Origin of the sequence: Pauljensenia sp. UMB0895, from assembly GCF_030218905.1 — a bacterium.
GTDB classification, from domain to species: Bacteria; Actinomycetota; Actinomycetes; order Actinomycetales; family Actinomycetaceae; genus Pauljensenia; species Pauljensenia turicensis_A.
On the sequence record NZ_JASOQR010000002.1, the window covers coordinates 172,269 to 229,939 of the forward strand.

The following is a 57,671-nucleotide window of genomic DNA, read 5'->3' on the forward strand; positions in this document are numbered from 1 at the left end:
GATCTTGAACAAGCTCTCCACTGAGCCCGCAGTGAGCTTGTCGAGCAAGCCTTTTTCGAAAAGCTCAAGCGCACGTATCTTGCTGAGACGTTCTTCCTTGCGAGCAAGCTCTGCCTGATCCGTGAGACCCAATACGTTCTCTAGCGCCATACGTATCCCCTAAACAAACATCTTCTCAAGGAGAGATTTCTTCACATTTTTCAGTGCGGTCAACTTACGCTGATGAAGGGTGATGAGGGAGTCGAGGCGGGAGAAGAACGATCCGATTAACTCCTGTTCGCTAGATGGCGGCACAAGAATCGGCTGTTTGAAGAGGTCCTCCAGCACGAGCTCGTTCATCATGGTGCCGCTTTTCGTCGCCCTGACAAGCATCTCCCGCATGACCTGCTCGCTGTGGATGTAGTACTTCCACAGCGAGACTGGGTAGCCGTGCTTTGGCCTGAGGCAGGTAAATCGCGGAGACATTATGCCGTCTATCAGGTCGTTTACGACGAACCTGCCGTAAGCGAATTCCTTGTTCGTGTGGCCCTCAAAGGCAACGTCGCCGACGCGAATCACCTTGTAATTTGGTAGCGACTCTTCGGCGGCACCGTTACCCTCATCGTTCAGCGTCATGGTGGCGATGGAGAGCGTTCTGTCTGCCCCAAAGCCGACAGTGTTCCGCTCGTCGTTCTTCTCGTAAAGCTCCCCCAACTTACGCTGTTCCCAAGGGTCAGTGAAACCCTTGAATCGTATTTCGGGCACAAACTCACCGGGTTTCGGAAACATCTTCTCAAGGAGAGATTTCTTCACTTTTTTCAGTGCAGTCAACTTACGCTGATGAAGGGTGATGAGGGAGTCGAGGCGGGAGAAGAAAGAGCCGATGGCCTCCTGCTCGTTCGAACTAGCCGGTATAGAAAACTCAGTTTCCGAGATCAAGCTCCAGTCCGCGCGAGGCATCTTTGATCCAGCCGAGACATTTGCAACAGTAGAAAATGCCTCGCTTTTTACCATCGTATAAAGATAATTAGATGTAACCTCATCGGGTTTCAAAACCCACCAGTCACCAACTGCTATACCCGTAAACGCAGGTAGAAGCCAATTTTGAAGATATGGACGTAACTTGCCGTAAAGAACATCACCTGGCTCAAACAATAGCCCGGACTTCCCCCCAGCTTTATCGTTCAAATCTTTGTTCAAGATGCCTTGGCCCGATACGATGTCGTCATATTCGACATTCAAAAGAGTCGGATCACTTGATGCATTAGACGAGCGGTGAGCGATTTCTGAGAACTTACGCTGTTCCCAAGGGTCAGTGAAACCCTTGAACCTGATCTTTGGTTTTCTGCTCTCCACGTTACTCACCGCTTACTCACCACCAAGAAGCTTCTGAAGCTCAGCCAGTCCGGCCATGTCGAACTCGTCTCCCACGAGGTTGTCAATCATGGTGGAAAGCTCCCTCTCACTCGCCTCGATCTGCTCGCTAAGGTCTTTCAGCGTCGTTTCGTATTTGGAGCTGAGAGCGTCCACCTTCGAGGCCAGGTCATCAACGAGAGAGCTTGGCATTCCGTACACGGCGTTTGCGAACGGCGCAATCCATTTCTTGGAGAGAAGCTCTCGGACTTGCTCGTCGGTCAACGCTTCAATGGTCTCCTTGCATGATGCGTGAAGCTCGGCCCCAGCAGTCTTGATCCGACTCTTGAGCTTCTTCTGCTCATCGATGAGATCTTGGACGCGTTTCAGCGTTGCGACATAGCCCTTGAGCTCGGGATCTGTTTTAACCTCAGCAGCAAGAGCCTTCGCGAGTTTCTTGACCTCGACGACCTTCCATACCGCGTTGTCATCGTCGAGCGCCTCCGAGAGGGCCTCGCGCTCCTCTTCGGAGAGCTCCTCGGCGCTTTGGTCGATGTCGGACGTGCATGCGCTCAGCTGTTCTTCTAGTGCCTTGATCGCATCGGATTGATCCTTGAGCAGCGTCGCCTCGGTCAGATAGAACGGGATGACGCGCCCCTCCCAGCCGTCTTGAACCTCGACTTCCTTGTTGTTCTTCTTCTTGATCACCATGTGCGGGTCAACCTTGGTGGCGGCGGACATACCTTCGGTTTGGAGCACCTCCAGGTCGAGAGATACATTCGCTGTCCATGTGTCGTCAAGCGCTTGGTATGCAGCATACGGATCGGCAAGCTCGATGCCTTCGAGAGCCTCGAACAGCTTGGAGGCGATCGACTGCTCCATCCTTGCGGCATCTACCGCGCACGGGTCGGAGACAAGCGCATCGTGGGTCCAATCGATGACGGGCTCCATGCATGCGTTGAACGACTCGCGGTACGCCACCACATCAGGATTTGCCTCAATCGCCGCACGGACGTCCTCCACAGCGGGCATCACGTACGCGCCGTCGCCCGCGAAGAGCTGGTCGCGCAGGCTCGGCCAAGCATTCCAATACCGCTCAAGCTCATCAACTTCACTAGCGGGAATCCCGCCAAACATGCTCGCATAGATGTCCCAGCTCTCGGGTCTATCCGACGAGTCCACATAGCGCGGGATGTTCAGGTTGTAGTCGTTGGAGCGGATCTCATCAAGAGAGACGAGACGGCTGAAGCCTTCGACGCTCTTACGTTCACACACGACGTCGGAGATTCGCTTGATGTCACATGCGCGCAGTTTGTTGTTCTTGCCGACCTTCTCAAAGCCCTTGGAGGCGTCCACGATCAGTACATCGGACTCGTCGCGCTTCTGGCGCAACACCATGATGATTGTGGGGATACCGGTTCCGAAGAAGATATTGGCCGGCAGGCCGATGATGGCTTGGATATGGCGGTTCTCCAACAGGTTGCGCCTGATCTGGCCCTCCTCACCACCGCGGAATAACACGCCATGGGGCAGAACGATGCACATGATGCCCTCGGGGCGCAGATGGTAGAGGTCATGCAGGAGGAATGCATAATCGGCCTTGCTTTTGGGAGCTAAACCGTATGCATAGCGCGGATCAACCTCCTTGTCGGTAGGGTCCCAGCGCTGGGAATACGGCGGGTTAGAGACAACCGCGTCCACATAGAGCGGGTTGTAAGTACCCGCGGGATCCGACTCGTCGAAGTAGGGCCAGTCATCTTCCAAGGTGTCGCCATTTCGCGCGGTGATGTTTGAGGGAAGGATGCCACGCATGATCAGGTTCATGCGTGTGAGGTTGTAGGTGTTCTCCTTGAGCTCCTGGGCGAAGTACTTGATGCCGTCCGAGCTGCCCACGCGCTTGGCGACGGCCTTACCAATGTTAATGAGCAAAGAGCCGGAGCCAGAGGTCGGGTCGCAGATGGAGATCTCGCTCTTCTCCTTGCAGTGCTCAGCCACAATCTCGCTCATGAGCTGGCTAACTTCGTGGGGCGTGTAGAACTCGCCGGCCTTCTTGCCGGCGTTCGCGGCGAAGTTGGAGATGAGGTATTCGTAGATGAAGCCCAGGACGTCGTAGTCAGCACGGCCGCCCATGGGGATATCTTTGATAGTGTCCAGCAGGTCACGGATGGCCTTCGTTTGAGCGGCGGCGTTCTCGCCAATCTTGGACAGGCCGGTCTCAAGAGTCTCGAAGATACCCTCGAACACCTTCTTGTGAGCCGGGTTAATGTTGCGATTGAAGGCCGAGATGGAGGTTCGCACGTCGTCGACGGAGAACTTACGACTTGCGTCTGCGAACTCCTCGGACAGCCAGGTGGAGAAGAGGCTCTCGTGTCTGATGAAGTAGCCGATGTTCTTCCGGATGTACTCAACAGTCTCGCGGTCGTCCTCGGAAAGCGCTCGGATGTCCTCGTCCTCGAAGTCGTGCGCCTTGCACCAGCGAATCTCTGTTTCCGACAGGAACTTATAGAAGATGAAGCCCAGGATGTAGTCCTTGTACTCGTTAGCCTCAATCTTGGAGCGCATCTTGTTGGCTGACTCCCAGATCTTCGATGCGAGCTGATGCTTGTTCATCTACTCCATTCCCTTCCTGTAGAGGGCGTCCAGTGTGTCGCCGTTATTGTTTATCCATTCTGTCCAGCCGTTTCGCCTTCCGCCCAGCGTGAATACGGCAGTGGCACTGGGAGAATTGAATTCGAGATTGTCTTCGAGGGTCACGCCTTGAGTTGTCTGGCCCGTGTAAACGCGGTTTAGGTTCCCGTGGTCTTCATCGAGAAGGTAGCAGATCCCTCGAGGCGGGATATCCGGCAACTGTTTGGCCTCTAGGAGATTATCCCTGGGGATAACGCTGGTCACCAGAGACTCACCCTCGACACGGCAGATGCGAATGCCGTCAAGATCGCCTCCGATGAGCTGCATTGTGCTGGTTTCGAGGCTAATCATCGCGTCACCTCCTCAGCCCAATCAGCAAGTTGTGCGATAAGCCCGGCTCGGACCATCGCACTGAAGTTCGTCCCTTGGAGTGCAGCTGCGGCCTTTGCAGCATCACGTAAGTTCTCGGGAAGCCTGATGGTAATGGCAACCTGCTCACCTTGTGCGAGGTATTGCTGTATTTCAGCAGGATCAGCACCATTCTTCACTAGCTCTATGTAACTCATCGAATGCTCCCGAAACATTACTTTTGCAATACAAGATATTTTAACTCAAAGCAAACACCGCACAACATCGTTAGCGCGACATTCGACGACGAACGCTTTCGAAGCCTTAGCGCGCCTTAGCGTGCGCCAGAGATTCGCGGTGCAACCTAGTAAACGAGCTGACGGAGCGGAGGAAGGAATTCTCGCCCTTCGGAATAGGGCTCCTCATGGGGCTCCTCACGCTCACGGCCTACGCCTGCTGCGCCGCCGGCGACGACAGGGATTGAGCACGGCGTAAACAACAAGCAGCAACCGAATTCATCGCCCAAAACCTCTCATAACGCGGAAGCATCCATGCTTTTTGGCATCTATAAGACGCCAACACCCACTGTCTGACATGCGCCCGTCACATACGGTGGAATAATCACGAACGAAGCAGGTCCCACGCGAGAATTACATCCCCTACAGAGAATGCAGTTCTCGAAACCAGGAGGCGAAGATGGACGACGAAATAGTCGATTCGGGCCATATGAAGAAAGGCGGCCTTTTAGACAGGTTGGTAGCCGGCGTTGCAGATGCCGCGGATGCGGGTGCAAAAGCCGTGAATGCCGGCGCCGAGGCGATCAAGGCCGGAGCAAAAAAGACCCACCAGGCATTCGGGGGCGAATACGGAGAGGTATTCGAGGGAAACCTCGTCGGCGAGGACGGCTCGTATATCATGCCGGACCCCGCGCTCGACGAGCGAGAGTTCAACGAGATTGAAACCCTCGCGAAACGCTACGAGAAGCTTACATCGCCCGGCACACTCGCGAAGGCTGGTAAGCAGATCGGCGAGGCGGTGCCCGCGCCCATGAAGGCCCTCGCCAATAAGGCTGGGAAGGCCGCGAAGGACGCTCTCAACGGGTTAACCGAGCAGGAACTTATGGCAAACGCCATCAAGGCGGCAGCAGAGGGATTCGGGGAACTCGAGAAGCAGGCGGCGAAGGCGAGCGTCAGCAGGGAGTACGTCATTTCCCGTATCAACGAGGGCAAGCAGGAACAGAAGGTCTCCTCGCTCTCCGAGATATGCCTGCTGCGCGCCTACGACGTCGCCGCAGTGTCCGCGAACGAAAGGCTGCACCACATGGGCATAGCCCTCGCCGAAGGCGGAGGCACGGGCGCCGCGGGCTTCTGGGGTCTGCCCGCCAACCTCGTCCTCAGCATGCTCATCTATTTCAGGGCCGTCCAGTCAGTCGCCATGTTCTACGGCTACGACGTCAAAGACGACCCGTCCGAGCTCGTCATCGCGAGCGAGGTGTTCAAGAGCGCCCTCGCTCCCAAGGCCAAAGTCGACGCCTCGAGCGAGTATATCGGCAAGGCCCTCGTCTACGCGGAAGCGGCAGTGGTCAAGCAGACCGCGAAGAAGGGCTGGTCGGCGATGGTCGAGCAGGGCGGCGCCGCCCTCGCGATAGCCCAGATCCGCGCGCTTGCCAACGGCGCTGCCCGCAAGGCGGTCGAGAACGGCGGCAAGAAGGCACTCGAGGCTGGAGTGTTCAAGAAGGCGCTCACCCAGATCGGGCAGAAGATGACGCTCGAGACCGTCGGGAAGATGGTCCCCGTCATCGGCGCGGGCTTCGGGGCGCTGTTCGACAGCGCGCAGATGAAGAGAATCCTGGATTTCGCGGACCTCTTCTACCACAAGCGCTTCATCGTCGAGAAGGACCAGCGCGCCCGAGCCCTCGCGGAAAGGGGACCCGAGTCGTCAGTGTCCGATAGCCCCGCGGAGATGAAAGAAATCGCCTTGGCGCCCAGCCCAGAACAGGGGCTCGACTCCATAGCCGCACGGCTTCTCGAGATCGGTCTCAGAGACGGCAAGAGCTTCGTTTCCTCGCCCGCGTGCCTCCAGGTTGCGCTCGAGGCGCTCGCAAGGGGTGCGGAGGCGGAGACGCTCGCCGAGATCGATACGGTGCTCGGCGACGCGGATGCGCGAGAAGCCGCCCACGCCGCGCTCTTCGGTGAACCCTCTGAAAGCCTGCCTGACAACTACAGCTTCACCATCGGCACGTCAATCTGGGCCGATCCCGACCGAGCGCCGCTTCACGGATCGTACGCAGAGTCGATTAGCGATATGAATGGCAAGGCGGTCGAGGCGAACCCCGCCAGCGAAGAAGCTCATTCGCGGATGTCGAGCTGGCTCGCCGAGAACACTGGAGGCAAGTTCACTTCGGCTCCGCAGCTCGATGCCTCGACGACGCTCGCCCTCATGAGCGCGATGCGCTTCAAGGACACGTGGATCAACCGTCTGGACGATGAAGAAACGGATATGCTGTTCCATGCCGCCAGCTCCACTCCGACCGTCACGATGATGGGCGGGTTCAGCTTCTATGAAGACCTTATCAGGGAAGCGGGCGGCACCGCAGTGACCTGGCACATGGAGTCGGGAGCGCAAGCCGTGTTTGCCATGCCCGATGAAACGGCCAGCATCGAAGAGTTCATCGGGAGCGGTTCGGCGTGGAGCTTGATCTCCCGATGCCGTGATAGGAAGGGCGTCGAGCATCCCGAAGGAGGCATCGGGCTTGTCGTCCCCGAGCTCGACCTGAAGACGGAAGGCATGAGTCTCGATTCCGCCATGAAGGCCATGGGAGTGCGGCGGCTCTTCTCGCCCGAGGCCCAGCTCGGCAGCCTCACCGAGGCGGACACAATGCTTGACAGGGCGATACAGAGCTCGATGCTCAAGCTCGACCCCAACGGGGCCGAGGGCGCAGCTTTCACGCTGTTTGCCTGCCGCGCTGGGGCTCTGCCGATGGACCCGCCCGAGCCCGTCAGGCTCGTCTTCAACCGACCCTTCGTGTTCGCGCTGTTCAACGATGCCGATGCGCCGCTGTTTGTCGGCGCGTACACGGGAGAATAAACCACCCGTTTAACGAATAAGGTCCCATGCTCGAGCATGGGACCTTATTCGTTTTCCTGCTTTCCGAGGTTGCTTCCACACGGTTTTCGTTTCCTCTTCTCACATCACCCACTTGAACACAGCGCGGAACAGTCAGACGAAAAAGCCCAGCGTGACCTTCAGCGCCGCCTTGAGGAACCTACCAAACCTCTTCATCGACGTCACCCCAATCTTCCTTGACCTTGCGGGCGCCCTCCTCGGCGCCCTCTTCCTTCTCTTCGGCGAGCAGCCTCGCCAGCTCGTCCGGCACGCCCGGGACCTCCGCTCTCCCCAGCGCGCGCTGCAGGTCCCTTATCTGCGACTTCAGCGGTTTTGAGGGAGGGCCTACGTGCTCGCGGTAGCAGGCGCCGATCGCGGCCGAGTCGCACAGGAAGCCGCGCACCCGGGCGAACGCCTCGTCGCCGTCGAGCAGGATGCGGCCGGGCTTGGGCGAGCTCGGCCTCCGAGGCCAGCATGAAGCGCCACCCGCGGGACCTGCGCGCCGCCGGGATGCCGTCCGCGGGCGCGTCGGCGCGCCAGTCGTCGCACACCTGATGCCAGTTCGCCGTGAGCCAGAGCCCCTTCTCGGGCTCCTCGCGCATCTCGAGCTCGAACTCCGTGAGCATGTTCGCGCCGGAGAACGGCGAGCCCTCCGTGAACGAGAGCGTGTCGAACAGCGTCGTCCTGCCGTCCTCGTACTCTATCCTCACCATCATCTCCGGCCCCTCTCCCTGCGCTGGTCCTGCCTGGCCCGCTGCCGCTCGGCGGTGATGATGCGCTGCTGCTCGTCCCCTCTGCGGCCCTCGCGTGGGTTGCCGCCGGCATCGACGCACCCGCCATCGTCCCCGTAGCGGGTCTTGAGCGGCATGAGCCCGTTCTCGGCCATGTAGGCGCGCGCAGCCTCGAGGCGGCGGTACCCCTCGCCACCCGCCTGGCCGCGCCGCTCCAGCGTCGCCATACTGAGCCCGAACTCCTCGATGGACTCGACGTCGAACTTCGCGCAGGTCTCGAGCGCCGAGGAGAGCCTGCTCAGCTCCGAGAGGTCGTTGAGCTCGAGGGCGCGCTCGGCGGAATCACGCAGATTTGCCACCAGCTCGTCAATTTCAGCCGCATTGGTTGTTCCCGCTTCACTCATACCGCAATCGTCTCCTTCACGAAGTGCGCCTCGGCTATGCCGTCGAGCTGGGCGCGGATGGCCTCGAACGGCTGGTTCAGGTCGAGCGTCTTCGCGCTTATCCGGTTGCCGCTCATCTGGTAGGTGTTGTCCGGCTGGATTTCCTCATCGGTCTTGGCGTAGAGCAGCATGCCGGAGACTTCGTGTGGCACACCCGCCCGCTCAAGTTCCGCCTCCTTGTTCTTCACATAGGTGAAGATCTGGTACAGGTTGCCGGAGTGGATGGTATGGACATCCCAGCTCTCCTGCGTCGAGTGCGTGTAGTACTTCGCGTCGATGATGAGGATGCGGTTGTCCCGGCTGAGTACGATGTCGCTCTGCATGGTTGGCAGCATCGTCCCGAAGCCGTCATCGAGAGCCCACTTGATCTGCGGCGAGCTCGCATCGGCAATACGGCACTCGGCGGCATAGTACTCGAGGATGAACTTCTCGTAGAGGCGTTCCATGTATTTCGGTTTGATGTAGGTCATGAGGCGCATCTCGCCGCGCTCGCTCGTCAGCAGCATCCCCTGCAGCACGAGCTGGCACACCGACAGCAGCATGCGGTAGCTCTGCGTGTTGCGCGTGAATCGGATGGAAGACCAGCGGATGGCCGAAGGATCCACCTCTTCGACGCCCGTGAAGAACAGCATCCGCTTCTTCAGCTCGTCGCGGTGCTCGGCGCTCACGTTGCCGTGGCGCAGCAGGATCATCGACGTTGTCTTGAGCACCTGGTTCAGCAGATTGTCCTCGGAAAGCTCGTCGAACTCGCATGAGACGACCTGCCTGTGGGCGAGCCGGTTCCTCAGCGTACCGGGCATGTTGACCTTGCCGCGAAGCGAGGTGAGGTCTTCGGCGCGGTTCAGGTACTCGCGATGCAGCCCCTGCTTGAGCTGGCGGGCTATGCCCTTCGCGAGAATCATCGCGAGCAGGTCGTGGATGCGCTCGAACTCCTCGCCCGCGACGTCGTCCTCGCGGTCGGGTCGCAGGTCTTGGAAGGCGTAGGAGAGCATATAGTAGACGTTCTTGATGAATATGCTCTTGTCCTTGATCATCGCTGGAACACCCCGTGCATAACGTTTTCCCAACGCTTGACCTTGGCCTCGTCGTCGAACCAGTACTCGGAGAGCATGGGTAGGATGTCGTAGTCCACGACCTCCTGCAGCCACTCCTCATCGCACGCGTCGCGCCCGCAGAAATAGCTGTGGCCGATGCAGAATCCCGCGCCAAGAGACTTGTCTCGGGCGATTTCCGCATTGAGCTCCTTCACTTTGGCAATCAGCTCGTCGAACGTCTCGTTGTCTAAAGCCTTCTGGTAGGCGGCGAAACCCTCCGAGTCGAAGCCCGGCTCCATCTCGAAGAACGAGAAACGACGGCGCAGCGCGTAGTCGATCATCGCAAGCGAGCGGTCGGCGGTGTTCATCATGCCGATGATGTAGAGGTTCTCCGGCACGCTGAAGGGCAGCCCGTTGTAGGCGAGTGTCGCCTTGTGCCCACGGTAGTCCCGCTCGATGAGCATCAGCAGCTCGCCGAATATCTTGGACATGTTGCCACGGTTGATCTCGTCGATGATGAAGAAGAAGTCCTTGTCCGGGCGGTTTGCGGCCTTCTGGCAGAAGCGGTAGAACACCCCGTACTTCATCTCGAACGTCTCACCAGCGGGCTTGTAGCCCATCATGAAGTCCTCGTAGGAGTAATTCTGGTGGAACTGCACGAACTCGATGCGGCTGTCGTCCTTCTCGCCCATTATCGACCATGCCAGCCGGTTGGCGGCGAAGGTCTTACCCACGCCCGGAGCGCCCTGAAGGATGACGTTCTTCTTGTTCCTGAGCACTGCGACGAGGTGGCGGTACCGCTCCTCCGTCATGTAGACCTCCTCGAGGAAGTCGTCGGGCGTGTACGTCTCGACGGCCTTCTCGTCGGCGATGGGGTTCTCCTCGCGGATGAGGTCGAGGATGAAGTCGTACTCGCCGGGGGTAAGCTTGAAGAGGCTACCCTGCGGGTTGACGAAGTACTCCATCTTCTCGAGCTCGGGGCAGTCGTGCAACGTCTGGTAGTCGATGGGCGTTGCAAGCCCCTCTACCTTCTCGAAGTAGAGCTGCTCGCCATCTTGCTCGGACGTTATCTTGGCGATGGCCACGACCTGCTTCACGGGGTTGGACTCGTAGCCGATGACCATGTCACCGGCCTTGGCATCGAGGAAGTTCTGGAAGATGCGGCGCTTGTTGCCGTTCTCGTTGTAGAGGGTGTACGACTTCACCTCGCCGACCGGCAGCCCCGAGAAGCTCCAAATCTTGGGGTTGGCGTTGAGCCACCAGTAGCCCCTCGCGCCCTCGCCCTCGGAGGCGGCGACGAACAGAGCGACGCCATCGGTGTCGAAGCGTCCGAGCGCCTCGGACAGCTCGTCGCGCAGCCGCCAGATGTAGCTGCCCTCCTCGTCCTTCTCGGCGTGCCTGCCGGTGTAGAGCACCGGCCACCACTTGGAGTTCGTGGTGTCGCCCTGCATCACAGGGCATCCAGTCTTGTCCACAACGCGCTTGGCGAGCGCCACCGAACCGGACAGGTAGAAGTTGCTTGACTCGCCATACTTCACCGAGAGCTGCTTGCACGAGGCAACGCCGCCGTAGTCCTTCAGGCGCTTTACTATCTCGAGACTGCCCTCGGTGAACACGGCCTCGTCGCCGAGCAACGCCAGCCATTCGTCCGAGGTGAGGCCGGGGTCGTACTCGTCCTTGGAGGGGAACCAGTCCGCCGCCGACGCGCCCTTCTGGTTTCCCGAGACGTAGCGGCTGATGTAGAAGCCCACGTCGATGGTGAGCGTGCGCAGCTGCGGGTCTGGGTAGCACTCGGACGTGAGCTGTGAGCGCAGCATGGCGCTAAGCTCGTCGTCCTTCTGCAGCTCCTCGCACAGCTCATCGTAGAACGCGAGGTGGCTGCGCACGTTGTCGGCGTAGGCACCCTTCTTGAAACGATAGCTCGCGTCGAGTCCGTCCGCCGCCTTCTTGACCTCCCCGAACTTGTAAATGTAGTACCTGTCCGGGTAGCGCAGCCACAGGTAGGTGGTGATGGCGTTCTCGTACTGGTAGTGCTGACCTGCGCCGTTGCCGTACTTCTCCAGCAGCGTGGTCGACCCCTGCTTGAACGCCTCTATGCGCTCGTAATAGTCTACGCTCTCGTCGAAGAGTGCGATGAACATCGACCGCACCTCCTCGGGCGCGGTGTTGGCGAAGTTCACAATCATCCGCGCCGGGAAGTTGTTCATCGATGCGAGCAGGTTGTAGGTCTTGGACAGCGACCGCTCGAGCATGCCTGCGAAGTCCGGCGCGTTCACGTCCCAGTTGTCCTGGAAGTGCTTCACGGCCTCCCACTTATACCGCTCGTTTCCCCATTGGGTGGCGACGAAGTCCCTTTTGTACTCTACGAGCACCTCTTTAAGTCGGAATGCATCGAACATGGCTAGCTCCTTACGCGCTTCTCAGGCTCTGGTATATCTCGTCGGTGAAAATGCCCAGAACCTGCCTCTTTATCTCGTCGTTGCTCAGCAGCAGCGAGAAGAAGTCCTGATTCTGCGAAAGCCCCTCGATGAGGGCGTCGTCGATGTCGTCGAAATAGGAGAACTCGAAGTCTTTCACCGTGTTATTCTTCGCGGACGCCTTGAGCTTTTCGGACTTGAGCAGAAGGTCGCGGATTTGCAGCATAGCCTTTACGGCAACGTCGTTGTCGTAGGACTTGCCGGTGCGACTGTTGATCTCGGCGATGATCTGCGAGAGCCGTTCCTCCTTGGCCTCGCTCAGCTCGAAAGCCTCCGTTGCTGGCGGCTTTGCTATGACTTTCATACGAAACGAAACTCAGGAGTACAGTGCGGCACTCAAAAGTGCAGGCCAGAACCCTATCAGCCTACTCCCACTCGGTGGTTATAGTTTTGCCGTCTCGTCACTCCAGTTGCACCCAGTTTTCGGCGGCATCTCGAAGTGAGTGCCGCTGAATGACGCGACGTCGCGTTTCATCGGCTTCGGGGACAAAAGCTGGGACAACTTCAAAAACCATTTTCAAACTCAGAGTATTGAGTTTTTATTTTTGTCCCAAGGGGCACGGAGAGCCGCCTTTGGAGGCTCGATATCGCCGAAAAACGCCCGTTTTGAAACTCAACCGCCTTTGAGCCTGCAAACCACCAGCTTCAACAGTAAGTGAGTCGACGCGGGTGGCTTACGAGCCGTTCACAAAACCGCAGGCCACAGGTCTTTGTCAACGATAAGCAAAGTGAATAGTCTCAGGTGGCTTGCCCATGAGTTGGCGTAAGCCTGTTTAGCAAAAGGCTAATCGGACACGACAGGCCGCCCGCATGGCGACGGCGTTTCCCGTGCGGGCACAAACAGCCCTGCGTGCCCTGTCGCGCGATATCCCAATGCGACGTTCAGAACCCTACCCGCCAAGCAGCCACCTCGCGAAATTCAGCACGAGCACGCCCTCCCGGGTATGGGGCTCATGCCTCGTGCGAGTGATGAGAATCTTCGGGAATGCATCCCCGATGGATAGAATCGGCGCAATCTCCCTCTCGAGCGTCGAATCGGCGCCGATATCGTCGCTCACATACACTTTCCTTCCCGGTTTCGAAACTTGGAAGGCAGTATGCGCAAGGATGCGTCGAGGTGCGATCCCAGTCGTACCATGCCAGCAGAGATGTCGAGGCACATTCGTTCATGCTGCAATGCGGGCATCGGAGATGAAAAACAGCCCGTCGGGTAGTCATGGGCGTGCGGGAGCCCGCATCAGTAACCTGCCTCCTCGGTTGTCCCTTCTTTGCATGGTCGTCTACATAAAGGAGGAACCAGCCATGCAGATCAGCATGCTTGCCCTTCTTGGGTCACGGACCGGGGAGGCGAGGGCCTCCGTCGGGACCGCCCCGAGCAACCGGCATATCCAAGGAATGACAAGGCTCGATCGCTGTGCTGGTCAGGATGCCGAAGCGGGCCGTCCGCCAATCGGAATGCGGGTCAGGATGCTGCAACGTGATTCCAGCTGCAGGATACGGCTCCTTTGCGGTTGCCGCAAAACCTGCTGGCAACATTCTTACTATCCGAATGATGTACGCATCCCTTGGGATCGTTTCGCCTGACCAGGGCCATCTTCAGCGCCTCATCGGCCAGCTCGGCAGGCGCCTCTTCCACGCGTAATAGCCCTGGCGGGTCACCTATGCAACCAAAGATACAAAAGGAATCGAATGGCCAGAGAGGATTGCCCTTACCGATGCTCGATTCTTGACAGGCAAACTCAAGCCTCGTTAATATTACATGGTTTGCCAGACCGAATTAACAAAGGAGGGGTGTCGTGGTTGGTCTTTTCCGCACGTGGATGAGCGCCTAGAAAGCGGCGCTGTTGTGGCGTCGCGCTGTTTTTCTGCACGCCATTTCACGATTGGACATAACCATGATATTTGAAACCTCTCGGGGCAGGTCTGTTCTGCTGTGCCATTCATGGCAATTCAAGCTTTGTTTCGTATGGGGCGGGGAGCTCGTTTCGACATTGACGAGTTCGATTCTCCAAATGGGTCTTATTTGGCATCTCGCCCTCACGACAGGGTCGTCTTCTCTCCTCTCCTTAGCATCGCTGGCAGGCTTTCTGCCGATTGCTTTGTTCGGAATCCTTGCGGGCGCCGTTGTCGACAGACTGCCTTTGAAACGTGTCCTCATCGGCGCCGACCTCTTCATTGCCGCGGTGGGTGCCGCCTTGGCGATTGCCTCGTTGGCCGGCAGCTTACCTGCATGGCTAATTCTCATCGCCCTGTTTCTCCGTGCAGTTGGTACTTCGTTCTACACGCCAGCCTCCCAATCTCTCACGCCCCATCTCGCCCCGCCAGAGCATCTCGTTCGCCTATCGGGGGTGACTCAGGCGATTCAGTCCGGCGGATACATTCTTGGCGCCGCGCTTGCAGCAGTGATTTATCCCGTGGCGGGCATTACCGCTATGATTGTCCTCGACGTGCTGGGAGCGCTTTTCGCTTCTTTAGCCGTCCTCGCCGCACAGATAGACGCAGGGGGCCTCGATGAAGCCGACCGCAGCTTGTCCTTTTCCAATAAGGTTCGAGAGCTCTTCTCTGAGATTTCGGACGGCTACAAGCTGATTAGGGAGTACAGGGGGCTGTTCGCCCTTCTTTGGTGCGGGTTCGTCTTCGCTTTCGCGTTCTCTCCGCTCGCGGCATTGTTCCCAATAATGACCTTGGGGCATTTTGGCGGTAGCACGGGGGATGCCGCTTTGGTGGAAATCCTTTTTTCTGCAGGCATGCTGGCTGGGTCCGGCATTTTGGCGGCCACGGGAGGGTTCCGCAATAGGTCGTTCACCATGGTCGCCGCGATTGCCGGCTTCGGCATTGCCGCAATCGTATCCGGATCGCTCGGCCCGTCATTGTTCGCTGCTTTCCTGCCGGTGAGCTTTCTTATGGGCGCATGCTCCCCGTTGTACGCGGGAACCCAGACTGCCCTTATGCAGGAGCAGATACCTCCTGAGTACCTAGGCCGCGTTTTCGGCCTCTACGGAACCATCATGGCGTGGGCCATGCCCATGGGCCTCGCAGCCCCCTCCGTTTTTGCGGATCTGCTTGGAGCTCCGTTATGGTTCGTCGGCTCTGGAGCGACCATGGTACTGCTTGCGATGGCTATGCTGCTTGCTCCGAGCGTCCGAAACGCGGGGAAAAGAGATACCGGGCAGATTCAATAGCCCAAGTATTCGAAAAAAAGAGGCAGCAGCCATCGGTTCAAGCGTCAGCCTTCAAGCCCTTGCGACGACGAGGTATTGCACCGACATTCCGCATCGCGCTCCTTATTCGTCGCCAACTATCATTTTCGGATTTGCCGGCTTGCGCAAGGTCAAAACGCTCGCGCCGGCAATTGGGCAAAGGCGAAAAATCGACGTGAGCAATCTTTTTTGGCATGGCTGCGCTTCCAGTAAAACGCTAATACACAAAAGGCGGTTCAACCTATGGAACTCATAGTCAAAGCTAAAGACATCTTTTTGGAATATGCCGGCCGCGATATCCTAGATATCGAAGAGTTGGAAATCTACTCCTACGATCGCATCGGCTTGGTGGGAGACAATGGCGCAGGCAAAACCAGCCTGCTTAAAATTCTGAGCGGCAATCTTACCATTGCGGACGCCGACGTCAGGCGCTTCGGCAGCATTGCCCTCATCGGCCAACTCGATGAACTCGACCTTGATGCGGCTCAGGACAGTGGTGAGATGCTCTCCCGTCTCAACGTCGCCGGAGTGGCGCAGGAGACGATGAGCGGCGGGGAGGAAACACGCGCCAAGATTGCCTCTGCACTCTCCCAGCATGCAAGCGCGATCTTCGCCGACGAGCCTACGAGCCACCTCGACCAAGACGGCATCCGCCTTCTCGTCGGACAACTCAAGGCATTTGATGGGGCTCTGCTCATCGTGAGCCATGACCGTCATTTTCTCGACCAGGTGGTAGACAAGATCTGGGAGCTCAAAGACGGCGGTATTTCCGAATTCTGGGGTGACTACTCCGACTATCTGCGACAGAAAGAAGAAGAGCGCAAAGCTCAGGCGACTCGATACGAAGAGGCGATGCGCGAGCGCGATCGCCTCGAAGCCGCCATCGAAAAACAACGGAAAAAAGCACGGCAGGTCGACGCCAAGCGGAAGGCTGCGAAAAAAAGCAACGAGTATGCAGGTCGATTGGGGCATCAGAAAGCAACCGGCACCAAACAGAAGAGGATGTACCAGGCGGCTAAGGACATGGAGAAGCGCCTCGAAGCGCTCGAAGGGATTGAGGCCCCAGATAGCATTCGCGCCGTGCGGTTCCGCCAGAGCAAGGCCCTGGAACTGCATAGTAAATTTCCCATCTCGGCAGACGATTTCAGCTTGAGCTTCGGCAACTGCATGCTCTATGACCACGCGAAATTCGAGATACCGCTCGGTGCCAAAGTGGCCATCACCGGTGGCAACGGTACAGGAAAGACCAGCCTGCTGAAGGCAATCGCTCGACGCGCCGACGGTATCAACATCTCTCCCAAGGCAGAGATCGGTTACTTCGAGCAAACAGGCTACAAGTTCGACGCCCGTCAGTCTGCGATCTCGTTCATGCAGGATGGTTGCGAGTACAGCATGACCGAAATTCGAGGCATCCTCGCCTCTATGGGAATCGGACCGCGCGACCTGACAAAGGACGTTGGCGTTCTCTCGGGAGGCGAAGTCATCAAGCTGCTACTCGCGAAGATGCTGCTGGGCAGATACAACATCTTGCTCATGGACGAGCCTGGAAATTACCTGGACATCAAGAGCGCCGAAGCCCTCGAGCAGATGATGAGCGCCTATGCCGGAACGATAGTGTTCGTCTCCCACGATAAGAGGCTGGTCGAGAACGTCGCAGACATTGTCTACGAAATAAAGGACACCAAGCTAGTCAAAATCTTTCAGCGCGAATAGCCCTAAATGAGCAAGAAATAATCCCCGAACGGAGACAAGGGAGTAAAACGGCAAAGAAAGAGCCTCCGTCCCAACGCAGGGAACGGAGGCTCTTTAATCGCTTTTACTCATCTCCGTCGCTGGTGGCTTTGTCATGACTCTCGTACGAAACGAAACTCAGCGGCACAGTGCGGCACTCAAAATCGCAGGTCAGAACCCTATCGGCCTACTCCCACTCGATGGCTTCAGTTTTACTGTCCCGACATTCCAGTTGTCCTCAGTTTTCGATGCCGTCTCAAACCGAGTGCCGCCAAGTAACACTATGTCGTGTTTCATCGGCTTCGGGGACAAAAGCCGGGGCAATCTCAAAAACTCATTCCAAACTCGGGGCTTTGAGTTTTCGTTTTTGTCCCAAAGGGCACGGCGGACAGCCTTTAGAGGTTCGATATCGACGAAAACGCCCGCTTTGAAACTCAAGTGCCTTTTCGTGTGCGAGCCGCCAGCTGCAATAGGAAGTGAATCAACGCAGGCGCCTTTCAAGCAGTTTGCAAAACTGCAGGTTGCAGGCCTTCATTGCTAGTAGGGGAAATGAGTAGTCTCAGGTGGCTTGCCCATGAGTTAGCGAGCAGGTTGGGGCTTCGTTGTTGGCGCAATCACTTCGTGCACACTCGAAAGGTCTGTTTAACTTCAGACAGGGCGCCAGTGCCTACGCGCAGTGGCGCAGATGATGGGCAGCAAGAGACAAGCATCTGCTGCCGCCCATCAGAAAGCATCGTACAGGCCATACCACACGTCGGTGTAGATGAAGTCGGCGCCCTTGATGCACTCGGTTGTCGTCGGAGACCTTGCAGTTCTCCTCGCCGATGGCCATGAGGTCGCCCATCTCCTGCGAAGGCGGGCGAGCCGTAGCTCGCCCGACCTGGTACGTCTTACAGACCGTGCTTACCGAGAGCGGCCATGCGCTCATTGATGGTGGCGCGGTATGCCGCAGCCTTCTGCTCGTCGGGCTCGCTCTGGGGGCACAGAGTGGCCAGGATGGCGCGAATGGAGTGCTTGCGGTTCTCGGCCTCGACCCAGCACAGGGAGCGCTCGGGATCGTCCATGACCTCGTCGACGACTTCCTCGCCACGGTTGGCGGGCAGGCAGTGCATGAACATGCTGTTCGGACCGGCAACGTTCATCATATCCCAGGTCACCTGGTACTTCGGATAGAACACATCCATGTAGCTGGAGCTGGAGACTTCACCTTGATTATCAACTTTATCCGAACACCTCCCACATTCATCCGCACATGTGCGGATGAATGTGGGAACCCGATACCCTGAGGGCCGGATCGGCCGGCCCCGGGAGATCGGAGGACGGCATGTCCGGAAAGAAGAAGAGCGGCTCCGCAAGGGCGGTCCCGAGGGCCTACGGAAGGCTCACGAGGCACGAGCGGGACACGGTCCAGAGGATGCTGGAGCGCAGGGCGTCGTGCAGGGAGATCGCGAGGGAGCTGGGCAGGTCGCCCTCGACGGTGAGCGCCGAGGTGGCGTCGCACAGGTTCGTGACGGCGCCGAAGGCCAGGCGCGGCGAGCGCGTGGACGCCTCCGCCGACCTGTCGGCGGCCTGCCCGCGCCTGGCGGCGTGGCCGCGCTGCTGCAACGGGTGCGGCCGGTACCGCGCGATCGGCTGCAAGCGCCGCCCCCACGTCTTCTACGAGGCCCGGGCCGCGCAGCTGTGCGCCGACTCGGTCCTCGTCTCGTCCAGGCGCGGGATAGACGCCGACGAGCCCGCCGCGGCGGCCAGGCTGGAGGCGATAAGGGACTGCCTGCGCCGGGGGCTGTCGCCCGAGCAGATGGCGGCGCGCAACGGCGGCCCGGTGGACCTGTCGCCGTCGACCATCTACCGCTGGGTCTCGGCGGGCTACGACGGCATGACCAACATGGAGCTCAGGCGCAAGGTCGGCTACAGGCCGAGGAAGCGCGCCGCGGGCCGGGCGGCGACCCGCCACTCCGCCCGCAGGTCGCATGCCGCGTTCCTCGCCCTCGGGGAGGACGCGTGCGCCGCGGCCTGGGAGATGGACACCGTCGAGGGGGCCCGGGAGGACTCCGCCTGCCTGCTCACGCTGCTGCACCGCCCCAGCAGGCTCCAGCTCGCGCTGCCGCTGGAGGAGAAGACCGCCGGGTGCGTCGCGGACGCCCTGGAGGGCGTCCGGGCCATCCTCGGCGCCGACGGGACGCGCCGCGTGTTCCGCGCCGTCCTCACCGACAACGGCGCCGAGTTCTCCGACGAGGCGGCGATCGCGGCGCTGCTCGGCGAGGGGCCGGGCGAGACGAGGCTGTTCTACTGCGACCCCAGGCGCAGCGACCAGAAGGGCGCCTGCGAGCGCAACCACGTCGAGATCAGGAAGCTGCTGCCCAAGGGCGCCGGAATCAGGTTCGACCGGCTCGCCCCGGCCGACCTGGCGCTGGCCATGTCGCACGTGAACTCCGAGCCCCGCGGCGCGCTCGGCTTCGCGACGCCCGCGCGCGCCTTCAGGGCGATGCTCGGGGAGGACGCGGCGGCGCTGCTGGACGCCTACGGCGTGGAGGACGTGCCGCTCGGCGATCTCGACCTGACGCCGGGGCTCATCGAGAGGGCGCGCGCAGAGAGGGGCGATGCCCCGCTGGCCTAGCCTAGGAGAAAAACGGAATAGACGGACCGACCGTCCGGCTGAGTCTGGGAAGAGGTGCCGGGCGGCGGGCGGAGCATGGCCACCGGACCCATCGAAACACATCTCCACCATTCCTTCAACTGGGAAAATGCCGCCCCCGGGGCCCGGATAGGACCTCGGGGGCGTTCGGTTAACTGCGGGAGCGTGCCGTCAGCTCAATGTGTTCGGTTGGGATCGGAAATCAACCAGTGATCTTACTGAACATATGGCGCACCTTGTCCAGGCGGCTGTTTGGACGGCGGGGCTGGATGACTGGCTTGCCGACAGCGGCCTGATACCCTTTCAGTTCTGTAAGGCATACGCTCTGCCCGTTGGTGTAAAAGGCCAGATCAGTACGGTATGCCTGTATACAGCGGGCGGGAATCTCGCCAGTAAAGACAACTTCATCCTTTTTTACCTGGACCGTTTCGATGGTGGCACAGTATTTCGGTGCATCATGATAAGCCCTGGAAAGATATTCCCGGGGCGCATAGAGGGTGAAGGAGAGATAAGGTTCCAGCAGTTGCGTCCCTGATTCCTTCAATGCCTGTTCCAATACAATCGGGGCCAATGAGCGGAAGTCCGCCGGCGTGCTGACCGGACTGTAATAAAGCCCGTATTCAAAGCAAATCTTACAGTCCGTTACGTTCCAGCCGAACAAGCCCTGCTCCAGCCCGTAACGGATACCATCCCTGACAGCGTTTTGAAAACTCTGGTTCAAGTATCCCAGCGAAACCCGGCTCTCGTATTGTACACCGGAGCCAAGCGGGAGTGGTGTAACAGACAGTCCGATGGATGCCCAAAACGGGTTGGGCGGCACCTCGATATGGATGGTGTGGCTGGCTGCTTTGAGCGGCCGCTCCATATAAATGACGGTGGGTTCCTTTACCACTGTTTCAAGCTTGTATTTTTCCGACAGCAAAGCGGAAACAACCTCCAACTGCACCCGGCCCAAAAAAGAAAGAATGATCTCATGGGTGATGGAATCCACCTCGCAGCGCAAAAGCGGGTCAGTATCCGCAAGTTGCGTAAGAGCGTCCAGCAGCCGTTCTCTTTGCGCTGCCGTTTTCGGCGCAATCGACGTCCGCAGCATGGGGAGGGGGTCCTCACGCCACCTTTTACGAGGGAGCCGGGTTGGGTCCCCTAATACATCGTTTAACCTCACGCTGTCGCTGGGAAGGATAACAATTTCACCCGGATAAGCGGTGTCTGTCCGAACAATTTCCCCTTTGGATGGAATACGCATCTCTGTGATTTTCAGCTTTTCTCTCCCGGCCAGAGCCACCGTATCCCGCAGGCGCAGCGTTCCGCTGTATAGCCGCAAATAGATGAGCCGCTGGCCACAATCTGTATACTCCACCTTGAAAACGCTGCCGCATAGGGCGTCGCTCCCCTGTTCCCCAATCGGTTGGAACAGCCCTGTCACCGCATCCATCAACGGTTGAATGCCAAGGCCCTTTTTGGCGCTGCCATGATAGACCGGGAACAGGGAGGCGTCTTGAACCCGCCGCTGTTCCTCCTGCGCAAGTTCTTCCCGGCTGATTGGTTCTCCTGCGATATACTTTTCCAATAATTCATCGTTATTTTCGATGACCGCATCCCATGCTTCTATGTCGGTATTTTCCTCCAGGACTATTTCCGGGGACAGCGACACCGTCTGCTTGATGATAATATCGGCGGAGAGCTTATCCCGAACAGACTGATACACGCCCTGCAAATCAACGCCAGCCTGGTCGATCTTATTGATAAAGATAACGGTGGGAATGTCCATTTTCCGCAGGGCATGGAACAGAATACGGGTCTGGGCCTGCACACCATCTTTAGCGGAGATCACCAAGATGGCCCCATCTAAAACAGCCAAAGAGCGGTACACCTCCGCCAAAAAATCCATGTGGCCGGGCGTATCCACAATGTTGACTTTACATCTGTGCCACTGGAAGGAAGTGACTGCCGCTTGAATGGTAATCCCACGCTGCCGCTCCAAAAGCATGGTGTCCGTCCTCGTTGTCCCTTTTTCGACGCTCCCCGGTTCTGAAATGGCTCCGCTGGCATATAGCAGGCTCTCCGTCAAGGTTGTCTTTCCAGCGTCTACATGGGCAAGAATCCCGATATTGATAATGTTCATGTCTATCCTCCATACAAGGCCCAAATGGGCGCAAAAATCCCCAGCGGCTAATACTTTTACCGCTGGGGATCATGACTTCGGACAAACAGAAGTATGACGGCTTACATGAGCCGCTGTCCGTCACGATATTTACTAAAAAGGCAAAAGTATTCTTAAATTGGGTACAAAAACTAAGCCCCTGCAAGGGGCAATCATTTTTGCGCCCATTATCAAATTTTATTTAAGAATACCTTGCCGCATATTTTTTACTCCTTTTCTGGATTAAATCATTGTATCACATCAGTTTTAGGAAAGCAAGTACCTAAAAGAAATTTTTCTTCCCCTTATATGTAACAATCATACCGGCTTCCTAGCGTTCAGAATGTTTTCTGCTGTCTGCTGTGGTGTTTGGTTGGAATTGTCCAACCAAAAGCCGATCCGTGGTGTTGTCTGCATTTTACTAAATACAAATTCAATGTATACAGAAAGATATAAGGAGTGGGAGGGATTCCGCCGTAGTTGGCATTGTAGGAAAATCCAAAAGTTTAGATTTTCCCACAATGCTTATCTTTTGGTCTTTGGTTCGGAATAGTGTAGTGCTGGCGGTCTATCTCTTGTTTTCGGTTGCTTGCTTCCTTACCGTACATGAGCATTGAGAGAAGGAGACAAGCAGATGTTGGGTTACGAAGAAAAGATATAGCGCCTCGAACTGCTCGACGCGGTGGCAGATGCCGGGAGGCTGGCGAGGGGCCTGGACCAGCTGCTCGAGTCCCTGGCTCACGCCGACCAGCTGGACCCGCTCGACGTCGAGGGGGTCCTGGCCCTGAGGTCTATAAGCGAGAGGTGTGCCGAGCGCATCGGCGACGCGGCGCGCATCCTGGAGGCTCAGAACGAGGTCCTCTATGCGGAGGAGCGGGCCAAAGTCAAACCGCGCGATAACTGAGGAACGAAACCCGGTCCGGAAACTGTTCCTTGATTCCGGCCGGATGATCTTCTCCGCCGCCCGGTGTCGCATTGTGTCCGAGCGGCTGATGTCCCCCTATTCCCAGTGCCGCGGCGTACCGCTGCGTTATAATTCAGAAAACGCATTTGTATTGCATTTCGAGGGATAGAGGCGCGAATGTCTAACGGCTATAAGGAGCTCATCAAGGGTAACCCCGGCGAGACCGAGATCAGGAGCTTCCTGGTAAACGGCGACCAGGTATCTGTGACCCTGCGCATCCCCGACACCCTGCGCGACGCGGCGAAGGAGGAGGCTGCCCTTCGCGGCATGAGCTTCTCCGCCTTTGTGCGCACTTGCATGATCGAAGAGCTCGCGAAGAAGGGACAATAGCCCGTGACGGAGCCAATGCACGACATCTCGGTCGAAGGCTTCATAGAGTCCTTCGACCGCCGATACCCGACTTTCATTCTCAAGACGTTGCTGTGCGACCGCACTACGGGGCGCAACATCATATGGGCCGACAACGAATACGAGGCCCTAGGCGACGGCTACATGGGCGATGACGAGATGACCGTCGAGAAGATCACGGGCATGAACTCCGGCGTCATCAAGCCGCGCATCGCCAAAGAGCAGGAGAAGCAATCCCAGCGCACCAAGAGCCGCGCCGAGGTGTTCACCCCGTCATGGCTGTGCAATCAGATGAACAACGACTTGGACGAGGCTTGGTTCGGCCGGCGCGATGTCTTCAACACCGAGATCGTTGCGGATGATGGCGCCAATACATGGACGCCGACTAGTGATCCAATCGAATTTCCAAAGTCAAAGGGACACGGCTGGCGCGCATACGTGGAGGCTACGCGGCTCGAGATCACGTGTGGCGAGGCGCCGTTTGTGTGCTCGCGCTACGACACCGTGACGGGAGACGAGCTACCCGTAAGCGAGCGCGTAGGCTTCCTTGACCGCAAGCTTCGCGTTGTGACCGAGAAGACCAAGACTCGCAAGGAATGGGTGCGCCGGGCCCTCGACGCGCTGCGCGCGACGTACGGCTTCGAGTACCAGGGCGACAACCTGCTTATTGCTCGCGTCAATGTGCTCGAGACGTTCGTCGAGCATCTCCGCAATCGCTGGGGGTCGGGCCCCCAACAGGACGAGCTCGAGCAGGCGGCATGGATCGTTTCCTGGAACTTCTGGCAGATGAACGGCTTCACAGACGCCGTGCCCACCAACAAGATGGGCGCCGAGGTGGAGTCGACCCTGGGGACGTTCGAGGAGCCCGAGCCGGAGCCGATGCAACCGTCGCTTTTCGACCTGTTCGATGACGTATTCCCCGACGAGACAACCGAAGAGACCAAAGAAGAGGAGCCAAGGGAAACGGTTCCCCTCTGCGTGATATACGACTGGCAGAACGGCGAGCCCTTCGAGTTCGCCGCATTGAAAGGTGAGGCAGCAATTATGGGAAAGAAGTTCTATGCGGTAATCGGTAATCCCCATATCAGCTTTCAGTGGCGGAACAAGATTCTGGCAATAAGACCTATGCACCGCCCATCTATCACGAGTTTATGGACTCGGCGTTCAAGGTTTCCGACAAGGTGGAGCTTGTCACTCCCGCTAGATTCCTATTTGACGCCGGCTCAACCCCAAAGGCCTGGAACAGGAAGATGCTTAACGACCCCCATTTCAAAGTGATGAGCTATAAAGCGGATGCGTCCAGCGCCTTTCCGAATACCGACATCAAGGGCGGTGTTGCCGTTACCTATCGAGATGCTGATCGGGATTTCGGTGCGATAGAAGTGTTCACACATTTCGATGAGCTTCGTACCATCAAAGAGAAGGTTGTAAAACATGGCATCCAACCCCTCGGCGATATCATCTTCGCGGCCGATAGCTACCACTTCACTGAAGCCATGCACGAAGACCATCCCGAGATTCGTTATGTTGACGACGACCATGGTCTGTTGAGCAAGAACCACGACTATGACCTTAAGACAAACGTTCTCGACAACCTTAACAATGTAGTTTTCTTTGACGAGATGCCTGGCGACGGAGATAGTTGCATCAGAATCTTTGGCAGAGGTCGCGCCGGAAGAGCTTACAAGTTCATTTCCGCCAGATATATCGCTCCGCATCCGAACCTCGACAAATGGAAAGTACTTGTTCCTGCCGCCAACGGATCGGGCGCGCTTGGAGAAGTGCTTTCTACGCCCTTAATAGGGCGGCCCTTAATAGGGCATACGCAGTCCTTCATAAGCATTGGCAGTTTCAATTCCGAAGCGGAAGCTACGGCTCTCCTCAAATACATAAAATCGAAGTTCGCTCGGACCATGCTCGGAATTCTGAAGATTACGCAGCACAATCCCGCACCAAAATGGAAGTATGTCCCCCTACAGGACTTTACTTCTGACTCCGACATCGATTGGTCGCAGTCTGTTGCTGACATCGACCGTCAGCTCTATGCGAAGTACGGCCTCGACGACGAGGAGATTCAGTTCATCGAATCCCATGTGAAGGAGATGGACTAGCAATGGCGAGCATCGACATCTCCCAGATCATCGAGACCACCGCTCCCGCGGTGCCGCAGATCTATGCCTACACCACGCCCGAGATCGTCCGCCACAACGGCTGGACCAAGATCGGCTACACCGAGCAGGACGTGCGCGAGCGAATCAAACAGCAAACGCACACCGCCGACGTGCAGTGGCATCTGGAGTGGAGCGGCAACGCCACGTGGGAGCACCGTGCGGGCACGTTCCATGACACCGACTTCCACGCCTACCTCGAGAAGCAGGGCGTCGAGCGCGAACCCAAGAAGGAATGGTTCAAGATTAGCGGCGAGGAGTCTCACCAGCAGTTCTACCGGTTCCGCGACACCGACGGCGTGCTGGACGCACCCGGCGCTGCCTCCTACACCCTGCGCGCCGAGCAGCAGCGCGCAGTGGAGCAGACGGGAGCCTTCGCCCGCGCCCATTGGGACGAGGGCGGCGCGCACGGCGGCGAGTTCCTGTGGAACGCCAAGCCGCGCTTCGGCAAGACGCTCACCGCATACGACCTGTGCCGCAGTATCGGCGCGCAGAAGGTGCTCATCGTCACCAACCGCCCTGCCATCGCCAACTCCTGGTACGACGACTACGTGAAGTTCGTGGGCTTGGAGGGCGGCTACCGCTTCATCAGCGGCGTGGACGCTCTGACCGGCAAGCCCTACTGCCTCAGCCGCGAGGAGTACCTGCGCGCCATCCGCAACGACCCGGAAGGCCCCAAGGGGTTCATCGAGTTCGTGAGCCTTCAGGACCTCAAGGGCTCCATCCGCTTCGGCGGCGTGTACCAGAAGCTCGACGAGGTGGCCGACCTCACCTGGGACGTGCTCATCATCGACGAGGCACACGAGGGCGTGGACACCTTCAAGACCGACGTGGCATTCGACCACATCAAGCGCCGCTTCACGCTGCACCTCTCTGGCACGCCCTTCAAGGCCATCGCAAACGAGAAGTTCGCCGACGACGCCATCTACAACTGGACCTATGCCGACGAGCAGCAGGCCAAGCGTGACTGGCCTGCCGACTCTGAGCAGCCGAACCCCTACGCCAACCTCCCCAAGCTCAACCTGCTCACCTACCAGATGAGCGACATCGTCGAGCAGGAGGCCCGCGGCGGCATGGAGATTGATGGCGAGCAGACCGAGTTCGCCTTCGACCTCAACGAGTTCTTCTCGACCAAGCACAACGGCGGCTTCGTGCACGACGCCGACGTGGATAAGTTCCTCGACGCGCTCACCACGCAGGAGAAGTTCCCGTTCTCGACACCCGGGCTGCGCGACGAGCTGCGTCACACGTTCTGGATGCTCAACCGCGTCGACTCCGCCCGCGCCCTCGCCAAGAAGCTGCAGGCGCACCCCGTCTTCAAGGATTACGAGGTGGTACTCGCTGCTGGCGACGGCAAGATCGACGCCGATGACGAGAACGAGAAATCGCTCGACAAGGTACGCCGCGCGATCAAGGACCACGACAGGACCATCACCCTTTCGGTCGGCCAGCTGACCACGGGCGTGACCGTGCCGGAGTGGACCGCCGTGCTCATGCTCTCGAACATGGCGAGCCCCGCACTGTACATGCAGGCGGCCTTCCGCAGCCAGAACCCGTGCCTGTTCGACCTGGGCGGCGGCAACTACGCGCGCAAGGAGAACGCCTACGTCTTCGACTTCGACCCGGCGCGCACGCTTACTATCTTTGAGCAGTTCGCCAACGACCTGTACGGCGAGACCGCGCGCGGCGGCGGCGATGTCGAAACGCGCGAGCGCCATATCCGTCAGTTGCTGAACTTCTTCCCCGTCTACGGCGAGGACGAAGAGGGGCAGATGGTCGAGCTCGACGCCGAGCAGGTGCTCAGCGTGCCGAGGCGCATCCATGCCCGCGAGGTGGTCAGGCGCGGCTTTATGAGCAACTTCCTGTTCCAGAACATCGCGAGCGTCTTCCGCGCGCCGGCAGAGGTCGTGGAGATCATCCAGCGCTTCGATCCCTACGAGCAGGGCAAGGCACAGAACGCCGAGAAGAACAAGGTCGAGATCGATGAGGGCACGGCCGACGAGCTCTCCATCAACGACGAGGGCGAGGTGGAGATTCCCGACGAGCAGGTCGTAGGCAAGGCTGCGGACATCTTCGGGCCGAAGGTCTACGGCGACATCGCCGTCGAATTCTCAGGCCACATGGACGACATCGCGAAAGCCCACGAGGCCGATGACGACGATCGGGTGATGCTCGACAACCTCAAGGAGGCCTTCAAGCAGAGCGTGACCGCGCCTCTGGTACAGGCCGCCAAGGAGAGCTACGGCAGCGAGCTCAAGCCGCGCCAGCAGCAGCAGATCGAGCGCAAGGTCCAGGCGGACGCCGACATCCAACTCAACCGCCAGGTCGGCGACTACCAGATTCAGGCGCGCCGCATCGAGCAGTCGCGCAAGGACGAGCTCAAGGCGGCGACAAGCGAGACCGAGCGCGCCGAGGTGAACAAGCGCCATGACGAGCAGAAAGCGGAGGCGTTCCAGACGCTCGCCCAGAAGCTCGAGGACTCCCGCGAGGAGCTCGTGCAACGCGCCGGCGAGACCGTGGTGCGCGAGGTGGAGACGGCGAAGAAAGAGGACGAGAAGCAGGGCATCGAGGACAAGGTGCGCGCTCATCTGCGCGGCTTCTCGCGTACCATCCCGTCGTTCCTCATGGCCTACGGCGAAGAGGGCACGACGCTCGCGAACTTCGACACCGTGATCCCCGCTGACGTCTTCCAGGACGTCACGAGCATCACCGTTGATGAGTTCCGCTTTTTGCGTGATGGCGGCGACTACACCGATGGCGAGACCGGCGAGGTAAAGCGCTTCGTTGGGCACCTCTTCGACGAGGTCGTATTCAACGACTCCGTGAGCGAGTTCATCAAGCTGCGCGAACGCCTGGCCAATTACTTCGACGAGTCCCAGACAGAGGACATCTTCGACTACGTGCCGCCCCAGAAGACCAATCAGATCTTCACGCCGCGCAACGTCGTGGTTCAGATGGTGGACCTCTTCGAGAAGGAGAACCCGGGCTGCTTCGATGACCCGAGCCACACCTTCGCCGACCTGTATATGAAGTCTGGCCTCTACATCACCGAGATCATCAAGCGCCTGTACCGAAGCGAGGGCATGAAGGCCGCCTTCCCGGACGACCGCGAGCGTTTGGACCACATCCTGGAGCATCAGGTGTTCGGCATCGCGCCCACCAAGATTATCTACGAGATTGCCACCCACTTCATCCTGGGTTTCCACGACGAGGTCGGCCAAGGATGTGACTCTAACTTCGAGCTCGCGGACGCCGCGGAGCTCGCCAAGGAGGGCACGCTGGAGGCATACGTCGAGCGCGTCTTCGGGCCCAAGCTGGGCGAGGCGTAGCGCGTGGCGGAAGTAGTCGACAGCAAACAGGATGGGCGTGCAGAGGCTGCGCGAGCGGCGGTGAGTGCGGCACGGCGTGAGGATACCGAACTTTGCGCCCGTCTAGTCTTTCGCGTCTCGCGCAATGAGCTAAGGCGCGTGGGGATCACCACGCCCATCGCTCTCTACGATGAGCTGAAGCAGGTCTTCTGGAACGCAGACGAGGGCGTCACCCTGGGCGACCACCTCTCTGTCGGGTTCGGCAAGGTCGACCGCCGCCGTCAGGTGCGCGCCTTCGCCGAGCGCCATGCGGACGAGCCCAGAAACGTCGCCGCGAAAGCCTACGAGCGCGAATACGGCTTCAGCGCAGGCATCGCCGCGATATGGCTCGACCTGTTCGCCGAGCCCGCGGACGTGAGCTTCTCGGAGTGGCTTGGCGTCGAGGTCGCTGAATGCCCGACGGGCGCCCCGGCCTCCCGTGCGGATGTGCCCGTAGCGCACGACACCGAGCGCGAGGCACCCACCCTCGAGGGCTTCCTTGCCCGGGAGCTTGCCGGCCGCATCTGCGACGAAGGCCTCGTGCGTCGGCGCTTCGCCTTCGAGTTTCCCGACGATCCGCCCGAAGCGCTCGACCGCGGCATCGAGGATGCGGGCTACTACGAGGACCGCGGCTTGCTCTTCCGAGAAGGGAGCACCCCGAACGACCACTTCACGCGGCTGCTGGCCGAGCATCCGTCTTTCGCGAAGGGCGACGCCGGCTTCGAGAACGCCGTGTGGCAGCACCCCGCCTTCCGCCAGGTGCTGCGCCAGGCGCTTTCGGACCACCGCTTACTTCTCTACGAGGGCGACAGCTACATCTCGTTCTCGCGGCTGCACGACGTGCTAGGCGCGCGCATGGCGGACATCGAGTCGTACGCGCCCGCGGTGAGCGTGGATGCGCCCGAAGGCGAGCCCTTCACCGTGGCGAGCCTGCGCGCGGGCGGCGCCACTCCGCATCCGCTGTACGGGCTGGACATGCCCGACGACTTCTACGAGGGACTGCTCGACGCGGGAGGGCTCCTGCGCAGCTGCACGCTCGCCGGAACCAAGGTGTTCGTCGCCGGAGGCGAGGGGCGGCTTTCCGCAGCCGACCTCATCGAGTGGATCGTCGCCCACCATGAGGGAATCGAGCGCGATGAACTGCCGAGACTGCTCGCGAACGATCTGGGCATCACGTGCCCGGCACCGCTTCTGACGACGACCATTTACAACTCCGACGTCTACTACGACGACATCGGGGACGCATATTACTCATCCATGGAGGCATGGAAGAAGGAGGCACGAAATGAGCTTGCTTGAGGAAGGGATCGCGACTGGCAACGTCCTGCCGACGGGTCGCAAGGAGAAGCACTCCATCGACAACGTGACGCGCGACTTCGACATCTACCGCATCAAGTGCGATCTGCTGTTCTACAACGACCAGAACGACCGCATCGCCACTTGGGTAAGCGAGTACAACTCCGCGCAGGGCGCGGATCTGCTCGCCCTTGGCCGCGACGAGTACAACGGCGTCATCGAGGACTTCATCGTCGAGAGCAACCCCGGCGCGCTCAGGAAGACCGAGAAGAGCATCGCCCTTCGCGGCCAGCTTAGGCCGGGCATCGTGCTCAACGACGGACGCGTCATCGACGGCAACCGACGCCTGACCTGCGTCCGCCGCCTCGCGCGGGCGAACAACGAGGCGGGCTGGTTCGAGGCCGCCATCCTCGACGACGCCACAGGCAGCGACCCCAAGCGCATCAAGCTGCTCGAGCTCGCCATCCAAATCGGCGAAGAGGAGAAGGTGGCGTACGATCCCGTCGACCGCCTCGTCGGCGTATACCGCGACGTGGTTAAGAACCACCTCATAACCCCTGCGGAGTACGGCAACGCGACGGGCATGACCGAGGCGGAGGTGAAAAAACTCGTCGACCGCGCCCAGTACATGGAGGAGTTCCTCGAATTCTGCCAGGCCCCCGAGCAGTACCACCTCGCCCGCGCCCTCAAGGTCGATGGCCCCTTGGGCGAGTTCAGCCGCGTGCTGAAGAAGTACGACAACAGGCGCGACAAACAGCTTGTCAAACGACTCATGTTCGCCAACATGGTGGTGCAGCCCGAGGGCGACATCACCCGATACGTGAGAGACTTCGGCAGCGTGGCAGGCACGGATGCGGAGGCCGACTTCAAGGCCGCCGAGCTGCAGGCCATGTCCGAGCTCCTCGAGAAGATGGGTCCCGACGCCCTCACGCGCGAGAAGGTGAGCGAGCTGCGCTCGGACGGCAACCTCGTCGACGGCTTCAAGCGCGCAGGCGACCGCGCAAGAGAGACCGTGCGCCGCGTCAAGCTCATGGACACGCCCGCCAAGAAATCCGCCGACTGCCTCTCCGAGCTCGAGAAGATCCTTCCCGAGATGCTCGACGTGCTGGGACCCGACGAGCTCGAGAAGGTGCGCCGCAACCTCGTTGCCGTCGCCGACAAGGTGGAAGAGCTGATCGGTGAGATCGATGAGCGCGCCTAGGGCCGTCGTCTGCTACGACGAGGCGCGCCCCGGCATGTACCTGCGCATCGAGGGGCAAGACATCGCCTCGTTCATGGCCTCGGCCGCATGGCGCGCCTGGCTGTACTACCCGGCGAGCGCCGTCGACGGCACCGATCGCGACCGCATCCTACTCGACGGCGGCATGGGCCTTCGCGAGTGCCAGGACATGCTCGAGGCGATCATGGAGGCCGACGGCCACGGCGTCGAGGTCGCGGTTGACCCGAGCTTCGGCGCCTTCGTGAACGCCGGCGAGACCTACATCCGCGAGCGCTCCGAGGTGGGGTTGGCCATCAAGGCGCAGACCGCCGAGGGCATCGCCGACGACCCCCAGCTGGGGCCGCGCTTCCGGGAGTTCCGCGACGTAGTGAACGCCTCGATGGTGCGTCCCCTGCGCGACCGGCAGATGCTCGACGCCTTCTTCATGGCGACGGTTGGGCGCGCGGCCGACTTCTCGGTGCCCGGCGCCGGCAAGACCGCGACGGTGCTCGGCGTGTTCGCCTACCTTCGCCATTTGGGGCTCGCGCGCCGCATCGTGGTGGTTTGCCCCAAGAACGGCTTCGAGTCGTGGGAGAAGGAGTGGGTCGCCACCTTCGGGGATAAGCTGCCTTTGAGCTGCTTCTCGCTGGGAGACCCCGCCATAGCGGCGATGTCGACCGAGCGCAGGCGCAACGCGCTGTCGCTCGACAGCGGCGCGTGCAACCTGTTCACGTTCAACTACGAGTCGCTCTCGGGCTACGTGCGGGAGCTGCATGCCATCATCCCCGACCAGACCCTGCTCGTCTTCGACGAGGTGCACCGGGTGAAGGCCATCGGCGGCAGGCGCGCGGAAGCCGCGCTCGAGGCGGCCGACGGCGCGAAGTTCGTGATCGCCCTTACGGGAACGCCCATCCCGAACACCTACCAGGACATCTACAACCTGCTGCACATCCTGTACCCCGAGGACTACGACACGTTCTTCGGCTACGAGCCGGGCGAGCTCCGCGCGCCCGATGCGGACCTCCAGGCAAGCCTCAACGACAGCCTGGCGCCCTTCTTCTGCCGAACGAACAAGGACGAGCTCGGCGTGCCGCGCCCGGAGCCCGACGAGATCGTGGAGGTCGAGGCGACGCCCGATGAGGACACATTGCTGCGAGTCCTGTACGCGTCTTGCCCCAACGCGCTCGCGAGGATCATACGCACCCTGCAGCTCGAGAGCGACCCCGAGATGCTCTGCTCTGCAGTGGACCCAGGCGACCTCGAGTACGTGCTCGACCAGGTCGGCGATGACTACTCGGATATCGACTACGTCGACTTCTCGCAGACGTTCTACGAGGCCATCGAGCGAAGCCGCCCGAGCTCGAAGCTCGTGGCGTGCGAGCGGCTCGTGGAGCGCATCGTCGCCGAAGGCCGCCCCGTCATAGTATGGTGCATCTTCGTACGCAGCATCAGCAACCTCCGCCGCGACCTCGCCGCCATGGGGATTCCGGCAGAGGCGATCTACGGCGCCACGCCACAGGAAGAGAGACGCGAGATTCTGGACGACTTCCGCGCGGGGCGCTTCAGGGTGCTCGTGACCAACCCGCAGACGCTTGCCGAGTCGGTCTCTCTGCACAGCGTCTGCCACGACGCGGTGTATTTCGAGTACAGCTACAACTTGGTGCACCTGCTGCAGTCAAAGGACCGCATACACCGTCTGGGCCTGCCCGACGACCAGAAGACGCGCTACTACTTCATGCGCGAGAAGTTCATGCGCGACGGCAGGGAGCTATCCCTCGACGCCGTGATCTACGACCGCTTGAAGGAGAAGGAGCAGACGATGCTCGACGCCATCGACCGCGGCTGCCTTGAGGGCGGCTACCTCGATGACGAGGACCTGCGTATCGTCTTCGAGCGCCTGCTGGGAGAAGATGCCAAGAGCCTGGAATACTAAGAGGCCGAACGGCGCACTGACGATATTGGCTCATAAGTAACAACTGCGAAGGAAAGATAGGGCTTTAAGGATGGATGCAGGAAAATCTACGATAAGCGGCGTGTTCAACGGATCGCGCCTGCTCGAAATACCTTTCTACCAAAGGGCGTACGTCTGGGGAGAAGAGCAATGGGAGCGCTTCCTCGGCGACATGGAGTTCGTCACGGCTTCGAAGCGACCTTATTTCCTGGGCTCGATCATCCTGAAGCAAGCCTCCTCCGGCAACACTTGGTCCGAGGTGTCCGAGGTTCGCACAGTCATCGACGGCCAGCAGCGCCTCACGACCATGGTCATCTTCTTCAAGGCACTCTGCGCGAGAATCGACGCCGATAGGCTGTTCGAGCGAGATTTCGTCCTGGAGACCGGCGAAGTCGCCTTGAGACATGGCAAGTACGACCGGCAGGATTTCGAGAAGGTCGTCAGCGCCACGGGCTGCGAGCCTGTCGAGGGCTCCTCGTCCATCGTCCTTGCCTACAACTATTTCCTCAAGAACATCGACCCAGAGAAGGTCGACAGGAACACGATCAAGTCGAACGTCCAGTTCGTCTGCATCGATCTCACCGAGGGCGAGGACGAGCAGCAGATATTCGACACCATCAACTCGCTCGGGGTGCGCCTGACGACGGCGGAGCTCCTCAAGAACTACTTCTTCAACCGCGAGAACGAGCAGGCGTTCAAGGAGTGCTGGGAGGACGTCTTCGAACCCACGGCGGAGAAGAGGGAGTATTGGGAGCAGGAGGTCGTTACCGGGCGCATCAAGCGCACGCTCGTCGACCTGTTCTTCGACGCGTTCCTCCAGATCCTGGTTCAGGACAAGAAGCGCGGCGTCACGACCGAGGACAAGCTCTTCTATTCGCGCACGTCCAACCTCTTCCAGTCCTACAAGGACTTCATCGGCAGGTACTGCAACGGAGACAAGGACGAGATCCTCGACAGCATGAAGGCGTATGCCGAGGTGTTCGAGTCCACGTTCGACCCCGGCTACTGCGACGCGGACATCCCCTCCGCTCCCGGCGTCGAGCGCCTGAACGTGCTGATATTCGGCCTCAAGAACTCGACGCTCATCCCGTACGTGCTCTACGTTCGCAAGAACGCGGAGTCTTCGGGCGAGGAATCCGAGGTCTTCGCCCTGCTTGAGAGCTACATCGTCCGCCGAACGCTGGTTCAGGCGACCACGAAGAACTACAACAGGCTGTTCACCTCGCTGATCCTGAACGAGGTGAAGGACGCGGAGACGCTGAGGAAGGCTCTTGAAGCAAACGAAGAGGCGACGACGTACATGCCCGGCGATGACGAGGTTCGAAGGGCGTTCGAGGAATCGTGTCTGTACAACCTTCAGTCCAAGGGCGTTCTCTATCTGCTGGAAAGCGCCATTCGCCCAGGCATGAGCAGCACGGCCCTGCTCGGGTTCAACCAGTACACCCTCGAACACATGATGCCCAAGAAGTGGCGCAACAAATGGGGAGCCCTCGACGATGAGGCTGCCACGCGAAGGGACAGGAAGCTCCTCACGCTCGGCAACCTCGCCATCATCACGCATTCGCTCAACGCCTCCATCCGCGATGCCGATTGGCCCACCAAGAAGCAGGGAAAGGGATACAAGGACGGTCTTGCCCTCTGCGCCGCCGGCCTTGCGACCATGGCCGGCGCCCTGGAGAAGGAGTCTTGGGACGAGGGCGATATCGCCGATCGCGCCGAATGGCTTGCGGACAAGGCGTTGGAGGTCTGGCGTTAAACCTTACATGCGCCCCATCTCGAAGATGCTTGCGGTGTCGGAGCCCGCATCCATGACGGATGTTGTCGGCTCTTCCAAATGCGAGGTTTGCGGTGGCGCTTCCGTCACTGGTGCCTCAACCCCCTCGCCGAGCGCCAGGAAGAACCTCATCACGAGCTCGATCCTCTGCTGCAGGGACTCGCTCAGCTCGCCGTAGGAGGCCGCCAGCCGTACTTCCTTGGACAACTCCGCCATCGAGTCCTTCAACGCCTTCTGCACGCTTACAGAGGGCCTCACCTCGACCTGGGTATCGGTGAGCTTGGCGATGATGTAGTCCTGCCTGCTCATGCCGCTCCAGGCTGCCATCTCGCATATGAGCTTGTGCTCCTCGGGCGTGCAGCGAAACGCCATCGTCTTGCTGCGCTTGCGGGCGCTGTTCTCGCACGGCATCTTGCTTACCCCCTCGCTCCATCGAGCGCGGCGGCCATCTCGTCCTGCTTCGTGGGGAACAGGTGCGCGTAGCGGTAGGTGATGTCCACCGCCTCGTGGCCCATGCGCTCGGCGATGGCCAGCGCGGAGAAGCCCATCTCGATCAGCAGGCTCACGTGGCTGTGGCGTATGTCGTGTATGCGGATGCGCTTCACGCCCGACGCCTTGCACCCGCGCTCCATCTCGTGGGCCAGGAAGTGCTTGGTCACGGCGAACAGGCGCTCGTCGGGGGCGACGTCGTCGCGCATCTCGATGAAGTCCGCCATCTCGTCGCGAAGGAAGGCGGGCATGACGATCGTGCGCACGGACTTGGGCGTCTTGGGGTCGGTCACGGTGTCCACGCCGTGGAGGCTCTGGTACGACTTGTTGATGCGCAGCCGCGAGCTATCCAGCATGAAGTCGGACGGCGTGAGCGCCAGGAGCTCGCCGCAGCGTATGCCCGTCCAGTACAGCAGCTCGAAGGCGTGGAACGACAGCGGCTTGTCCATGACCGCCTCGCTGAACCTCAGGTACTCGTCCTTGGTCCAGAACTGCATCTCGCCGCCCTTCTTCGAGCCTATCTTGTCGACCCTGCGCACCGGGTTGTCGGTGAGGCCGTAGTAGCGCTCGGCGTGGTTGAAGATGGCGTTCAGTTGGTTGTTCACCGTGCGCAGGTACGTCGGCGCCCAGGGCTTCCCGTCGGCGTCCCGGTGCTCGGTGAGCTCGTTTTGCCACCTGATGAGGTCGATCGGCCTCACGTCGCACATGCGCATGTCTCCGAAGAACGGCACGAGCTTGTCGTTGATGATGTACTCCTTGGTGATCCACGTGTGCTCGCGTACGCGCGGCTTCACCTCGGAGGCGTACACCTCGACGAACTCGGAGAACGTCATGTCCATGGCCCCGCCGTTAAGGCTCTTGAACTGGCTCTCCCACACTGCGGCCTCCACCTCGGAGGAGAAGCCGCGCTTCGTCTTGTGGCGCTTCGAGCCGCGGGCGTCGCGGTAGTAGCACTGCACGTAGAACGTGCCGTTGTTGCCATCCTTGTACACGGGCATGTCAGTCCACCTCCGGGAAGTACAGGGCGTCGAAGACGTCGCTCCGGACGCGTCCGCGGATAACCACGCGCCCGCGCGCCTCCTGCTCGGCGTTTATCTTCCTGATCACCTCGTAGGCGCTGCCTTTCTTGATCCTCAGCAGCTCCGCGACCTCGTCGGCGTCCAGCATGTGCGGCCTCGGCGTCTTCGCCACCTTCTCGTCCATGGCTCCTCCAATCAATGGCGTACGAATACGTACGGTTTACAGATTCAGAGTAAACGTACGTATCTGTACTGTCAATAGAATTGCGTACATTTACGTACGCTGATAAGATGTGCTGATACGTAATTCCAGGAGGAGGGCGCATGTCCGTAGGCAAAAACATAAGGCGGTACCGCAAGTCGCGCGGCATGACGCAGGCTCAACTCGCCGAGGCCGTCGGCCTGACCGAGGGGGCCGTGCGCCACTACGAGAGCGGCATCCGCGCCGTCAAGCCCGAGCTGCTCGAGTCCATCTCCGCGGCGCTCGGCGTGTCCGTCAACGCCCTCAAGGACTATGGCGTCGAGACCGCGGGCGACCTCATGTCGCTGCTCGTGCGGCTCGAGGACTCGTTCGGCATCGTTCCCTCCGCCGACGGCACGGGCCTCTCCCTGAACCCCAAGGCTCCGCACGCGCCCAAAGCCGCGACGGCGATCGAGCTGTGGGCAGAGAAGCGCGCGCAGCTCGAGAACGGCGAGATCGACGCCGACGAATACGAGGACTGGAAAGCCTCGCTGTAGCGGCTCCCCGCATTTCGCAACCAGCGCAACCGAATCAGGACGCCAAGCTAGGCGGTGAGCGCCGCTCACGCCTGCGTATGTTGAGTTTTTACTCCCCATTGCATGCAAAGGCATTTTCGGCGCACCTGGGGAGTAAATGACGCGGTGGCTTACATGGCGGCACACGGCGGTACCCCGCGGCATTTCCCCTGATTACTCCCGCTTTCCTTGAGACGGTGAGATTCTTTACTCCCCATTAACGACCTGGGAAAACGCCGCACAGAGACCGTCAAAAGGCCTATTGAGTTCGATTTGAGTTTCAAAGGACCTAAAACGGCCCCTTTTCGTTCTCGGGGACAAAAATCGCGCGTCTACTCACTCGGGATAAATCCTTACTCCCATTCCTCCGAATACCGCCCCGTGCCTTGCCGTCTCGAAACACGGGGAGTAAATCGCGAAATTGCAGGTGAAAGGGAGTAAATAGCCAAAGAAAAAGCCTCCGTTCCGACGCGGGAACAGAGGCTCGATAATCGGATTTACTCACCAATGTCGCTGGCGGCTTTGCCGTGACTCTCGTACAAAACGAAACTCAGCAGCACAGTGCGGCACTCAAAAATACAGGTCAGAACCCTGTCAGACTACTCCCACTCGATCGTTGCCGGTGGCTTCGACGTCACGTCCAGCACCACGCGGTTCACTTCAGCAACCGAGTTGGTGATGCGCGTCGAGATCTTCGCCAGCACGTCGTACGGCAGGCGGGTCCAGTCTGCGGTCATCGCGTCTTCCGAAGAAACGGGACGCAGGACGATCGGGTGGCCATAGGTGCGACCATCACCCTGAACACCCACGGAACGAACATCTGCAAGCAGAACGACCGGGCACTGCCAGATTTCAGAATCGAGACCAGCAGCAGTCAGCTCTTCGCGAACAATCAGGTCAGCTGCACGCAGGATGTCGAGGCGTTCCTTCGTGACCTCGCCGATGATGCGAATACCGAGGCCCGGGCCCGGGAAGGGCTGGCGCTCAACCAGGTAGTCGGGCAGACCGAGCTCGCGACCAACGGCGCGGACCTCGTCCTTGAACAGGGTGCGCAGGGGCTCAACGAGCTCGAACTTCATGTCGTCGGGCAGGCCACCAACGTTGTGGTGGCTCTTGATGTTTGCTGCACCCTCGCCACCACCAGATTCGACAACGTCCGGGTACAGGGTGCCTTGAACGAGGAACTTGACCTCGCCACCTTCCGCACCGATCTGTTCAATGACCTGCTTCTGAGCAGCCTCGAATGAGCGAATGAACTCACGACCGATGATCTTGCGCTTGGTTTCCGGATCGGAAACGCCCGCGAGCGCGCTGAGGAATCGTTCGGATTCGTCGCAGGTCACAACGCGGATGCCCATGCCTCGCGCATAGTCGCCTTCGACCTGTTCGCGTTCGCCCGCGCGGAGCAGACCGTGGTCGATGAAGAAGCAGGTGAGCTGGTCACCGACTGCCTTGTGAACCAGCGCTGCTGCCACGGAAGAGTCAACACCGCCGGAGAGCGCGCAGATCACCTGAGCGTCGCCAACCTGCTTGCGGATCGCCTCGACCTGTTCGTCAATGATGGAGCCTGCGGTCCATGAGGGTTCCAGTCCAGCGCCTTCGTAGAGGAAGTTCTTCAGAGCGTCCTGGCCACACTGCGAGTGGCCGACTTCGGGGTGCCATTGCAGACCGAACAGCTTGCGGGAGCGATCTTCGAACGCTGCAACCGGGGTTTCGGAGGTGGATGCGGTGACCTCGAACCCTTCGGGAGCCGCCTGGACTGCATCACCGTGGCTCATCCACACGACCTGGTCAGCGGGAGTGCCAGCGAAGAGGCAGGACGAGGTGCCGACGGAAGCGTCCGTATGCCCGTATTCGCGGGTGCCGGTGCGACCGACGGTTCCTCCGAGGACAGCGGCCATTGTCTGGAAGCCGTAGCAGATACCAAGCAACGGAACACCGGCATCGAAGATTGCGGGGTCAATCGACGGAGCGCCCTCTTCGTACACGGAGGACGGGCCACCCGACAGGATGATCGCTGCCGGGTCCTTCGCCAGCATGTCGGCGACCGACATGGTGTGAGGAACGATCTCAGAGTAAATGGAGGCTTCACGAACGCGACGGGCGATCAGCTGCGCGTATTGTGCGCCAAAATCAACGACGAGGACGGGGCGAGGAGTTGAATTCATGGCTCAATCGTACCTGCCGCTCGTCAGCGAAACGACCCGCGCGAGCGTTCAACGCGTCTCAACCCGCTCCCCACCACCGCGCTTGTTCACCAATCCCACCTCCTCACCACCGCGCTTGTTCACCAATCCCACCCCACTCACCACCCCGCTTGTTCACCAATCGCCACTCAAAAATACGAGGCTGCGCGTCCCCGTCTCGCTCCCCATCCGGTGAACAAGCGTGGCCAAAAACCCACAGATGCTTGAACAAGCGCGGTCAATGAAGCCCGTTCAAGCACCTCGTTTCTTGAACAAGCGCGGTCGGTTGAGCGCAAGAAAACCTAGAGGTACGACACAATAGACTCATGCCTGCCAACGACCACCAGATGCCAGCCTTCGGCGCTTTCATGCTCGAACGTGGCAAACACGGCAGTCATAAACGCTTCCCGGACGGTCGCAAGCTTTCCAACGCAGAGCGTCAAGCGCTCCCACTCATCGCGGAATTAAACGCTCCCCTGCAAGTGGCTCGAGACCAGATCGCCAGCATTGCTCACTCCCGAGACGTCCCATGGTTGATCGATCAGTTCCTCAGCCCCGTCGCACTCGCCTCGAAGAAGCGCGTAAAGCTTCCAAACTGGAACCTCCTCTTGAAAGCAGTTGCGCACATCGAAGGAGCATTTGATGCCCAAGACCCCACGATTGCTCCGGCCCACACCCCAGATGTTCCACGTAAGAAACTGCTGGCCGGCCTCGTGAACTGGGCCGAGGCAACCCGAACGAGAGCCAGCGACCCACGCTGGGGCGACATCGACGGCCAGCCTGTCACGCACGCGCAATTTGTTGCTTGGCGAGCGTCAACGGCACGGCAGGAGCTTGCAGTCATCCCTCACCTCGAAGTACCCGCACCATTCGCTCACGCCTTGGAAATCGTGCAGGCATGGGACACCGTGCTTGCTGATCGCGGTTATGTTGGCGAGCAGTTTTCTCTGCGTGAAGAGGTTGTTCGACTGCACAACTGGCCGGGCGATCAGTGGGTTGACGGCGACGACTATGCTTCGGCGCAAAAGCGTTTTCACCGTCGCTTGAAGAAGGCGCGCAAGCTCGCCGATGATCCGGTGCGCGACGCGGTAATGCAACGCGCTCTTTACCTGCGCGAGGGGCTCCTCCTTGATGGAGTTGACCCGTTACAATGGTTCCTTGCAGTTTGTAAGTTCCGCTGGTCTGCGCCGGATATGCTCGACGTCCGCCCGGAGATTTTTACGTGGAAACTCGCCGAACAGCTCGCTCATCTTGCCGGAGCTCCGGGGCACGATGATCAGTCGGCAAGTATCGACCTGTCGACGCTGACCGTGAATGACCCGCGCGAATTGGGGCAAGGTAACCTGCGTGCAGTCAGCGGCCCGCGGATCATGATCGACTTGGATGAAGATGTTGTGACAGCGCTTCCACCAGGGTGCCGAGTACGACGTTTCATCGTTTCGGGGCAGTCTGCTCTGGGCCCGGATTGGACCGTGTATTGGGTTGATTCAGAACGCGGGGATGCGCGCGTTATCTTGGATCTCGTCGAGTCCGAGAAGCTGCACCCGAACGTCATCTTCGTCTCCGACGGACAGCCTGACGACCTGGCGAATCTACTGCGCCCATTCTTGGAAGTCGCTTTCGAGATTCCCACGAACCCTCTGACTGCGCACAGTCACATCCCGGGCGTCATGCCACTCTTCCCCGAGCATCCAGACGCGGGGCTGTAGCTTCGAGCCTGATTTCAGGGTGTCAGAGGCTCAAAATGAGGCACCACAGTCTCTCGGTTCCGCGCGTTCCGCGTGCTCTCGGTGTTCCTTGCAAACTCGCCACTTTACCGCGCTTGTTCACCTTTCCTTCGCACACGGCAGTGTACTCAGATGAAATTCCCCCTGCCGGAGCGCTCCAGCAGGGGGATAATCAGTGGACGATGTCGCCGTTTCCAACAACCTCGCCGAAATGCAGGTCAGTGTGCGAAGTGGCGCGTGCCCGTCATGTACATCGTGATGCCAGCAGCCTTCGCAGCTTCGATGGATTCCTCGTCGCGGACGGATCCGCCAGGCTGAACGACAGCCTTCACGCCGGCATCAATCAGGACCTGCAGGCCATCAGCGAAGGGGAAGAACGCATCGGATGCGGCAACCGCGCCGATGGAACGCTGCTCAGTTTCGGCGCCAAGAATGTCTTCTGCGCGCGCACCGCCAGCGGACTGAATATCTGCGCCCGCATCCTTGGCCGCGTCACCGGTAGAGCGACCTCCCAGCGTGTTTGCGCGTTCGACTGCAAGCTTGCAGGAATCAACGCGGTTGACCTGTCCCATACCGACGCCGACCGAAGCCTCATCCTTAACCAGCAGGATCGCGTTAGAGCGGACGGCGCGAACCGTGCGCCATGCGAACTCAAGGTCAGCTAGGGTTGCAGCATCCGCGGCTTCACCTGCGACGAGCGTCCAGTTTGCCGGATCGTCGCCGACTGCATCGACGTCATCGCGGTCCTGAACCAGCAGGCCACCAGAAATCTGCTTGAACTCTCTGGCACCGACTGCCAGCGGAGCAACTTCCAGGACACGCAGATTCTTCTTCGCAGACAGGACCTCGAGCGCACCCTCATCGTATCCGGGGGCCAGCACAACCTCGGTGAAGATCGGGACGATCTGCTTAGCCAGTTCAACGCTGACCGGGCGGTTCACGGCGATCACGCCACCGAATGCGGAGACGGGGTCACACGCGTGCGCCTTGCGATGTGCCTCGGCGACGTCGTCGGCAACGGCGATACCGCAGGGGTTCGCGTGCTTGATGATGGCGACGCAGGGGCGCTCATGGTCGTAGGCAGCGCGCAGGGCAGCGTCACCGTCGGTGTAGTTGTTGTAGCTCATTGCCTTGCCATGCAGCTGGCGAGCATTGGCGATGCCGGGCAGAAGCTCGTTTTCGTCGAGGTCTTCTTCGTCTGCGATCTCGCGGTACACGGCAGCGTTCTGATGCGGATTCTCACCGTAGCGCAGGGAGTCAACGCGTTCGAAAGCATCGGCGACGAACGCCGGCATGTCGCCTTCTTCGTCGTCAGCTTCGACGATTTCTTCGGATTCCCCGTCGACGGCAAACCCGAGGGACTCAAGGAACGCAGCATCGGAAGCGTCGAGGTGGGTTTCGCAGACCTCGTCCAATTCGTCGCGGACATCGTCCAGATCGAGCTGATCGGCAAACCAGCCGGAGATGGCCAGATCGTAAGTTGCGGTATGTGCGAAGGCGCGTGCTGCCAGTTCGCGACGTTGTTTCAGCGTGAAACCTTCAGCCCGGGCAGCTTCAATAACCGCAGCGTAGGAATCGGGCGAGGTCACGACTGCAACCGACGGATGGTTCTTCGCCGCTGCACGCACCATGGACGGGCCACCGATATCAATCTGCTCGACGCATTCGTCAAAGCTACCCCCGCCGGCAACCGTCTGAGTGAACGGGTAGAGATTGCAAATAACCAGGTCAAATGCCTTCACGCCGAGTTCGCTGATCTGCTCGCGGTGGTCAGCCTTGCGCTGATCAGCAAGAATGCCCGCGTGAATCATCGGGTGCAGGGTCTTCACGCGACCTTCGAGAACCTCAGGGAAACCGGTGACGTCGTCAACGGGGGTAACCGGGACGCCAGCTTCTGCGATCTTCGCGGCGGTCGAGCCGGTGGAAACAATTTCAACGCCAGCGCCAGCAAGTGCGGTGGCAAGCTCAATCAGACCGGTCTTGTCATAGACGGAAATAAGAGCGCGGGTAATGGGGCGGACGTCAATAGCTTCGAGATTGTCCAGGCGAACGGACATGGGTTCCTCCAGTAATGGTTGATCATGCCCGGCGCCCAGGCGGGCGACGCCTCACGGGTACTTCGGGTTGCTCCCCGGTGGTGATCCACCCTCGCCAGTTGCAACCTACGGCGATCGTATCCCGTAGCGCGTGTGCGTTCCAAGCAGGTCCAGTGAGGGATTCGCCCCACATTCGCCTTCCGCGTGCCAGTTATCGACGAGGCCGACCGCGCTTGTTCAAGGTTCCGTCGAAGCTCAGCGTCCCAGTCTTCGCGCGTTTCAAAGTGAGAAACTAGCAAACAAAGTGCGCGAGGCCTCGTTCCTTCGCTCAGTCGATCGCTGAACACTCCCTGTCTGCACCCACTAGAACCGCCGTGGCGCCGAACGTGGGATCTTCGCACGCTTGAACAAGCGCACGCTTGTTGGAGCCTTCGCCGGATACAGAACAGTTAACCGCGCTTGTTCAAGCGGAGCGTGCACCGATCAATGAGTCGGTTCGGTGTTCATTCGCCCTCTTCCAAGCGCGCTTGTTCACCGGTCGAGAGCGAAGAGAGGTCAAGACGCTCAGTTGCAAGCGCATCTTCGGAGCGCGCTTGTTCAGCTTCCTGCTGAGCCGGAAACTTCACCGTCGGCTCAACAACTTGGGGAGTCGGTGTCCATGGAACAAGTTCAGGTTCCGACTGGGATTCTTTGGGGGTGTCATCGGCGCGCTTGTTCACCAAAACCTCGAGTTCTTCCTCGGTCGGGTCAGTATCAATTTCATCCGGTTCCGGAGTCTCTTCTGCTTCAACAAGCGCGGTCGAAACAGGCACGTCTGAAGCCGAAACATCGGAGGGCGATTCTTCAACAAGCGCGGTCGAAGACGGAGCCGTTTGCCCAGCGTCAAGAAGCGAAAGCTCCCATTGATCGCGCATCCACTTCAACGAGCGCGGGTGAACGATCACCCAACCAAATACAAACGCCAAACCAACTTCGCTGAGCAGAGCCGCAGTAGTCGGACCGACATGCGGCCCTAGGAATGCCATGCGCGTCGCCCCCAGCTGAAGGGTTGACATGGCCATCCACATCCAGAAGCCAACACCGATCACGACAAATGCGACAGCGGAAAGAACAAACTGTTCACGAAGCGATGCTTGCCGACGCTTCCTTCCGCGCCACATACCGATGCCAAAACCGATCGCAATCGGAACGAGGATCGTCCAATAGCTTGGAGTGATATTGGGCATCGCGCCCAAGACAGGGATACCTGGGATCGGCAAAGTTGGGGCTGACGTGGGCGAATGAAGCGCATCGACTCCGACCCAGAATCCGGGTCCAGCAAACCAAGCCAACGTCCACGCCAAGATTGTTGGGGCGAAAAATAACTGACCGAGTCCAACAAGCGCGTCCTCAATTGGAGATGTCGTGAGCAGGAGCTGGTGGATCCCCGCGATTTGTGAGGTATGAGTAAGAAGGGCGATCAGAGTAAGAACCGCCACCGATCCGACGATGACTGTGAGTGCGATTGCGGCCTCGCGAATTCCTAAACGAATGAGGCGCGGGACTCCCCACCGGCGAAGTGGATGGTCACCACAAGAAAAAAACGCCCACGCCGACGCGAGAAGCGAAACGAATAGGGCACCCGGCATCGCTTCCCACCAGCGCACATACGAAGCACCCGAACCGATCAGGAAAGCGGTCATCACAGTGAAAGCAGGAACGGCGAACCAGTTCGACGATGGCGAGAACTCTTCGCCTCCGCGCAAGAAGAGTCGGAGCAACACAACGAGGCCGATCGACACAAGAGTGGGGATGGCGTGATAGGTGACGGTTTCTGTATGAACTGATGCGCCGAAGAGGACTCCGAAGACATCCGAACTGGACGCGAACACCGTGTCCCAGCCGATTTTTGACACCCACGGGTTCGACGCGACCGTCAGGAAGGAGCCCATGACGATAAGAACGCAGGTAGCCCAACCGACGAATGCTGCTTCAACGCCCGAAAGCATGGCGCGCGCCCAACCGTCAGGCATGCTCACGCGAATAGTTTTCCGCGTCGGAGCGTACGTCGTTGTGGTGACGCTTGGTGAAGTCTCAGGCGTAACGTTCATAGCGTTATCCATCATGACGCACCGGTGGCCGGTAGGGCTTTCGCACCACCGGCCACCGTCAGATTGAGACCTACCTCAGTGTGGAAGCGAGATCAGATCGCTTTCAGAGTTTGTGTTCTGGCCACTCCGTTTGCAGAGTTTGTGTTCTGTTCGCTTCCGGCCTCTTCAGTTTGCCCTGCCAAAACCGGCATAGTGTGCAACTACTTTGAGAGGATTTCTCGAGCAAGCTGAGCGGTCTGCGACGGAGTCCGACCGACGCGAACACCAACTGCTTCTAGGGCCTCGGCCTTTGCCGCAGCAGTACCGGAAGAACCGGAAACGATCGCGCCAGCGTGCCCCATGGTCTTGCCTTCGGGGGCTGTAAAACCAGCAACGTAGGCGACAACGGGTTTCGTCATGTTTTCCTTGATCCAGGTAGCTGCTCGTTCTTCTGCGTCGCCACCGATTTCGCCGATCATCACAACCAGATCGGTGTCGGGGTCGGCTTCGAACGCCGCCAAGGCATCGATGTGGGTGGTTCCGACCACCGGGTCGCCACCGATGCCAAGGCAGGTGGTGAAACCAAAGTCGCGGAGTTCGTACATGAGCTGGTACGTGAGCGTGCCGGACTTAGAAACTAGGCCGATGCGACCCGGACCGGTGATGTCTGCTGGTGTGATACCAACGTTTGATTGGTTTGGGCTAATGATGCCTGGGCAGTTCGGGCCAATCAGACGAACACCCTTCTTCAGTGCATGCGACACGAAAACGGTTGAGTCTGCGACAGGAATACCTTCGGTGATCACAACGATCGTTTCGATGCCAGCATCAATCGCTTCAAGTGCGGCTCCCTTCGCGAAGGCCGGCGGAACGAAGATGACGGAAGTGTTCGCGTTCGTTGCTTCTTTTGCTTCAGCAACAGTGGCGTACACGGGTACGGACACTGTTCCGTTTTCGACCCGGTCAGCGGCCGGGCCGTAGCCAACCACGTCAAAGTCGACACTGGTGCCGGCTTTGCGCGGGTTAGTGCCAGCAACAATGGTCGTGCCGGCGCTCAGCATCCGTTGCGTGTGCTTGCGGCCTTCAGCGCCCGTCATACCCTGGACGATGACACGGGAGTCAGAGTTAAGGAAAATCGACATTCTTTTCGTCCTTTGTCTTTCGTCTGGTCAGTTCTGAGCCGGCCGTGAAGCAACGGCCTCGGCAGCAAGTTCAGCTGCACGTCGTGCGGCATCGTCCATGGTCTCAACCATGTGGATCAACGGATGGTTCGCCGCCTGGAGGATCGCTCGACCTTCGGCGACCTTATTTCCATCGAGGCGAACCACCAGAGGCTTCGTCGCAGAGTCGCCAAGAACTTCGAGAGCTCCGATGATGCCTTCCGCGACCTTGTCACATGCGGTAATGCCACCGAAAACGTTAACGAAGACAGAGCGAACCTGCTCGTCGCCGAGGATGATGTCGAGGCCCTTTGCCATCACTTCAGCCGAAGCACCGCCACCGATATCGAGGAAGTTTGCCGGTTTTACGCCAAGATCTTCACCGGCCATCGCAACGACGTCGAGGGTTGACATGACCAGACCAGCACCGTTACCGATGATGCCAACTTCACCTTCGAGGCGCACGTAGTTCAGTCCGGCTTCCTTCGCCAGCGCCTCGCGGGGATCTTGGGTGGCTCGGTCGACGAGTTCTTCGTGTTCCGGATGGCGGAAGCGGGCGTTGTCGTCCAGGCTGACCTTGCCGTCGACTGCCCACACGGTACCGTCGGTGGCAGTGACAAGAGGATTGACCTCGACAAGGGTTGCGTCCTCGTCGCGGTAGGTTTCCCAGAGCAGGACGAGGACCGGAATGAGGGGATCCTGGCGTTCAGCGGGGAATCCCGCTTGCGTCAAGATCTCCCGTGCCACTTGATCGTTGATTCCGATGACGGGGTTCAGAGGCACGCGAGCTAGGGCTTCGGGGCGTTCCTTCGCCAGGGTTTCAATGTCCATACCGCCTTCGCGGGAGCACATTGCAAGGTAGCGACGGTTCGATCGATCAAGGAGGATCGAGAAGTAGTATTCCTCGGCGATGTCGGCACCCGATGCGATCAGCAGGGTTTTGACGATATGTCCCTTGATATCGAGTCCAAGAATTGCCTCTGCTTTTTCAGCGGCTTCTGCGGCAGTGTAAGCAAGTTTGACGCCACCTGCCTTTCCGCGGCCACCGGTTTTCACCTGCGCTTTGACGACGAGAAGCTCGGCGCCATCTGAGAGCAGACGAGTTGCCGCTGTGCGCGCCTCTTCGACAGTCGTTGCGGTAAGCCCGGGCAGTACGGGAACGCCGTGCTTTCGAAACATGTCACGTGCTTGGTATTCATACAGGTCCACGGGTGGACTCCTTTGTCATCTATGGCTTGTCATTGAACAGACTAACGACCATTTAGGCCGTTCGTCCTAAGAACGCCAATTTATGTTCGATTCAGATTTTTTCTAGGGGTGCAACTCGAAGAAGCAGGCGCTTCTCCGCTTCGCTGAATTTGACCCGAGCAACCGTTGTTTTCCCCTGACCTTCGAGGCCAACAACAGTTCCCTCCCCCAGACTCGCGTGTTTAACCCTATCGCCAACCTTCAAGTCAAGGAGTGGTCGGTGCGTATTGCGTGACGTTTGTTGCGCACCCATGCGTATGGTTTTCCCGGTTCGAATACCTGTGACTCGAGAGGCAGTTTCTGCTTTACCGGAGCCAAAAACTGGCCCATCATCATCCAAGGCACGACCGGTGTGCGAAGAGTAGGAGCCCGATCCCCATCCGCTCCCCCAGGAGTTTTCGCGCGAACGCAGTCGTTCACTTGCAGTTGAGGATCGGCGAATATCGCATAGCTCCGGCGGAATATCTGCGAGGAACTGGGACGGCAACATCTCTTGCGGACTACCCCAAGCTGAGCGAATAGAGGCTCGAGTCAGATACAGTCGCTCACGCGCACGCGTAATTGCCACGTACGCAAGGCGACGCTCTTCCGCAAGCTCAGACTCATCCCCAAGCGACCTTTGATGCGGGAAGGTCCCATCTTCCATGCCGGTGACAAACACGATGGGGAATTCCAGCCCCTTCGCTGTATGCACTGTCATCAACGTCACCTGACCACTTCGCTGGTCTTCAGATGGAATTTGATCCGAATCTGCAACGAGTGCGACTCGCTCAAGGAAGTCGACCAAACTACCGCGCGGGTTCACGTGCGCGAAATCAATCGCTACTGAGTGCAATTCTGCAAGGTTTTCCACGCGCGAAGCATCCTGAGGATCCTCCGACTTTCGTAGCGTAGCGAGGTATCCCGTCTTATCCAAGATCTCCTCGAGAATATCGGCAGTCGACACACCCTTTTCACTTGCTTGCCGAGTAGATTCGATAAGACCCCAGAACGCAGCAATCGACTTTCGCGCTCGCGGAGAAAGGCCAAGGACCTCGCGCTGTTCACCACTGGGGGGCAACTGCCGGCTGGGCAAATTTCCGATCGACGAGGCCGAGTTTACATCTTGAGCATCCGGCGGATTTTGCTCGAATGTACGTACCTCTACGTCTGCCCACGCACTGAGCGCATTGTCTACGATGGCCCCCGGTGTTTCAGACTCAACAAGGGAAGGCTCGCTTGTTTGTTTCCCTAAGTCTGTGGCGTTCGATGGGAAAGGTTTACCCGAAGGAGAATCAGAAGAGGTGGCAACATCGACGAGCGATGTCGCATCGCTTTGACTGACCGTCGGATATTGCCATTCAATACCTTCACTTTCACCCAGCGGGCATCCTTCGCTTTCCCAGACGTCTCGGACAGCTTGGCCGAAGGAAATACCGTATCGAGAAGCATGGACTGCGATAGCGTCTTCAGCTTTTGCGCCGATCCCACGACGCGGAACGTTGATAATTCTGCGGACGGCAACGCTGTCATCAGGATTGGAGATCGCTTGCAGGTAGGCCAGCGCATCTTTGATTTCTTTGCGCTCGTAGAATCGTGTTCCGCCGACCACGCGGTAGGGAATTCCTTGACGCACAAGGAGTTCTTCAATGGCACGTGACTGGGCGTTTGTACGGTAAAAGACTGCAACATCACCATATGAAGCACCCTGATCAGCCAGGCGATCAACTTCAGACACGACAAAACGTGCTTCATCATGTTCAGAATCAGCTGCGTCAAGAGTGATGAGCGCACCATCGCCTGAAGCTGTCCACAGGTTTTTTGGTCGACGCCCTTGGTTGCGCGCGATCACTGCATTCGCGGCAGAGAGAATATTCTGTGTCGACCGATAATTCTGCTCCAGAAGAATTGTGCGAGCACCCGGAAAATCGCGCTCAAACTGCTCAATGTTGCGGATTGTTGCACCGCGGAAGGCGTAAATCGACTGGTCTGAGTCACCAACCACGGTGAGCTCACCGGGTTCTACTCCGTCATCGCCATCGCCGACAAGTAGGCGAACCAGGACATACTGCGCATGGTTCGTGTCTTGATACTCATCCACCAGAATGTGGCGGAAGCGCCGATGATACTGTTGAGCAATCAGTGGCTTGTCTTTCAGCAACTGCACCGTTGCCATGATCAGATCATCGAAGTCCAGCGCATTCGATTCGCGCATTCTCTTTGAGTATTCGCGATAGGTGTTTGCGACGATCTTTGAAATTGGGTCGTTTGCGCAGGTTTCCTCGTATTTGGCGGGAGTAATCAGTTCATTTTTTAGATCTGAAATCTTGGCCGCGATCATTTTGGGTGAGTATCGCTTCACGTCGACATCCATCGATTTCAGGATCATTTGAATGAGTCGCTGAGCATCCTGCGCGTCATAAATGGTGAACGACGAAGTCAGACCGGCGGCCTCGTGCTCACGTCGCAGGATTCGCACGCAGGCCGAATGGAACGTCGAAACCCACATATACTCCGCGCCATGACCGACCAGCCCGCCAACCCTTTCACGCATTTCTGCGGCGGCTTTGTTGGTGAACGTGATCGCAAGAATCTGCCCTTGTGTGGCTCGCCCTGTAGCAAGAAGGTAGGCAATTCGGTGAGTAAGCACGCGCGTTTTCCCAGATCCCGCGCCCGCCATAATCAGTAGAGGTCCGCCGTCGTGGACGACAGCTTCGCGTTGCTGATCGTTGAGTTCTCTAATGAGTTCATCCGGTTCAGAAAAACGAGGCCGGGACTGCCAGTCTGAAGGTTCTTTACTTCCATTGCCCGAATAGCCGAACGCAGATTTCGAGCTGGTCCTATTCGCCTGAGAGAAGTACTCAGATTCATCCAAAACGGGCACAACATCTTCACCTGGAACGGATCCGCCGGGGAAGTCATATACCGGCGACTCAGGCCCAGGTTCTGGCACACCGCCCCATTCTGAGAATGAAGCGGAGCCAAGATCGGGAAGAGAAGTGAAATCAGTCATCGCTCTCCTAGCCTAAAACAGACCAGGTAGAAACCAATCTGCAAAACGTCCGACAGGTGTTCATCCTGAGAAGTAGCCGGGGCTTCGGGTGAACAAGCACGACCATGACAGCGCGCAATCACGCCCGCAACAGTGAACAAGCGCAGCCCCACGGTGAACAAGCACGCTACCCTTCGCGTGAACAAGCACCGTAAAAACGCAGATCACACACGTTTGCTTCTACGAAGACGGTGAACAAGCACGGCAAACGCTGAACAAGCACGGCACCTCGGTACAAGCGCACTCACGCCCGCTCAACCCAACCAGTTCTACTTCTTGCGATACAGCGACTTGGTTGCGTAGACGGGTTCGTTCGTCACCTGAACGCCAAGCGAACGGAAGATGCCTTCATCCACTGAGCCGAGAATCGTCGAAGTATGAACGTCACAGCCCTTCAACTCGCCTAAGCATTCAAGAGCTCGGCGGGCGTTGCCATCAGTGGAAGCAGAGACGGCCAGCGCGATCAGGACCTCGTCGGTGTGCAGACGCGGGTTCGCGGAACCCAGATGCTGAGTCTTCAAAGTCTGGATCGGCGTGATCGCGTCGGGCGACAGCAGCTTCACCTCAGAATCGATACCCGCCAGGATCTTCAGGGCGTTCAACAACATGGCCGATGAACAGCCAAGCAGAGCCGACGTCTTACCCGTGACGATCTGACCGTCAGCCAGTTCAATCGCAGCAGCCGGAGCGCCAGTTGATTGAGCGAGCGCAACCGTCGGCGGGACAACTGGGCGATCGGTCGGCGTGATTGACAGCTTTGACATCGCCAGAGCGATGCGTTCCGATTGAACCGGCTCAGACAGTTCTTTCTTTTCGGTCACCAATGCCTTGTAGTAGCGACGGATCACTTCCTGCTTGGACGCTTCGCGGCACGCGTCGTCGTCGCAGATCGACTTGCCCGCCATATTGACACCCATGTCGGTCGGGCTCTGATACGGGGATTCGCCCAGGATCTGCGTGAACAAGCGCTGTAACACGGGGAAGATTTCGACGTCGCGGTTGTAGTTAACGGTCTTTTCGCCGTGGGCTTCCAGGTGGAAGGGGTCGATCATGTTGATGTCGTCAAGGTCAGCAGTTGCCGCCTCGTAGGCGATGTTAACCGGGTGGTCTAGAGGCAGGTTCCAGATCGGGAACGTCTCCCACTTCGCGTAGCCGGAGCGGATGCCACGCTTGTGGTCGTGGTACAGCTGGGACAGGCAGGTTGCCATCTTGCCGGAGCCCGGGCCGGGGGCGGTGACGACGATCAGGTCGTGGGCGGTCTCGATGTATTCATTTGCGCCGTAGCCTTCATCCGAGACGATGCGCGCAACATCGTTCGGATAGCCGGGGATCGGGAAGTGGCGGTAAACGGTAATACCGAGGCGCTCGAACTTCTGCTTCACGGCCTGCGCTTCGCGATTATCGTCAGTCCACTGAGTAATAACAACAGAGCCGACGTACAGTCCGTAGTCGCGGAATTCGTCGATGTGGCGCAGGACCTCGTCGTCGTAGGTGGTGCCGAGGTCTGCGCGCACTTTATGACGTTGGAAGTCCTTGGCATTCACGGCGACGATGATTTCGACGTCGTCAGCAAGTTCCTTCAGCATGACGACCTTGTTATCCGGGGTGAAGCCGGGCAATACGCGCGATGCGTGCATATCGTCGATGAGTTTGCCGCCGAACTCCAAGTAGAGCTTTCCACCGAAGTCAGCGCGCCTTTGGGCGATGTGCTGAGACTGGAGTCGCAGGTAGGTGTCGCGGTCAAATCCGATACGGTGCATGGTCTCCCCTACTGAAAGCTCTGAATGCCAAAGCAATATTCGTAACGAATGGAGATTACCGCGTCAGCCGGCTCAGGGGGCGCCTCTTCGGTCGCCTTTCGCGCCTCAGGGTCGAAATGCGTTCGGGTTCACAGCAGACTTTCGGCTTCGCGATTTTTATTCACGAGGCTGACCTCACACGATGTGACGTTGCATTGCCCAGCGGGTCAGTTCGTGACGGTTCGACAGCTGAAGTTTGCGCAACACAGCCGATACGTGTGTTTCTACTGTTTTCACCGAGATGAAGAGCTCGGAGGCTACTTCCTTGTACGTGTAACCGCGAGCAATCAGACGCATGACTTCCTGTTCGCGAGCGGAGAGAAGATCGAGTTCGTCGTCACCGATGGCAACCTGCCCAGTGCCGAATGCGTCAAGCACAAAGCCGGAAAGGCGAGGACTGAACGCCGCGTCTCCGGCAGCAATACGACCGATAGCTTCAAGGAGTTCGGGGGTAGAAATCGACTTGGTGACATACCCGCGAGCGCCACTTCGGATGACCTGAACGACATCTTCGGGTGAGTCTGAGACAGAGAGGGCTAGGAAGCGTAGACCCTCAATATCTTGGCATCGAGCGGAAACCTCTGCTCCACCGCCACCGCGACCTCCGGGCAGGTGAACGTCGAGCAGGGCGACATCGGGGCGAAGTTCATGGCATGCCGCGATTGCTCCATCAACGTCTGCTGCTTCGCCGACGATTTCGAGGTCTGCGCCGGAGTTTTCAAGTTCTGCGCGAACACCAGCGCGAACCATTGCGTGGTCGTCAATCACGATGAGTCGAATTGTCATAGGTCTATTCTCTTCGCTTTTCTTCACTGCCGTGGTTGCGGATAAGTGTTTCTTGTTATTGAGCGTTTGCTTACTCTCTTGGGAGGCTGAGTTCTACTTCTGTTCCGCTCTGAAGCATTCTGATTCTGGCTTTTCCTCCTACGCGTTCCATACGACCGATGATTGAGTCACGAACGCCGTGCCGATCGCTCGGGATTGAAGCCAGATCAAATCCTGAACCGGAGTCTTTGATGAACGCTTCGATAACGTTCGGTCGAACTTCAACATATACAGAAACGGGAGGTTCGCCGTGCCTGACGGCATTCGCTACAGCTTCTCCGATTGCGGCGACCATCGCTAGCTCACCAGGACCCGGGACAGTATCTCCGACCGCAACAACATCAACGGGGATACCGTGACGGCTTTCCACCTGTTCGACGGTGTTTCGGATTGCTTGCGACAATGACTCATTTGCCTGCGTACGACCGGTGTAGAGCCAGGATCGTAGCTCTCGTTCTTCTGCAAGCGCTAGTGCTCGTACGCGAGCGGGGTCGGAAGCGGCCGAACGAATCAGTGTGAGTGTTTGAAGAACCGAGTCATGCAAGTGCGCTGCGATGTCGGCGCGCTCGGCCTCGTGAACTTCTCGTTCACGGCTTACTGAAAGGTCTTTCGACGTGCGTAACCAAAGCGGAAGTAATGCGAACAGCACGCCGGCGACCACGACCGCACCGATCAGGCCGCCGCGAAGCAAGATGATTGGCGGGTCTCCGCGTCCGGCAAGGAAGAGCACGCCAGTGAAGAGGAGCCCGATTCCCGCGCCGATGATTGCCAGAAATTTGGATGATCGCCACTGCTGAATATGTGCCCCTTGGCTCCACACCAGTCCCAAGCCGGCGATGATCAAACCTGCCGATGCTACGTCGAACAGACGGGCGACATTCGTCCAAGCAAACAGTGTTGCAACGAGGGCCGCAAGCAGAATCAGCACTCCAGCAAGCAGGAGCTGTCCCCTACTTGCATCGTGCGGATTGCCCTGTTTTTTCGTTGCTAGGTTGGCTCCGATCGGAGCGCCCCCAACACGGATGCGTTGCCCATCATCTTCGGGGACCATTGCCCACAGCCAGACGTAGAGGATCATGCCCGTTCCACCGAAGAGTCCAGCAAGGACCATCAGCACGCGAACAAGCGTGACTGACACTCCGAGGTGAACAGATAGGCCGGAGCAAACCCCAGCGATGCGGGCGCTCGGCATATCTGCTGATATTTCGCGCGCACGTTTCAGCGGAGCACGGTAGGTAGAAGGCATGGGAGGACGCCAGCCACCGACAGTATTGGCCATGCCGGGCTGAACGGGAATATACCCTTTGTTTTCGCCTTCATTCACACGACCTATCTTCACATCTTTCGAACAGCGACCGCGACTTTAAGGGGCTAAATCAGGGACAGTTAAGGGATAACCCCACTGTCGCCGGTTCAGCGAAGCGACCACACTGTTGAGTATGGACATGAACTCTTCGCACCCGTACGGTCAGGACACGACCGGGGACACCCCTTCCGGCAGTGGCTTCAACCCGAACGACGCAAATGCGTCGAATGCTGCTTTCAACGGCAACGCTCAATACCCAGGTGGACCAGGTTTCAGTGGGCCAGGTTTCACTCCGAATAATGGAACGTTCCCACCGGGCCAGGGTGGATACAACACGGGTGGCGGATTCTTCGCCTCCATCCGACGTTCCGGATGGTACCGCCCATCAGTGAGGACCATTGGTGGCGTGTGCGCAGCGATCTCCGCCCGAACCGGTTGGGACTTAGCGCTTGTCCGCGGGCTCAGCATTGTGGCAATGCTGGTCTTCCCGCCACTGTTGGCAGCCTACGGTCTTGGGTGGGGTCTCCTTCCCGATCAGATGACTGGACGAATCCACGCTCAAGAACTCGTAAATGGTCGATTTGAATCAGGACAGGCGGGCGCAATCCTGTTCATCCTGATGGGAAGCACCTCAGCTTTCCCATTCTCAGTCGTGATCGAAGAATTACCCCTCGTCCCACTCGGCACACTGCTTGTCTTAGTGGCGATCATCGTCATCGCCGTTATTTTGCTCCGCCACGACCGACGGTCAGCACCCACGACGTTTCAAGGAAATCCGCCAATGAGCATGGATCCGAATAGTCAGCCTGGGCACTCCTCTTCAGCTTTCGCTTCAACCTCCATGAACGAGGCCGGTCAGCCCACTTCAGACGCAACGAACGTTTCAGGGACCGGTGCCACATACTCCACCCCCCATCCGGGCATGATGCCGACTCCTGCGTGGGCGGCCTCGTCCCCAAATCCCACACAGCCAGCAACCCCATACACCGGAGGTTTTTCGCAGGTTCCAAACGGCGCGTATCACAATAATGCCGGAACACCATACCAGCCGGCATATCCGAATGCTCCTATGAATTCGGCACCTTATCAGGCTCCCAACACGCCGATGAACAATGGAGCGAACAACTGGATTCCACCGCTGACTCCGTTCGTCCGTAGCGTCGGGCGCCGGACAAACTTGGTCGTCACCGGTCTTGTTCTTCTGGCAATGGCGACGACATTTGGACTCATGTACTACTACATGGACAATGGCTCCGCCGAGATGCTGATTTTCGGCACGAAGATCGGTCTGATCGGTGGTGGCATCTGCATGCTTATCACAGGTCTTGCCCTCGCGATCGCATCAATGCGTGGACGGAAAGCCGACTGGTTGGTCGCCCTGTCAATAATCGGCGCGTTCTTGTCCTTGCCGACTGTCTTGTTCGGCATCGCAACGGCCTCCGAATACACCGCTTCCTTCGATTATTCGAGCGAAACGCTAGTCAGCGATTGGACCGAATCGACGGTCTATTCTTCTCGGGGGAGAGCGTTGCTTGACATCTCGCAGGCTCCCGCGGGAACTTCCAAAGAAATCGTCGTTGACCCTAGCGTGAGTGACCTAGAGATTTCTGCGCGCACCGATCAGCCGGTCCGCATCATCTGCGAAATGGGAATTCAAGAGGTCGAGTATTCTTTCGATAACACTCACCCTTCAAAGAACAGGACGTGGGTGAACGCCCTGCGTGGATGCAACGATTCAGTTGACGCAGAAAATCCGGTATCGGTTCAATCCCCGACCTTCAACAACAGTGACGGGATCACGGTTCGCATCACTTCATGGATGTGGAGCTTCAACTACGAGGAAGACTGGTACGGCAATACTCCAGCTCCTTCTTCAGCGCCCGAATCCGGCGAGGGCCAGTCTGGTTCGACTGGCCAGTCGGGAGCGCTTGATCAGGGACAATCAGGTTCTTCCTCCTCACAGTCCGGGGCTAGCACGCCTGGCGCATCCACTTCTTCCACTACTTCAGGAGCCGACGTTTCCCCCGTATCGTGGGTTCTCTCGGCTGACTCAACGCTAAGGAGCGCAGCATGACCACCTCTCATATGCCTGATGAAGCAACGACCGAGTTCAACGTAGCCGACGAGACAACCACCATGCCCACCTCCGAGGAGCAGCCGACTAAGGTTTGGACCGCAGCAGACGCCGCAGCACATGCTCCAGAACCCGTCGTGGAAGTTTCAACGAAACCTCGGGTAGGGCAGCTCATCTGGGCGCTGATCGTTATTGCCATCGGAGTGTTCCTGATTGTTCTGCCGTTCTTGAACGTCGTACAGTTGCCGTTTGTTTTCATCGGCCTGATTGCAGCGCTCGGCCTAGTGCTGATCATTTCCGCGTTCTTCGTCGGCAAGCCGAAAGAACGTTAGCCCGCTTTTTCAGTCGAGCACAGTGCATCTTTGACCGCGCTTGTTCACCATCCGCCCTGCACACAACCGCGCTTGTTCACGGCGCGGGCGGGTATGAGCCGCGCTTGTTCACCATCGGGCGTACACAACATAAAGAAGGTGCCTCGGGAACAACCCCGAGGCACCTTCATCTATGCCAGGCCGACACTCAACGATCAGTCACGCACACGCCTGCGCGCAGCAAACCCAGCCACACCAGTAGCGAGGAAGAGAGCCGAAAGCTCTGCAAGCAAAACCGCATCAGCACCCGTTGAAGAAAGCTTCTTCACCGAGGCTTTCTTCACAGGCTGAGAATCACCAACAGGCTTATCGGCATTCGACTGATCCGGAACAGGCACAGCATCCGCGGGAAGAACCTCGAACTTAATGATGCTCTCACCCGACTTGCTCACCACCTTCACAGTGTGCTCGCCAACTTCAAAGCCAGCCGGAACCTTCCAATCAGCCTGAGCAGTCCCCTGCTCGTCGTCATACTTGATATCGCTTTCAGGGATTACAACTGGCTCCGAGTGAACGGTGAGCTTAATACGCTCGCCCTTCTTCAGACCCTTCACACGAATCGACAGAGTATCTCCAACCTTCACCTGAGCAGCACCCAACTCAAGAGTCGGAACATCCGCCTGACCAGGCTCATCACCACCAGGGTTCGGAGTCGGAGTCTGCTGGTGCAGAACAACACGAAGCGGAGCCGTTACTGCTTCACCTTGCGAGTTGGTTGCAAC

The 57,671-nt window shown here is 59.0% G+C and carries 43 protein-coding genes, 1 pseudogene and 1 riboswitch (2 of these 45 cut by a window edge); of the genes and pseudogenes, 18 read left to right on the forward strand and 26 right to left on the reverse strand.

Annotated elements, in window-relative coordinates; genetic code table 11:
- The 5 genes in view from fic to QP503_RS02195 are tightly spaced (at most 9 nt apart) and all read right to left on the reverse strand, a layout consistent with a single transcriptional unit that may run on beyond the window.
- A protein-coding gene (fic, locus tag QP503_RS02175) for a protein adenylyltransferase Fic (RefSeq protein WP_103632337.1) crosses the window boundary here: on the reverse strand, positions 1-150 show its beginning. Its footprint begins 471 nt before the window's first position; 150 of the gene's 621 nt are visible here — the first part of the coding sequence; its start codon is at positions 148-150; the stop codon falls past the left edge of the window.
- Between the two features lie 9 nt (positions 151-159).
- On the reverse strand, positions 160-1,344 hold the full coding sequence (locus tag QP503_RS02180; RefSeq protein WP_285101137.1) for a restriction endonuclease subunit S: 1,185 nt from the start codon (positions 1,342-1,344) through the stop codon (positions 160-162).
- A 3-nt stretch (positions 1,345-1,347) separates the two neighbouring features.
- A complete protein-coding gene (locus QP503_RS02185) occupies positions 1,348-3,942 on the reverse strand; it encodes a type I restriction-modification system subunit M (protein ID WP_285084461.1) in 2,595 nt (864 codons plus the stop codon).
- Positions 3,943-4,311, reverse strand: a complete 369-nt coding sequence (locus tag QP503_RS02190; RefSeq protein ID WP_285084460.1) for a DUF4357 domain-containing protein — start codon at positions 4,309-4,311, stop codon at positions 3,943-3,945.
- The gene (locus QP503_RS02195) at positions 4,308-4,526 is read right to left on the reverse strand and encodes a hypothetical protein (RefSeq protein WP_006681520.1); all 219 of its coding nucleotides are present in this window, start codon (positions 4,524-4,526) and stop codon (positions 4,308-4,310) included. Before QP503_RS02195 ends, QP503_RS02190 begins: the two co-directional genes overlap by 4 nt.
- Positions 4,527-5,004: 478 nt before the next feature.
- Between QP503_RS02195 and QP503_RS02200 the strand changes: the two genes are divergently transcribed.
- Positions 5,005-7,395 (forward strand): serpin family protein, encoded by a 2,391-nt coding sequence (locus tag QP503_RS02200; protein ID WP_285084459.1) that lies wholly within the window; start codon positions 5,005-5,007, stop codon positions 7,393-7,395.
- Between the two features lie 178 nt (positions 7,396-7,573).
- On the opposite strand, the gene QP503_RS02205 is transcribed toward QP503_RS02200, so the two are convergent.
- The 6 genes from QP503_RS02205 to QP503_RS02230 all read right to left on the reverse strand — a co-directional run bounded on the left by QP503_RS02205 (position 7,574) and on the right by QP503_RS02230 (position 13,156).
- The gene (locus QP503_RS02205) at positions 7,574-7,816 is read right to left on the reverse strand and encodes a hypothetical protein (RefSeq protein ID WP_218840336.1); all 243 of its coding nucleotides are present in this window, start codon (positions 7,814-7,816) and stop codon (positions 7,574-7,576) included.
- Between the two features lie 309 nt (positions 7,817-8,125).
- Entirely contained in the window at positions 8,126-8,548 is a 423-nt protein-coding gene (locus tag QP503_RS02210) for a hypothetical protein (protein WP_285084458.1), read from the reverse strand.
- On the reverse strand, positions 8,545-9,621 hold the full coding sequence (mcrC, locus tag QP503_RS02215) for a 5-methylcytosine-specific restriction endonuclease system specificity protein McrC (protein WP_179369908.1): 1,077 nt from the start codon (positions 9,619-9,621) through the stop codon (positions 8,545-8,547). Before mcrC ends, QP503_RS02210 begins: the two co-directional genes overlap by 4 nt.
- Entirely contained in the window at positions 9,618-12,020 is a 2,403-nt protein-coding gene (locus QP503_RS02220) for an AAA family ATPase (RefSeq protein WP_285101139.1), read from the reverse strand. Before QP503_RS02220 ends, mcrC begins: the two co-directional genes overlap by 4 nt.
- 10 nt (positions 12,021-12,030) lie before the next feature.
- Positions 12,031-12,402, reverse strand: a complete 372-nt coding sequence (locus QP503_RS02225) for a hypothetical protein (protein ID WP_218840337.1) — start codon at positions 12,400-12,402, stop codon at positions 12,031-12,033.
- Positions 12,403-12,988: 586 nt separating this feature from the next.
- The gene (locus QP503_RS02230; protein WP_157966984.1) at positions 12,989-13,156 is read right to left on the reverse strand and encodes a hypothetical protein; all 168 of its coding nucleotides are present in this window, start codon (positions 13,154-13,156) and stop codon (positions 12,989-12,991) included.
- A 419-nt stretch (positions 13,157-13,575) separates the two neighbouring features.
- Here QP503_RS02230 and QP503_RS02235 point away from each other — a divergent pair, with 419 nt between their 5' ends.
- The 3 genes from QP503_RS02235 to abc-f all read left to right on the forward strand — a co-directional run bounded on the left by QP503_RS02235 (position 13,576) and on the right by abc-f (position 17,011).
- A complete protein-coding gene (locus QP503_RS02235; RefSeq protein ID WP_156334367.1) occupies positions 13,576-13,740 on the forward strand; it encodes a hypothetical protein in 165 nt (54 codons plus the stop codon).
- Between the two features lie 253 nt (positions 13,741-13,993).
- The gene (locus tag QP503_RS02240) at positions 13,994-15,280 is read left to right on the forward strand and encodes an MFS transporter (RefSeq protein ID WP_005987410.1); all 1,287 of its coding nucleotides are present in this window, start codon (positions 13,994-13,996) and stop codon (positions 15,278-15,280) included.
- A 261-nt stretch (positions 15,281-15,541) separates the two neighbouring features.
- Complete coding sequence (gene abc-f / locus QP503_RS02245) at positions 15,542-17,011, forward strand: ribosomal protection-like ABC-F family protein (protein ID WP_005987409.1); 1,470 nt, start codon at positions 15,542-15,544, stop codon at positions 17,009-17,011.
- 908 nt (positions 17,012-17,919) lie between these two features.
- Here abc-f and QP503_RS02250 read toward each other — a convergent pair.
- Entirely contained in the window at positions 17,920-18,213 is a 294-nt protein-coding gene (locus QP503_RS02250) for a Rossmann-fold NAD(P)-binding domain-containing protein (protein WP_005987408.1), read from the reverse strand.
- A gap of 140 nt (positions 18,214-18,353) precedes the next feature.
- Here QP503_RS02250 and QP503_RS02255 point away from each other — a divergent pair, with 140 nt between their 5' ends.
- A complete protein-coding gene (locus QP503_RS02255; protein ID WP_005987407.1) occupies positions 18,354-19,646 on the forward strand; it encodes an IS30 family transposase in 1,293 nt (430 codons plus the stop codon).
- 220 nt (positions 19,647-19,866) lie between these two features.
- On the opposite strand, the gene tet(W) is transcribed toward QP503_RS02255, so the two are convergent.
- Positions 19,867-21,789, reverse strand: coding sequence for a tetracycline resistance ribosomal protection protein Tet(W) (gene tet(W), locus QP503_RS02260; RefSeq protein ID WP_063856422.1), 1,923 nt, complete (start codon positions 21,787-21,789; stop codon positions 19,867-19,869).
- Between the two features lie 700 nt (positions 21,790-22,489).
- Here tet(W) and QP503_RS02265 point away from each other — a divergent pair.
- From QP503_RS02265 to QP503_RS02300, 9 genes and pseudogenes are all read left to right on the forward strand, one after another.
- Entirely contained in the window at positions 22,490-22,711 is a 222-nt protein-coding gene (locus QP503_RS02265; protein WP_219350859.1) for a hypothetical protein, read from the forward strand.
- Between the two features lie 177 nt (positions 22,712-22,888).
- The gene (locus tag QP503_RS02270) at positions 22,889-23,101 is read left to right on the forward strand and encodes a YlcI/YnfO family protein (RefSeq protein WP_172596416.1); all 213 of its coding nucleotides are present in this window, start codon (positions 22,889-22,891) and stop codon (positions 23,099-23,101) included.
- Between the two features lie 1,169 nt (positions 23,102-24,270).
- Positions 24,271-24,345 (forward strand): annotated as a pseudogene (locus tag QP503_RS08895) (hypothetical protein); the annotation flags it as partial.
- Between the two features lie 24 nt (positions 24,346-24,369).
- Positions 24,370-25,230: a class I SAM-dependent methyltransferase gene (locus QP503_RS02275; protein WP_371736606.1), complete on the forward strand. Its 861-nt coding sequence runs from the start codon at positions 24,370-24,372 to the stop codon at positions 25,228-25,230.
- A gap of 2 nt (positions 25,231-25,232) precedes the next feature.
- Positions 25,233-28,616: a DEAD/DEAH box helicase gene (locus tag QP503_RS02280; RefSeq protein ID WP_101677772.1), complete on the forward strand. Its 3,384-nt coding sequence runs from the start codon at positions 25,233-25,235 to the stop codon at positions 28,614-28,616.
- Positions 28,617-28,754: 138 nt separating this feature from the next.
- A complete protein-coding gene (locus tag QP503_RS02285; protein WP_285101148.1) occupies positions 28,755-29,933 on the forward strand; it encodes a hypothetical protein in 1,179 nt (392 codons plus the stop codon).
- Positions 29,920-31,131 (forward strand): hypothetical protein, encoded by a 1,212-nt coding sequence (locus tag QP503_RS02290; RefSeq protein ID WP_079535895.1) that lies wholly within the window; start codon positions 29,920-29,922, stop codon positions 31,129-31,131. Before QP503_RS02285 ends, QP503_RS02290 begins: the two co-directional genes overlap by 14 nt.
- A 34-nt stretch (positions 31,132-31,165) precedes the next feature.
- Entirely contained in the window at positions 31,166-33,061 is a 1,896-nt protein-coding gene (locus tag QP503_RS02295; protein WP_129423099.1) for a DEAD/DEAH box helicase, read from the forward strand.
- A 100-nt stretch (positions 33,062-33,161) separates the two neighbouring features.
- Positions 33,162-34,835, forward strand: a complete 1,674-nt coding sequence (locus tag QP503_RS02300) for a DUF262 domain-containing protein (RefSeq protein WP_198433401.1) — start codon at positions 33,162-33,164, stop codon at positions 34,833-34,835.
- A gap of 3 nt (positions 34,836-34,838) precedes the next feature.
- Here the strand turns inward: QP503_RS02300 and QP503_RS02305 are convergent, their stop codons facing one another.
- The 3 genes from QP503_RS02305 to QP503_RS02315 are packed head-to-tail and all read right to left on the reverse strand — an operon-like array spanning position 34,839 to position 36,545.
- Positions 34,839-35,264 carry a plasmid mobilization protein gene (locus QP503_RS02305; RefSeq protein WP_099432718.1) on the reverse strand — a complete coding sequence of 142 codons (426 nt, stop codon included), beginning with the start codon at positions 35,262-35,264 and terminating at the stop codon, positions 34,839-34,841.
- 5 nt (positions 35,265-35,269) lie between these two features.
- Positions 35,270-36,340, reverse strand: coding sequence for a site-specific integrase (locus QP503_RS02310; RefSeq protein WP_101677768.1), 1,071 nt, complete (start codon positions 36,338-36,340; stop codon positions 35,270-35,272).
- Between the two features lies 1 nt (position 36,341).
- On the reverse strand, positions 36,342-36,545 hold the full coding sequence (locus QP503_RS02315) for a hypothetical protein (protein WP_006681531.1): 204 nt from the start codon (positions 36,543-36,545) through the stop codon (positions 36,342-36,344).
- A gap of 140 nt (positions 36,546-36,685) precedes the next feature.
- Between QP503_RS02315 and QP503_RS02320 the strand changes: the two genes are divergently transcribed.
- The gene (locus QP503_RS02320; protein WP_129423098.1) at positions 36,686-37,099 is read left to right on the forward strand and encodes a helix-turn-helix domain-containing protein; all 414 of its coding nucleotides are present in this window, start codon (positions 36,686-36,688) and stop codon (positions 37,097-37,099) included.
- A 617-nt stretch (positions 37,100-37,716) separates the two neighbouring features.
- Here QP503_RS02320 and guaA read toward each other — a convergent pair.
- Positions 37,717-39,285, reverse strand: coding sequence for a glutamine-hydrolyzing GMP synthase (gene guaA, locus QP503_RS02325; protein ID WP_006681533.1), 1,569 nt, complete (start codon positions 39,283-39,285; stop codon positions 37,717-37,719).
- Positions 39,286-39,629: 344 nt separating this feature from the next.
- On the opposite strand from guaA, the gene QP503_RS02330 reads away from it, so the two are divergent.
- Positions 39,630-41,012, forward strand: coding sequence for a hypothetical protein (locus QP503_RS02330; protein ID WP_103633089.1), 1,383 nt, complete (start codon positions 39,630-39,632; stop codon positions 41,010-41,012).
- A gap of 236 nt (positions 41,013-41,248) precedes the next feature.
- Here the strand turns inward: QP503_RS02330 and purH are convergent, their stop codons facing one another.
- From purH to QP503_RS02370, 8 genes are all read right to left on the reverse strand, one after another.
- Complete coding sequence (purH, locus tag QP503_RS02335; RefSeq protein WP_103633088.1) at positions 41,249-43,087, reverse strand: bifunctional phosphoribosylaminoimidazolecarboxamide formyltransferase/IMP cyclohydrolase; 1,839 nt, start codon at positions 43,085-43,087, stop codon at positions 41,249-41,251.
- 26 nt (positions 43,088-43,113) lie between these two features.
- Positions 43,114-43,199, reverse strand: a riboswitch (ZMP/ZTP riboswitch).
- A gap of 370 nt (positions 43,200-43,569) precedes the next feature.
- The gene (locus QP503_RS02340) at positions 43,570-45,078 is read right to left on the reverse strand and encodes a cell division protein PerM (RefSeq protein ID WP_285101178.1); all 1,509 of its coding nucleotides are present in this window, start codon (positions 45,076-45,078) and stop codon (positions 43,570-43,572) included.
- Between the two features lie 278 nt (positions 45,079-45,356).
- Positions 45,357-46,277 (reverse strand): succinate--CoA ligase subunit alpha, encoded by a 921-nt coding sequence (gene sucD / locus QP503_RS02345; RefSeq protein WP_006681537.1) that lies wholly within the window; start codon positions 46,275-46,277, stop codon positions 45,357-45,359.
- 27 nt (positions 46,278-46,304) lie between these two features.
- On the reverse strand, positions 46,305-47,504 hold the full coding sequence (sucC, locus tag QP503_RS02350) for an ADP-forming succinate--CoA ligase subunit beta (RefSeq protein ID WP_219585438.1): 1,200 nt from the start codon (positions 47,502-47,504) through the stop codon (positions 46,305-46,307).
- 91 nt (positions 47,505-47,595) lie between these two features.
- The gene (locus tag QP503_RS02355) at positions 47,596-50,535 is read right to left on the reverse strand and encodes a UvrD-helicase domain-containing protein (protein ID WP_285101167.1); all 2,940 of its coding nucleotides are present in this window, start codon (positions 50,533-50,535) and stop codon (positions 47,596-47,598) included.
- 308 nt (positions 50,536-50,843) lie between these two features.
- The gene (locus QP503_RS02360) at positions 50,844-52,334 is read right to left on the reverse strand and encodes a DUF1846 domain-containing protein (RefSeq protein ID WP_006681540.1); all 1,491 of its coding nucleotides are present in this window, start codon (positions 52,332-52,334) and stop codon (positions 50,844-50,846) included.
- Positions 52,335-52,508: 174 nt separating this feature from the next.
- Positions 52,509-53,159: a LuxR C-terminal-related transcriptional regulator gene (locus tag QP503_RS02365; RefSeq protein WP_285101169.1), complete on the reverse strand. Its 651-nt coding sequence runs from the start codon at positions 53,157-53,159 to the stop codon at positions 52,509-52,511.
- A 70-nt stretch (positions 53,160-53,229) separates the two neighbouring features.
- Positions 53,230-54,390 carry an ATP-binding protein gene (locus QP503_RS02370; protein WP_285101180.1) on the reverse strand — a complete coding sequence of 387 codons (1,161 nt, stop codon included), beginning with the start codon at positions 54,388-54,390 and terminating at the stop codon, positions 53,230-53,232.
- 253 nt (positions 54,391-54,643) lie between these two features.
- Between QP503_RS02370 and QP503_RS02375 the strand changes: the two genes are divergently transcribed.
- Together QP503_RS02375 and QP503_RS02380 are read left to right on the forward strand one after the other, a co-directional pair.
- Positions 54,644-56,578: a PspC domain-containing protein gene (locus tag QP503_RS02375; RefSeq protein WP_181002163.1), complete on the forward strand. Its 1,935-nt coding sequence runs from the start codon at positions 54,644-54,646 to the stop codon at positions 56,576-56,578.
- The gene (locus QP503_RS02380; RefSeq protein WP_006681544.1) at positions 56,575-56,910 is read left to right on the forward strand and encodes a hypothetical protein; all 336 of its coding nucleotides are present in this window, start codon (positions 56,575-56,577) and stop codon (positions 56,908-56,910) included. The genes QP503_RS02375 and QP503_RS02380 overlap by 4 nt, the downstream gene beginning before the upstream one ends.
- A 194-nt stretch (positions 56,911-57,104) precedes the next feature.
- Here the strand turns inward: QP503_RS02380 and QP503_RS02385 are convergent, their stop codons facing one another.
- Positions 57,105-57,671, reverse strand: partial view of an alpha-L-fucosidase gene (locus QP503_RS02385; RefSeq protein ID WP_181002162.1) — the 3' portion only. The gene runs 3,132 nt beyond the window's last position; the window shows 567 of its 3,699 coding nt (coding positions 3,133-3,699); the start codon falls outside the window, past its right edge; its stop codon occupies positions 57,105-57,107.

Coding starts and splice junctions, on each gene's coding strand:
- QP503_RS02185 (WP_285084461.1), bottom strand. CDS start 3,942: ATGAACAAGCATCAGCTCGCATCGAAGATCTGGGAGTCAGCCAACAAG.
- QP503_RS02190 (WP_285084460.1), bottom strand. CDS start 4,311: ATGATTAGCCTCGAAACCAGCACAATGCAGCTCATCGGAGGCGATCTT.
- QP503_RS02195 (WP_006681520.1), bottom strand. CDS start 4,526: ATGAGTTACATAGAGCTAGTGAAGAATGGTGCTGATCCTGCTGAAATA.
- QP503_RS02200 (WP_285084459.1), top strand. CDS start 5,005: ATGGACGACGAAATAGTCGATTCGGGCCATATGAAGAAAGGCGGCCTT.
- QP503_RS02210 (WP_285084458.1), bottom strand. CDS start 8,548: ATGAGTGAAGCGGGAACAACCAATGCGGCTGAAATTGACGAGCTGGTG.
- mcrC (WP_179369908.1), bottom strand. CDS start 9,621: ATGATCAAGGACAAGAGCATATTCATCAAGAACGTCTACTATATGCTC.
- QP503_RS02220 (WP_285101139.1), bottom strand. CDS start 12,020: ATGTTCGATGCATTCCGACTTAAAGAGGTGCTCGTAGAGTACAAAAGG.
- QP503_RS02225 (WP_218840337.1), bottom strand. CDS start 12,402: ATGAAAGTCATAGCAAAGCCGCCAGCAACGGAGGCTTTCGAGCTGAGC.
- QP503_RS02240 (WP_005987410.1), top strand. CDS start 13,994: ATGATATTTGAAACCTCTCGGGGCAGGTCTGTTCTGCTGTGCCATTCA.
- abc-f (WP_005987409.1), top strand. CDS start 15,542: ATGGAACTCATAGTCAAAGCTAAAGACATCTTTTTGGAATATGCCGGC.
- QP503_RS02250 (WP_005987408.1), bottom strand. CDS start 18,213: ATGGATGTGTTCTATCCGAAGTACCAGGTGACCTGGGATATGATGAAC.
- QP503_RS02255 (WP_005987407.1), top strand. CDS start 18,354: ATGTCCGGAAAGAAGAAGAGCGGCTCCGCAAGGGCGGTCCCGAGGGCC.
- QP503_RS02270 (WP_172596416.1), top strand. CDS start 22,889: ATGTCTAACGGCTATAAGGAGCTCATCAAGGGTAACCCCGGCGAGACC.
- QP503_RS02275 (WP_371736606.1), top strand. CDS start 24,370: ATGCTTAACGACCCCCATTTCAAAGTGATGAGCTATAAAGCGGATGCG.
- QP503_RS02280 (WP_101677772.1), top strand. CDS start 25,233: ATGGCGAGCATCGACATCTCCCAGATCATCGAGACCACCGCTCCCGCG.
- QP503_RS02290 (WP_079535895.1), top strand. CDS start 29,920: ATGAGCTTGCTTGAGGAAGGGATCGCGACTGGCAACGTCCTGCCGACG.
- QP503_RS02295 (WP_129423099.1), top strand. CDS start 31,166: ATGTACCTGCGCATCGAGGGGCAAGACATCGCCTCGTTCATGGCCTCG.
- QP503_RS02305 (WP_099432718.1), bottom strand. CDS start 35,264: ATGCCGTGCGAGAACAGCGCCCGCAAGCGCAGCAAGACGATGGCGTTT.
- QP503_RS02310 (WP_101677768.1), bottom strand. CDS start 36,340: ATGCCCGTGTACAAGGATGGCAACAACGGCACGTTCTACGTGCAGTGC.
- QP503_RS02315 (WP_006681531.1), bottom strand. CDS start 36,545: ATGGACGAGAAGGTGGCGAAGACGCCGAGGCCGCACATGCTGGACGCC.
- QP503_RS02320 (WP_129423098.1), top strand. CDS start 36,686: ATGTCCGTAGGCAAAAACATAAGGCGGTACCGCAAGTCGCGCGGCATG.
- guaA (WP_006681533.1), bottom strand. CDS start 39,285: ATGAATTCAACTCCTCGCCCCGTCCTCGTCGTTGATTTTGGCGCACAA.
- QP503_RS02330 (WP_103633089.1), top strand. CDS start 39,630: ATGCCTGCCAACGACCACCAGATGCCAGCCTTCGGCGCTTTCATGCTC.
- purH (WP_103633088.1), bottom strand. CDS start 43,087: ATGTCCGTTCGCCTGGACAATCTCGAAGCTATTGACGTCCGCCCCATT.
- QP503_RS02340 (WP_285101178.1), bottom strand. CDS start 45,078: ATGCCTGACGGTTGGGCGCGCGCCATGCTTTCGGGCGTTGAAGCAGCA.
- sucD (WP_006681537.1), bottom strand. CDS start 46,277: ATGTCGATTTTCCTTAACTCTGACTCCCGTGTCATCGTCCAGGGTATG.
- QP503_RS02355 (WP_285101167.1), bottom strand. CDS start 50,535: ATGACTGATTTCACTTCTCTTCCCGATCTTGGCTCCGCTTCATTCTCA.
- QP503_RS02360 (WP_006681540.1), bottom strand. CDS start 52,334: ATGCACCGTATCGGATTTGACCGCGACACCTACCTGCGACTCCAGTCT.
- QP503_RS02365 (WP_285101169.1), bottom strand. CDS start 53,159: ATGACAATTCGACTCATCGTGATTGACGACCACGCAATGGTTCGCGCT.
- QP503_RS02370 (WP_285101180.1), bottom strand. CDS start 54,390: ATGCCGAGCGCCCGCATCGCTGGGGTTTGCTCCGGCCTATCTGTTCAC.
- QP503_RS02375 (WP_181002163.1), top strand. CDS start 54,644: ATGAACTCTTCGCACCCGTACGGTCAGGACACGACCGGGGACACCCCT.
- QP503_RS02380 (WP_006681544.1), top strand. CDS start 56,575: ATGACCACCTCTCATATGCCTGATGAAGCAACGACCGAGTTCAACGTA.